The organism is Desulfococcus sp. (genome assembly GCF_041737845.1).
Classification (GTDB): Bacteria; Desulfobacterota; Desulfobacteria; order Desulfobacterales; family Desulfococcaceae; genus Desulfococcus.
Window position 1 is genome coordinate 1 of the sequence record NZ_JBGSQX010000147.1, and the last position, 57,671, is coordinate 57,671.

Here is a 57,671-nt window from a genome sequence, read left to right on the forward strand (position 1 = left end):
GGCCGCGGCGCCCCGGGCGCCGTCTGCGGCGGGGCCGATGCTGTCGAATCAGACGGCGTGCGCCGCCTTGCCCTGGTCGTCGGCGTCGGCGAATACAAGAACCCCAGGGTGCCGGACCTTCCGGGTCCCCCCAATGACGCCCGGCGCTTCTACGAGATGCTGACCGGAAAGAACGGCTACGGCTTTCCCAGAGAAAACGTCTGCATGCTCCTCGACGAAAACGCCACGACGGCCGGGTTCAAGGCCGCGTTCGACAACCTGCTCGTCGCCCGTGCGAGGGAAACCGACGTGGCCGTCATCTTCTACGCGGGGCATGGCTCCCAGGCCCGGGACAAGAACGGCGACGAGCCCGACGAATGGGACGAAACCTTCCTGTTCCACGACGCGCGGACGGACGGCGTCAAAGACCTCCTGGACGACGAGCTGAACCGGATGCTGGCCCGCCTCTATCAACAGACGAAGCACATCACCGTCATCCTGGATTCCTGCAATTCCGGCACGGCGACCCGGGCCCCGGACGAAGGCACGGCCCTTGCCCGCTTTTTCACGCCCATGGAGGACGATCCTGAGATGCCTGCGGCCGGCGGGGATGCGGGCGACGGGGGCGGCGGATGGATCACGGAGGCCATGCCGGGGCTCGTCGTGTTGACCGCCGCGACGGACGGCAATCCCGCCCTGGAGAAAAACGGCAAGGGCATCTTTACCGACGCCCTGCTCCGTGTCATGTCGGATGCCGGCGACCCGCCCATGACCTACGCACAGATCGCCAGGCAGGTGCCTGCCCTGGTGGCGGCGGAAAGCCCCCAGATCCCCTATTTTCAGGGAGACCTGACCCGGACGGCTTTAGGAAACCAGCGCCGGAGTTATCCCGTCGCATGGGAGGTGACCGCCGTCGGGCCGCCGATTGCGTTGAGCGGCCCGCCCCTGCCCGGCATCGGGAAAGGGGCGGAGTTTCGCATCTATGACGGCCGGGTGGACGGGGCAGGCACCCGGGACCCCGGCAAGGCCAGGGCGACCGTCGTGGTGACCGAGATGACCGGATTGAATGCCATGGGGGTGGTTTCATCGGTCGCGGAGAATCGGGGCGCCGTCGCGGAGGGCGATCTTGCGGTGCTGGTCCGGCCCGCGGATGCCTACACGACCCTGAAGGTTCGGCTCAGGCCCGCGAATGAGGACGGCGGCCTTCCCGAGGAAACCGCCCGGAAAATCCGGGATCTTGTCGCCCGGAATGCAGAAGCCGGAATGCTCGTTGAACTGGTCGACGGGCCCGGAGACTTCGAACTCGGCATGGTTGACGAGAATCGTCTTGGCCTGCGGGGCCCGGAAAACCGCATGAGAAATCTCTACCCCAATGTGGACCAGGAGGTGCCCGACAGCCTGTGGCAGCACGCGCGACAGAAGGCCCTGCTGCACCTGCGGGGGGAGGGCGGCGGCGATTTTGTCGACAACCAGACCCTCCAGGCCTCCCTGGTCCCGGCCCCGACGGCCAGGCAGAACAAGTGCGCGGTCGGCGTCTGGCGGCAGGCGGCGCCCAACAGCCACCAGGCGGTCCCGCTCTGCCATGCCTGGAACCTCAAGGTGACGCTCTCGGAAAAAGCCCCCATACCCCTCCTGGTGGGCGCGCTTATTCTTTCAACGGACGGCGGCATTTTCGCCCTGCCCGGGGATGATCGGAAGGTCCGGCTCCAGCCCGGCGAGAGCGTCACCTTCGACGCCACAGGGGAGACCTTCCGGGGCATGCCGCCCCTGGATGTCCGGGACCGCATCCTGGTCTTCGGCACGCAGGAAAGCAACCCCGTCTCCTGGAGCCAGTTCACCCGGACCGCGGCCAGCCGGGGCCCCGGGATGAGCGGGCTTGCCCGGGCGCTCAACCGCTATTTCCAGCCGGGAACCCGGGGCGTCGGCGTGGTCGCGGAGGAATCGGCGGAAACGACCACCTGGACCCTCAGCACGGTCACCATGGCGGTGGAGGCCAACAACCGGTTTGCCGAAAGGGGCGAAGGGGCGGCCGGGGCCTTGAACTGGCGCGAATACACCATCGCCAATTTCGATATCCGTCCGTATCTGCCGGCCGATGAAGGGAGCGTGCTGTTCAAGGTGCTGACGAAAGCGGACTGGCTGGCCAGCGCCTCGGCCCGGGACGGTTTTTCCTACAAGCAGCACGCCTGGACAAAGGCAACGGATGAGGAGAACCTCAAGCTTGGCATCGACTGCTCCAGGGCCGTCTGGTTCGTCTTCACGCGGTCGGGGGTGCCCTACAACCGGGGGGATCGATATCTCTCGACGGCCATGATGGCGGGCCGGGGCAGCCCCATGGGCGATGCCTTTGAAAGTTGTTCCGATGACCCGACCCTCGAGATCGGAGATATTCTGGTCTACCGGGACGACGGGCGGGGCGACGGCCACGTGGTCATGGTTATTGATCCGGATAAGCGCATTGCGTGGGGCTCCCACGGATGGGACGGCAACCCCCGCGACCTGCCGGTGGAACCGGATACCGGGGTGGAATACCAGAAGATCAAGTACAAGCCCGACTGGGAACGCTGGGACCGGGGGTCGATGAAGCTCAAGTCCTGCTGGAGATACCGCCGCATCGCCGAAGAGGGAATCAGCTTCCGCGGTCAGCCGGGCTCAAGGCCCCTGGCCGACATCTGCAATGCCCAGCGGAACTGCGGCAGATAAACCCGGAAAAAGCCAAGGGAGGTGCCGAATGGACGAATTCCTGAAATCCAAAGCGATGATGACCCCCGGGGTTGCCGGAGCCGTCACCACGATGATCACCGGGACCCTGGTGAGCCAGTTCGGGCTGCCGGGAAACTGGACGGGGCTGGTCGTCAGCCTCCTGCTCGGGCTCGTGGTCTGGATCGACAAATCGGTCGCCGTCCATCACCGGATCATTTATTACCTCATCAATTCCATGACGATCTATGCCGTAGCCATCGGCGTCAACACGGCCGGGATGGCGATTTCATACAGCAGCGAGCCCGTTTCGGACCCTCCGGCGATCGAGCGGAACGTGCCGCCCGAACCGGAGCGATTTTTCCAGGAGTGGTTCCGGAGATAGTCGATAGCCGAGCCCGCCATGCTGCTCGGCGCCGGCAGCTGCCTGAACATTGGATCGGAAAGGACAAGGCCATGAAGCCATCACTGTTTGCCGTGAAAAAGATCGGAGCGATTTTCAGTCTGCTGATGATCGCCCTGCCGGCCGGGTGTGTTTCACCCCCGAGTGGCGGGGGGAGCGGTCCGGCGAGCGTCGTCGAGATGGACCAGAACACCGACCCCCGCTTTTTTATCCGGAATCAGCCCGGGGCGATCGGCCGGCTGAAAACCGCCGGTAATGATGTCCGGCTCGATGGAAAAAGGGTGTTAAGGGATATGCGGATCCAAAACGGCGCTCATGTTGCCACCGGCCCCGCCAGCGCCGCCATCATCCAATTTTCCCCCGCCGCCGGGATCGACTGCGGGCTTGAAGTCCGCGACTTCAGGCATGGGCGGATCTACGGCTCCGCCAAGCGCTGCGGCCATATCGTTTCGACGAATCAGGGCGTCATGGAGACCCCCGGGGCGGAGGCGTCCTACCATGTGGAGACCCGGGACGACGGCGAGACCGTCTTCACCGCCATCAACGGGCAGGCCTCGGTCTGGCGCCACGCCAACCCTTCGGACGTGAGGAGGGTGCCCGGTTATCATCAGGTGGTTCTGTCCCGCGACGGGATCAGCCCCATCCGCAGGGTCACGCCGGGAGAAGTCCAAGCGATGACCCGTTGGCGGAAAAACTTCTGGCGATTGAGGGAAGCTCGAATAGAGCCCACCCCACCCGCTTCCGACCCGGATTCGCGAGGCGGTATCCTATTAGATATATGGAAAATCTTCGATAATTCAAGGTCACGGGATCGCGTCACTCCCTCGGATACGGACAGTCGTCCAAATGCTGAACCGCAATATCCGGATGCGCCAAATACGGACGGTCAATCCAGCGTTGAACCACAATCCCCGGGTGACGGCACGGTGAACCCAGGCAGAGTGATACGCATAAAACCTTCGGTTCTGGATCAGAAACCGATCAGGCGGGTTCCCTCGGAGGAGCCAGGGCAGTTGAGGTAGAATGAGGAAGATGGAAGCAGATCAGGGTTTCCGGCGCAAAAGCGGTGCTGCGATGCTTGGCCGCGGCGGTGCGATGATTACCCTGCTCCTGTTGGCAGGGTGCGTTGGGATGCCTGCACCGGCCTCGGTGGACGAGGTCATAAACGCGTATTACCGCCAAGGCCTTGGGGCCTACAACGAGGGGCTGTACCCGCAGGCCGAGAAGGCCTGGCAAAAAGGCCTTGCGTCGGCCCGGGAAGGGGGGCGCACCGCCCGCGAGGCCGAATTCCTGGTGCGGCTCTCCCAGGCCAACGAAGGCATGGGGCGGTATGACGCGGCCCTGGCCCATGCGGTCGGGGCCCTCCGCATTCTGGAGGAGGGCGGCGACCGGGAGATGCTGTGCATGGCCCTGATGCAAAAAGGCCTGGCATGCCGACGAACGGCCCGTTACGCGGCGGCGAGGCCGTACTTCGATCGCGCCCTCATGATCTCCCGCAAACTCAACAACCCGCATCTGGAAAGCGAGAGCCTGAGAAATATCGCCGCCCTGCTCCAGGATCAGGGGCAGCTCGACGCGGCCCTCCCGCTTTTCAACGAGGCGATCAGCCTGGCGCGGGCCCATGGGGACGAAAGGAGCGAGGCCCGCAGCCTCAACAACCTCGGCCTCCTCTTCGATGCTCAGGCCGAATACCCGGAGGCCCTTTCCCATCAACAGGCCTCCCTTGCCCTCCGGAGAAAGACAGGAGACCGGGCCGGAGAGGGAAAGGTCCTGGGGAACATCTGCATCACCTACAACAGACTGAACCAGATCGCCCCGGCGCTTGCGCATTGCGAGGCTGCCCTGACGATTGCGGAGGAGATCGGGGACCGGCAGCGGGCGGCCAACCATCTCAATAATATCGGCGCCCTCTACCGGGGCCTGAACCAGCCCCGCAAGGCCCTTCGGTATTACCGGCGCTCCCTCAGGATCAAACGGCAATTAAACGACCCCGCCGGCGAGGCGCGCGCCTTGAACAATATCGGCGAGACTTATTGGCGTATGGGGAACCTCGGTGCGGCCGAGGACTATCTGGAGCGGTCTATCGAGATCAAGGCGGCCATCGGCGACCTGCCGGGGCAGAGCGCATCCTGGCAGAATCTGGCCCTGCTGCACCGGCAGCGGGGAGGGTACCCGCAGGCGAAATCCGCCTACATGAAAGCGCTCTTTTTCAACAGCCGTGCCGCGCGGCCCGAGCTGATCTGGCGGGCCTACGACGGGTTGAGCTACGTTTACGAAGACCTGTCCATGCCGGACGTGGCGATACTCTACGGCAAGCAGGCGCTGAAATCGATCCAGAACACCCGCGGCGGGATGGCCGCTATCGAAAAGCCGCTGCGTCTGTCCTACCTATCCGACAAGGCGCGCGTCTACCGGCATGTCGCCGACCTGCTCATCCGGCAAGGCCGGCTTCTGGAGGCCCAGCAGGTCTTGTCCCTGCTCAAGGAGGAGGAATATTTGGATTTCCTCGACACCCGCGGACCCGAGGAGGCATCGGTCGATGATGTCGTGATAACGGTAACGGAGCAGCCGCCGATCGAAAGGCTTGCGGCATTCGACGGTGAGCTGGGCGAACTCGGCTATGAGATGGACCAACTGGAGACCCGACGGCGCGAGCAGGGCCTTACCCATGAGGAGCAGCGCCGCCTGGACCAGTTGTATGAAAGGGCGGATGAGATTCAGGAGGCCTTTGAAGCCTACCTTCAGCATCTCGAAGCGAGCTACGAGAACAAAATTGCATTCGGCGAAAAGGACCTGGAAAGCCTTCAGGCCATCCAGGGAGAGCTGGGGGAATTCAAGAAGCGCACTGCCATCGCGACCTTTCTGGTGTCAGGCGACAGCGTCAGCGTTATTCTGACAGCGCCATCGATCCAGATTCCGTATCGCATCCCGATCCCCGAAACCGATCTCAATCGATTGGTCTTCTACTTCAGGCAGACCCTGGTCCGTCCCGACCGGGACCCCCGGCCCCAGGCCCGGGCGCTCTACGATCTTCTGGTGTCGCCCATCGAGCAGGACCTCGCCCGGCTTCAGGTGGAAACCCTGATGGTCTCCCTGGACGGCGCGCTGCGCTACCTGCCGTTTGCCGCCCTGTTCGACGGAAAGCGCTATCTGGCGGAGCGCTGGAACCTCGCCCTGTTCACCCCGGCCGCCAAAACCCTCTTCGGGGAGAAAAAGATCCGGGACCCGCGCATCGCGGGACTGGGCACGAGTGAAGAGATCGCCGGATTCAGCAAACTGCCGGCGGTGGCGGATGAGTTGGACGGGATCGTCAAGGAGGACGACGAGACCGACCTCAGGGGGGTCCTGCCGGGGAAGGTGCTCCTTAATCAGGCGTTTACCGCCGCCGGCCTGGCCGAGATGCTGGGGCAGGGGTATCCGCTCATTCATCTGGCCACCCATTTCTCCTTTCGCCCGGGGACCGCGGAGGATTCTTTCCTTCTGCTGGGCGACGGCGGCCGGCTCTCCCTGGCCGAGCTGGAAAGCAGGCGATATCCCTTTAAATTCATCGATCTGCTGACGCTTTCCGCCTGCGAAACCGCCGTCGGCGGCGAGGATGCCCGGGGAAGGGAGATCGAGAGCTTTGCCGCCCTCGCCCAGAAACGCGGCGCCGGCGCCATCCTGGCGACCCTGTGGCCGGTGGCCGATGTGAGCACGGGGACCTTCATGCAGTTGTTCTATCAGCTTCGCAATGAACACGGATTGAGCAAGGCGGAATCCCTCCGGCAGGTTCAGCAGAAATTTCTGGAGGGCCGCCATGATATGGAGGCCCATGAACGGGAGCATCGCGGCGTCGTCGTGGCAGACGATGACGAAGGCGCCTTTACGCCGTCGCCTCACGCGCCCTACGCCCATCCCTTCTACTGGGCGCCGTTTATCCTGATGGGGAATTTTCTGTGACAGGCTATGTTTTCTCGATATATTTTACGCTTTGAATGTCTTTGAAGTGCGCATCTTGTGTCCAAACGAGAGCCCCATGGGCTTGAGCGGTCGCCAGTATGACGCTGTCGGCAAGGGGCAGCTTGAGTTCGCTTCCGACTTTGGCTGCCCGAAGGGCGATGCTTGCACTCAAGGCGATAACCTGCCCTTGATGCATTACGGCAACGACCTGGAGTGCGGCATCTTCACCTCTTTGTTGACGTACGCGTTTGAAAACCTCAAGGATGCAGATGGTTGGTACAATGAGCGTGGCTGTATCCTCAATGGCGGATGCGTAGAAATCAGCATGGGCGCCATCGGCAAAATACTCGAGCCAGCCTCAGGAATCCACAAGGTTCATATACGATCCATCTCCCGGTCCACATTCGTGTCTATCCCCTTCAGGAACCCTCGCAAGCTTTTGGGGCTTTTGAGAGGGATAAGTTCAATACGATTTTCGTATTGGAGGACCTGGAGCTTGGTGCCGGGCTGAATATCCATTGCCTCTCTCATATCACGAGGGATGACGACTTGGAATTTGGGGGAAACAGTGACTGTGTTCATCATGACCTCCATCGATGAGTATGTTGACATACTATATCGCAGTCGATCCTTTGATGCAAGGAGTTGAAAGGGCCTGAAAGCGATGCTCATCTCCAATTCTTGATGGGGTATTCCTTTTGGCGGGGGAGGGTTCGCAGGGATCGGCCCCGGCTCCATCAGCGCTCAGGAAGCGCCTGATGGTTCCCCGGGTCCACCGCCCGTTCCATCCATCTAAGTTCTGAGATAATTCATGAATTTCGATTTGATCGAGGGTATCCGTACCGCCTATTGACCTGCAACAGGCCGGGCCGTGCGTCAATTTCATCATTGTCAAGTGAATCGCGCCTGTGGTATGCCCGTCCCATCTGCCACGGCGGACTTTCCGTGATGGGAAGGCCCGCCGTCAGGCCCGGTTTTTTCCGGCCCGGTCCGTCGCGGGCGAATGTCAACCCTCCAGATTCCGATTGATGCGCAAGATGGTTTCGACCCTGGTACCCTTCACCATGCTTTTTGCCGCCGCCCTCATCCTCATGACCGGGGTCGGCCTGCTCAATACCCTCATCAGCCTGAAACTGACCCTGGCGGGCTTTTCCGCCCAGGCCACCGGCGCCGTCATGGCCTGCTACTTTATCGGGCTGATCCTGGGGTCGGTCAACGGCCACCGGCTGATCGAGCGGGTGGGCCACATCCGTTCCTTCGCGGGATTCGCCGCCGTGACGACGGCCATGGTCATGCTCCACGGGCTGGTTTTCTCGGGCGTCGCCTGGGCCGTATTGCGGCTGTTGACGGGCATCTCCACCATGGGCCTCTACATGGTCATCGAAAGCTGGCTCAACGAATGCACGGAGCCCAAAGCGCGCGGCCGCATCTTTTCCGTGTACATGATCATGAGCTACCTGGGGATGAGCATCGGCCAGCAGCTTCTCAACGCGGGGGACGTTGCCGGCCGGGAGCTCTTTTTCCTTGTCGGGTTTCTCATCTCCTTCAGCCTGGTGCCGGTGGCGGTCACCCACGGCATCCACCCGGAGGTGCCCGCGGTCCGGAGTTTCCAGATCCTCCCCTATTTCAGGAGGGCACCCATCGGCATGCTGGGGTGCCTGTCGGCGGGATTGATCAACAGCGCCTTTTACGCCATGGGGCCGGTCTTCGGCCACCAGATCCATCTGTCGGTCTCCGAGATCTCGATCCTCATGACGGCGACGATCCTGGGGGGCCTCTCCCTCCAGTGGCCGGTCGGCCGCATGTCGGACCGGTTCGACCGGACCCTGGTGCTGCCCGTGCTGGCGGTGCTGGTCGCGGGCGCCGCGCTCCTGGCGGTTTTCGTGGCCCAGATCTCCTACTGGCTCATGATCGCGGTCATGGCGCTTTTCGGCGGATTGATCTTTACGGTGTATCCCGTGGCCGTGGCCCGGGCCCATGATCTTTTCGAGCAGAAGGAGATCGTGCCGGTCAGCGCCTGCCTCCTGCTGTGCTACGGCGTCGGCGCCGCCATCGGGCCGGTGGGGGCCGCCAGGGTGATGGACGCGACCGGGAGCCCTTACGGCCTGATGGTCTACACCGCCATGGTGGCCGGCCTGTATGCCGCCGTGACAGGGCTCCTGCGGCGCTTTGAAAAGGTCGAGATCATTCCGGTCGAGGAACAGGTCGGCTTCCTGCCCATGGAGAGCCCGTCGAGGATCGCCCTGCGCCTCGACCCGCGGGCGGATCTCGATGCCGAAAAATCCGCGGGGTGACCCTAACCTCTTCGGGGCGGTTTCATGACTCAGGCCGCCCACATGCAGGGGCGCTGTGAACCCTCCTCAAGAAAAGACGTTCGTGCAGTTGAACCGCTACATCTGGGCGACGGCCGTCGTCTGGACGGTGGTCGTATTGTTGTCGCTCGTCTGGAACCGGGTCCATTCCGAGCTCAACATTCAGGAGAACGCCCGCATCCAGGCCCGGACCGCCTACCATAAAGACATCCACTACCGCCGCTGGAATTCCCGCCACGGCGGGGTCTATGTCCCCGTATCCGATCTCGCGCCGCCCAACCCCTACCTCGATATTCCGCACCGCGACCTGACGACGGCCGACGGACTCCGTCTGACCCTGCTCAACCCGGCCTACATGCTGCGGCTGGTTTACGATCTCGAGGAAGGGCCCTACGCCATCAGGGGGCATATCACGAGCCTCCGGCCGATCCGGCCCGGGAACGCGCCGGACGCGTGGGAGGCGGCGTCGCTCAAGGCCTTCGAGGGCGGCGGGGAGGAGGTCAGCGAACCGGCGGCCATCGACGGCGTGCCCTACATGCGCCTGATGCGGCCCCTGGTCGCCGAGGCTAGCTGCCTCAAATGCCACGGGAAGCAGGGGTACCGGGAGGGCGAGATCCGGGGCGGGATCACCGTTTCGGTTCCCATGGCGCCCCTGCGTGCCGCGATGCGGCCGTATCATGACGCCGTCGTGATGGGCCACGCCCTCCTGTGGCTCTTCGGGCTGGGGGGCGTCGGCATCGCCGCCGGCCGCCTGCGAAAACAGGTCCGGCAGCGGAAAGAGATGGAGGGCGCCCTTCGGGAGAGCGAGGAGAGGTCCCGGGTCCTGGTGGAGCATGCGCCCTTCGGCCTGTCCATCATGCATCCGGATCAGCGGTTCGAATACCTCAACCCCAGGTTCATCGAGACCTTCGGCTACACCCTGGCGGATATCCCGGACAAGTCGGCATGGTTTGAAAAAGCCTACCCGGACCCGTCCTACCGGGACATGGTCCGGAAGGTCTGGGCGGCCGACTCCTTTCAATCCATGGGGACGGTCCGGGCCATCACGCCCAAAACCTTCCGGGTGAGGTGCGGCGACGGCCGGGACCGGGTCATCCGGTTCAGGAATGTCCCCCTGGCCGACGGCCGGCAGATCCTCACCTATGAAGACATCACCACGCAGGTGGCGGCCGAGGAGGCGCTCCGGGAATCGGAGCGGAACCTCCGCTTTCTCTCTTCGGGCCTGCTGGAGGCCCAGGAGAACGAGCGGCGGCGGATCGCCTACGCCCTCCACGACGAGCTGGCCCAGGATCTCGCGGTGCTGACCATCCAGGTGAAATGCATCGAGGAGGGGCTGGAGGGGCATCAGACGGAGATCAAAGAATCCTGCCGGAACACCAACCGGCACATCATCGGCATCATCGAAAATACCCGGCGGCTCTCCCACGGACTCAGCCCGGCGCTCCTGGAGGAGCTGGGCCTCTCGGCGGCCATCCGGCGGATGATCGAGGATTTTACCGAACAGACGGGCGTCGGGGTCTCCCTCGACATGGAGGAGTTGGACCACCTGTTTCGCCGGGAGACGGAGGTCATCGTCTACCGCATTTTCCAGGAGGCCTTCACGAATATCCGCAAGCACGCCGGCGCGACCCGCGTGACGGTGTCGGCCGTCCGAGGGAGGGACGGGGTGACGGTCTGCATCGAGGACAACGGCAGGGGGTTCGAGCCCACGGAGGTCAAGGGCTGGTGCCGGCCGGAAAGGGGGCTGGGGCTGATCGCCATGGAGGAGCGCGTCCGGATGCTGGGCAGGACCCTCCACCGGTCGAGCGATCCCGGCCGGGGCACCCGGATCGTCTTCTCCGTCCCCGTGGACCTGGAAAGCCACGTTCCGGAGTGCGGGCCGCCGGCCGATCCCATGACCGGCGGCGCCTAAGGGCCCCGGGGTTATTTCAGGAGGGCCCGTTCCCCCAGGTTCCCGTACCGGTGGTAGCTGTGGGAGACGGTCTGCTCCTGGAAGTAGTTGAGCATCTCGATGCGGCCTTCCATCAGGACCCGGCTCCGGGAGATGTAGAAGCCGGTCCGGGCCGCCGCCTCGAAAACGGCCATGGGGACCCGGTCGGGCGCGGCATACCGGATGCGGTCCACATCCGAAAGCGTCTCCACGAGGTCCCGGTCCGAATGCCGGACGACGGGGATGCCCGCCAGGAAATGCCTGCCGTCCTCCCCTGAAAGGAACGCGGCGGCCCCGTTCTCCAGCCCCGCGGGCAGGCCCACGATGACCCGGCAGCCCGCGACCGCTGCGCCTGCGATCCTTGCCAGCACCTCGAACAGGGTGTCCCGCACGTCGACCCGAACCAGCACCGTGCCGGCAGGCAGGTAGCGCAGAACGTTGTTCTCCCCCCGGATCTTGAAATAGTCCTTGGCCTGGAAGAACTCCTGCTCGGCGTTGTAGATATAGCTGTGGATGGCCCGGATCGTCTTTTCGATATCCTCCCGGTGGTCCGCCATCCGCCCCGCCGCGAGTTTCAGGCGCCACGCCTGGGCCACCCGGAGGAGGCGGTAGTCCTTCTCGATGGCCCCGGTCCGGGGAAAGCCGGTCTCCTCGATATCCATGAACTGCACGACATAGTTGGGGCTCCCGGCCTTGATGCCCGCGCCCAGGGCGGATTTTTTCATCCCGCCGAAGGGCTGGCGCAGAACAATGGCGCCGGTGGTCACGCGGTTGATGTAGAGGTTTCCGGCCTCGATCTTTTCTTTCCAGAGGCGCTGCTCGCGCTCGTCCAGGCTCTCCAGGCCCGAGGTGAGCCCGTAACCGGTCTGGTTGACGAGGTCGATGGCCGCATCCAGGCTCTCCGCCTTCATGACCCCGATCACCGGCCCGAAGAACTCGGTCATGTGGGTGCGGGAGCCGGGCTGGACGTTCCATTTGATCCCCGGGGTCCAGAGGTGGGGGTTTCCGTCCAGGTTTCGGGGTGTAAGGGCCCATTCCTCGCCGGGTTCGAGTTGGGTCAGGGCCCGCGCCAGCTCGCCCGCGGGCGGGTGGACGAGGGGGCCCATCCGGTTCCGGAACTGCCAGGCCGACCCCGTGGCGTAGCTTTCGGCGGCGTCCACGAGCTGCTGCTTGAAGTGGGGGTCGTGGAACACCTCCTTTTCGAGGATGACGAGGGAGGTGGCCGAGCATTTCTGGCCGGCGTTGCTGAAGGCCGAGTGGAGGATGTTCTTGACGGCCTGGTCCCGGTCGGCCATGGCGGTGACGATGGTGGCGTTCTTCCCGCCGGTCTCGGCGGCCAGGAGGGCGTCGGGGCGGTTCTTCAGGATCTCCATGCCCGTATCCGTGCCGCCGGTGAGGATGATGACGTCGACCTCCGGGCTTTGGGTGAGCCCCGGGCCCACCGACGCCCCCGGGCAGGGCACGAACTGGAGGGTGTTCTGCGAGATTCCGGCCCGCCAGAAGCACTGGCAGAGGTGCCACCCGGTCATGGCGGCCGCCGACGCGGGCTTGAAAATGACGGTGTTTCCCGCCGCCAGGGCCGCCAGGATGCCCCCTGCCGGGATGGCGATGGGAAAATTCCACGGGGTGATGACCAGGGTCACGCCCTTGCCCCGGCAGGAGACGCCGGAAAGGCGCTCCCAGGCCCCCGCGGACCCGGGGTAGAACTCGGCGAAATCCACGGCCTCGGAGACCTCGGGGTCGGACTCGGTGAAGAGCTTGCCCGTGTCTGCGGCGGCGCAGCCCATCAGGTCTCCCCGGGCCTTCCTCAGTTCGACGGCCACGGCCGAGAGGATGCGGTGCCGTTCGGCGTGGGGCAGGCGCCGCCACCCGTCCGGGTCGGCCTTGGCGGCGGCCAGTGCCCGGTCCGCGTCCTCAATGCCTGCCAGGGCGAACCGGGCGGAAACGATCCCCTCGGCATGACGGTTGGGGTCGATGACCTCCACGAGCTTCCGCCCCGCAAAAACCGCCTCTCCGGCGACGACGACGGGGATCTCCTCGGGCGCGTCCCCTGCGCGCTTCATCCAGCGGTCCCGCACTGCCTCCGCCCACCTCACATTGGCGGGAAGAGACCAGTCCGTGTCCGCCTCGTTGATGAACTCCCCGGTGTGAAAGGTCCCGCGGCCCTTGTCGTGGGTTTCCGTGTTCCGGTCCTGGATGCGGTTGGGCGTGCTCCCGACCTGCGCCTTCCGGCGGCAGGAGGCGAGGAAGCGCTCCTTCAGGAAGACCCATTCAGGCGAATCGGAGGCGAGGTTGAAGGAGTAGCGCAGGAAATTTTCATCCGCCGTGTTCTCGTCGAGCCGTCGGACGAGATAGGCGATGGCGTTGATGAACTCCTCCCTGGCCGCCACCGGCGCATAGAGGAGCACCTCCCCGCCGGTGGTGTCCCGGAGGGCGCGCCAGACGTGGTTGGCCATACCCTCCAGCATCTCGAAGGAGACATGCCCGGTCACGCCGTTTTTTTTCGCGGCGAGAAAGGCGTAGGCCTGCTCGAAGAGGTTGTGGGAGGCGATGCCCAGGCGGACCGCCGCCATGTTTTCCGGCCGCATGCCGTAATCGACCATCCGCTTGAAGTTGGCGTCGACGTCCAGCTTGTTGTCGTAGGGCGCGAGGGGCCAGTTGTGGACGGCCGACTCCACCAGCTCCATCTCCATGTTGGCGCCTTTGACGATGCGGATCTTGATGGGCGCGCCGCCTTTGGCGACCCGGTCCCGGGCCCATCGGGTCAGCTCCTTCTGTTTCTCGAAGGAGTCCGGGAGGTAGGCCTGAAGCACGATGCCGGCCGAGTAATCCCTGAACTCGTCCTGGTCCAGGGTCCGGGTGAAGACCGCGAGGGTGATGGACAGGTCCCGGTATTCCTCCATGTCGAGGTTGACGAATTTGGGCGCGGTCGTGCCGTCTTTCCGGACATAGCGGTTGTTTGCGGCCGCCCGGAACAGGCGGGAGAGGCGCCCCTTGAGGACGGAGACGGTGTTGTCGAAGGCCAGGGAGCTGATCTGGGAAAAGATGGTGGAGATCTTGACGGAGATATACTCGATGGACGGATCTTCCATGTCCCGGACGTAGGTGGAAAGCCTTCCTTCGGCCTCCCTCTCGCCCAGGACCGCCTCGCCCAGGTGGTTGAGGTTCATGCGGACCCCGTCGCCCCGCCGCTTTTTGAGGTGGGCGTCCAGGATCGCCTTTTCCCCGGGGATGACGGACCGGGCGCTGTCTTCCCGGATCTTTTCGATCATTCTGGGGATCGCGGTGTTGGGGGCGTAATGGCCGGCCGCGAGAAACAGCCGCATCAGCAGCTTCTCCGGGATGGAGAAGAACTCGGGGACCCCGTAGGTCGTGAGCACGTGCCGGACCTGGTTCGCCACCCGGGCGTTGTCCCCGGAGCGGAAGCTCTGGTCGATCATCCGGGTCAGGATGACCTTGTCCAGGGGGTTCCGGATCAGGCGCATCATCTGCCGCTGGTGGCTCTTCTCCCGGAAGGTGAGCCGGGCGTTGGCATTGTCCTGCCATTCCGCGGCGAGCCTGACGGCCTCGTCCGGCAGGGCGTCCGGGGCCGGGGTTTGGGAAGCGAATTGTCGATGGGGGGCCGCTGTGTTCATAGACCATTCTCCTCGTTTGGATGGGTGGGATAGAAATCTTTTAAATGGTTTGACAATTACAAGTCAAGAAAAATGGTTTGACAATTACAGACATTCGCGTTTGGCAACGTCACCGGTTCCAGGCAGCCGCAGCACGAGGCTCAGATGAAGCGCTTCATCAGCTCGTCGACCACCTCGTCGACATTGGCCGGCGTGATGCCGTTCTTCCGGCAGATGCCCTCGACCTTCTCCATGCGGTGGGACGACGCCATGTCGCCCAGGCACCGGAATATCCCGAGCCTGCGGCCGACAAGATAGCGGGTCTGGCGCTCGGGGGGCAGGTCGAGGAAGCTCTGGAGGATCGCCGTCATGTGCGCTTTGTCCCCGGGCAGGACCCCCTCCAGCTCCTGGAACAGGTTGAGGACGTGATCGCTTTTCAGCGTGCTGCTGATGCCGTTCAGGTTCCGGATGAAGGTCAGGATCTCCCCGGCTGTTTCAATATCCGTGCATTTTTGGAAGGTCCCCTCGCGGAATTCGGTATAGAGGGGAATATGATTCGGGATGGCCAGGGTCCTGAGCCGGATGAAATCGGGGTTGATCCGGTTGAGGGCGTCGGCTGTCTCGACGGCATGTTCATGGGAGAGGGCCCTTCCGCCCAGGCCCGGCATCACGTACTCCGACAGTTCCATCCCCGCCTGCTTGACCTTGAGCCCCGCCGAAATGTGCATGGCTTTGGTCGTCCCCTTCCGGACGGCCTCGAGGACCTTGTCCGATCCGGACTCCAGGCCGATATGGATCCGGTTGAGCCCGGCCTCGCGGATGGCCGCAAGGTCCGCGTCGGCGATGCGGGCGATGGTGTGGGACCGGGCGTAGGAGGTGACCCGCTCGATCCACGGGAAGCGGCGCCTCAGGTGCAGGAGGATCGCAACGAGGTCCCGGGGTTTGATGATGAGGCTGTTTGCGTCCTGGAGAAAGACGCTGGAAAGCCCGCCGGAGAACCACTGGAGGGCCGCATGGAAGGCGTCGGTTTCATCGGGATCGACCTGCCATGAAACCTCCTGCACCATGGCCCGGGTGATCGTATCGGTGCCGCAGGCATGCTCCCGCAGCATCGTCACGTATTTATGGACCATATCGATATCCCGGATGACATGATCCACCGCGCGGAGCGAAAACCGCTTGCCCTTGTAGACCGGACAGAAGGTGCAGAAATTCCAGGGGCAGTTGCGGGTGACCCGGATCAGGAGGCTGTCGGCCTCGCTGGGGGGGCGGATCGGGCCTTGCTCGAATCCGGCGTAGGGCTCCCGGTTCTTTTCGCATGGTTTCATGGCGGATCTCCTGTAAAAAAGGGGTTCAGGCTGATGGAAAACAGGCTGAAGGGGTTTAGACTGAAGGCTGAAGGAAGACGATCAGCTTTCGGTCTTCAGCCTAAACGTTATAGCATAACCCTGCCCGGATCAAGTCGAGGCGGCGCGGGTTGATAATCCCTTTGACAAGCGCCGGGCTTTGGAATATGTCCTCTTCAACCAAAATGGAGCCTGGAATTGTGAACAAATTCATTTGCGGTGCGGTGATCCTGGCGGGTTTCGTGCTGGCGTGCGCCGCCGTCGCGGCCGGCTATCTCTTTTCCGACCTGGCGGGCTATGCGAAAACGGCGGCAGGCGGCGGCAGCGGCCTTGCGGCGCCGTGGGAGAGGATTGTCGTCCTTCCTGCCGGAAAGGGGTTTTCCGGCGTGGTGAAAAATCTCGTGAAGGGGGGTGTCGTGCAGGATCCCCGTCGGTTCAGGCGTCTTGCCCGGGTCCTGGGCGTCGACCGTCGGATGAAGGCCGGAGAATACCGGTTCTCCTCGGCCATGTCGCCCCTGGAGATCCTGGGTAAACTGGCCCGGGGGGATGTGCTTCTTCACGGTCTCACGATTCCCGAGGGCTGGACCGTGAGGGAGATCGCGGTCCTTGCCGGGAAAAAGGGGATCGGGGATGCCCGGGATCTTCTGAGCCAGGCGCTCTCCCCGGAATATGCCGCGGGCAGGGGGGTCGGGGGCGGGACCCTGGAGGGCTATCTCTTTCCAGACACCTATTATTTCCCCCGGAACACGCCCGCCGACCGGATCCTCCAGACCATGCTGGCCCGGTTCGAGGAGGTGTTCCTCCCGTCGTGGGCGGAGCGGGCAAGAGGATTGAACCTCTCCCGGCACCAGCTCGTGACGCTGGCCTCCATCATCGAGAAGGAGACGGGGGCGGCCGAGGAGCGGCCGATCATCTCATCGGTATTCCACAACCGGCTGAAGCGGGGCATGAAACTCCAGAGCGACCCGACGGTCATCTACGGCATCCCGGATTTTGACGGCAACATCACCCGCAGGCACCTCGACACGCCCACGCCCTACAACACCTATCAGATCGGCGGACTGCCGCCGGGCCCCATCGCCAGCCCCGGAAAGGCGTCCCTCGAGGCGGCCCTCTTTCCCAGGGAAACGGCGTTTCTCTATTTCGTGGCCCGCGGGGACGGCACCCACCACTTTTCCGCAAGCCTTGAAGAGCATAACGAGGCGGTGCGGCGGTATCAGCTGGGCGAAAGCAAGATCGGAGAAAGCAACCAGTGACAGTGAACGGATATTCGCCCGAACAGATGGCGGGGCAGCGGCTCATGGCGGGATTCGACGGAACGGACTTCGACGGGGACCTGGCCTTTTTGATCGAGGATCTCAAGGTCGGGGGGATCATCCTCTTTTCCCGGAACATCGGCACCCCGCAGCAGGTTGCCGATCTCTGCCGGTCGGCCCAGGAGTGCGCCGCCGGGTGCGGTCAGCCTGGGCTCTTCATCGCCGTCGACCAGGAGGGGGGGCCGGTGGCCCGCCTGAAGAGGCCCTTTACCGAATTTCCCGGGAACCCGGCCATGACCGGGGAGGCGGACGCGGACCGGTTTGCCGCCGTGACGGCCTCGGAGCTCACGCAGGTCGGCATCAACATGAACATGGCCCCGGTGCTGGACGTGGCGCCCGAAGGCTTCGGGAGCATCATGGAGACCCGCGCCTTCGGCCACGACCCGGAATGGGTCTCCCGCATGGGATGCCGCGTCATCCGGGGCCTCCAGGCGGGCGGCGTCATGGCCGTGGCCAAGCACTTTCCCGGCATCGGCCGGACGACCCTCGACTCCCACCTCGACCTCCCGGTGGTCGACCTGGGCATGGCGGACCTGGAGGCACTGGAGCTGCCGCCCTTCGCGGCCGCTTTCAACGAGGGGGTCTCCGGCGTCATGCTCTCCCACATCCTTTACCGGGGCATCGACCCCGTCTGGCCGGCCAGTCTCTCCGTCCGGATCGCCAGGGACCTGCTGCGGGGCCGGATGGGGTTTGAGGGGCTCGTCCTCACCGATGACCTCGACATGGGCGCCGTCGGCAACCATTACGGCATCGATGACATGATCCGGCGGATCGTGGCGGCCGAAATCGACATCGTCCTGATCTGCCACAAGGGCCCGAACATCGCGCGGGCGTATGACCGCCTTCTCGCGGAGACCCAGGCGGACGGACGGGCCTCGATAGCGTCCTTTCACCGCATCATGCAAAAAAAGCAGGCCCTGTGAATCCCGCATCTCGGCCCGGAATGCCCCCCACCGGGCGGGAACGACGCGCGGGCGCCGATGAAAACCTGCGGATACTGCCATGACCGAAGCCGCTCTCTATTTCTGGTCCCGCCTTCCGCTCCTCCTGATGTTTCTGAACGGGTATCTGATCTACCGCCTCCTTGTCGTGACCGGCCTGACCGAGCAGTTTGTCGCGGCCGCCCTGGGGCGGAGCGCCGGCGATCCGCGCAGGCTGTTTCTCTATATCATCCTTTCGGCGGCCCTTCTTTCTTTTTTCATCCCCAACGCCGTCACGGTCCTCACCCTCCTGCCGGTCCTGAAGGATATCCACAAACGCTTCCACCCGAAGCTCCGGGGCCGCATCATCACGCCCCTGACCCTTTCGGTCATCTACGGCGCCAACATCGGGGGGATGGGCTCGATCGTGGGGAGCCCCGCAAACCTGCTGTTCATCGGCGCCATGGACCTCTACGAGGTCCCCGGGCGGCAGGCTGTGGGGTTCTTCAACTGGTTCCTGTGGTCGATCCCGCTGGTGTCGATGCTGACCGCCCTGGCGTGGGGGGTGGTGGTGATGGGGTGCGGGTCGTTTGACGGCCATGCAGTCAAGACCTCCCGGGGAATCGGCGGGGCATCCGGCCGCAGGCGCTGGCGCGGTCTTTACGGGGCGCGCCGGTCGGGGGCGCTCCTGTTTCTGTGCTTTACTGTCTTCTGGACCCTGGAGGCCGCCATCAGGGGAATCTGGCCTTCTTTTGCGGCGTGGTCGCCCCTGGCCTGTCTGGTCTATTTCACGGCCTTCTGCAGGCTCGTTTTTTGGGGAATGCCGCTTTCCGGCGACGCGCCCCTGATGCGGCCAAAGGCGCTGGTCCAGGATTTTCCCGGGCGGGGCATCCTGCTGCTGATTCCCGTGGCGGCGCTGGTGCTGGTCGCCGGGTATTTCGACCTGGATGCCCGGCTGTCCGCCCTGTACCAGTCGCTTTTGCCCGCGGGTGCTTCCCCGTTCACCGTGATGCTCTCCACCGTCGTCACGGTGATCCTGCTCACGGAGGTCCTCTCCAACACCCTGGTTTCCACCGCCTTTTTCCCCATCGCCTACCATACGGCGGTGAGTGCCGGATTTTCTCCCATCGCGCTGATGATCGCCGTTTCAACGGCGTCGACCTGCGCATTCATGACCCCCATCGCCACCCCATGCAACGCTTTTGCCTTCGGCGAGATGAAGGGGACCTCCCTGGCCCGGATGATGGCCCTCGGCCTGATCCTGAACACGGGGAGCGCCCTGTGCATCGCCGTCTGGCTGAATTGGGTCATCCCTTACGTATACGGGTGACGGCGGCGGAGCCGGAAGGGTCCATGTGGCGCCTTCCCGGCCGGGGCGACTCCGGGGGAGGGTCAGTCCTTTCTTCCGGCCGTCCATTTGAGGCCCCAGCCGTAGGTCTTGTCGCAGTCCGGATGGCCCTGGTGGAAGCTGACGAGCTTGGTCACCTTGATCTCGCCGCCGCCGAATTCGATCATGGCGATGGCGCAGAAATTCCTGGAATCCGTCTGGCTGCCCATGGGCACCTCGAGAATGGGCTGCCCCGGGACCGTCAGGGTGACGACGGCATTGGTGGCGGTCCAGTTGGGGACGCCCTCGTAGATGTAGGTATAGATGAGAATCCGCTTGAGCTGGCCCGCTTGGGCCAGGTTCACCTTCATGTTCTCCCCCTCGGAGCATGCGCCGCTGCGGTCATCCCCCAGGTGGAGAACGTAGGGGGGATAATCGAAGTCTCCGAAGTTTTTTCCCAGGGGCTGAATCGCCCCCTTGGTCTGGTTCTGCAGTTCGAAGAGGCAGCCCAGGTCGAGATCCACACCGCCTGCGGTTTTTCCGCCCATGAGCTTGGAGAAGAACCCCGTCTTCTTTTCCACCGGGGCGGTCTGGTCCCAGTTGAGATTGATCAACAGCTCCCCCCGGTCGACCTTCTGCTTGATGGCGAAGCTGTCGCCCTTTTCCCGGAGGGTCACCTTGGACGCGATCTTGAGCGTGTCGGCCCCGGGGATTTCGGCCCGGAAGGCATCGAGATGCATCACCCGGCTGTCGTTGACCAGCTCGCTCGCGATAAAGCCGCTGGCAAACCGGCAGATCACCGCCACCGGGCCGGGCAGGGTCGAATCCAGGGGGACCGTGTGGGTTTCGCCACGGTCGGTCGCGACCTGGATCCTGGCGTCGTAGTCCGCGAACACGCGGGACTGGCCGGATACGGCATCGGTGAAGTTGAGGGCGCAGATGTAGATCTCCTCGAAATCGTCGATCCTGCTGAGGCTCATGTCTTCGCGATTCGCGCCCCCGGCGCCGCCGACGCCCGCATCACCCGACAGCCGGATATACGGAAAGGCGTCGAGGGCGCCCAGCGTGCCGCCCTGGTAATTGTCGGAATAGACCCCGCCGGTCCGGCCGTCCCTGGTCCGGTAGAACGCCATCAGGTCGAGATCCACGGCGGCGCTCCAGATCAGGGAGATGTCTATCTTTTTAAATGAGCCGATGTCGGCTTTGGTCCCTTTTTGCTTCAACTCCATTTCAGTATTCTCCTCATGCCCACCCCCCGGAAAAGATGCGCGGATGCTTCCCTTGCAAGGGCTTCCTGGGCGTAAATCGTGTTGAATGGCGCGCTGCGCCGGAATGCGCGGATTCAACCAGTTCGAATATTGAATGTCAAGGGGAAAGCGCACCCGGACGCCCGGGGGCCCCCGAAGTTGGCCTGCAGGTATCGCTCAGGCCCCCTTACTATATTCTAATCGATCCTTAATCTATTTCTGACATCCAAGGAGGATAATGATGCCGTTCATGTCGGCGATTCGCTGGCCCAAGAGCCAGTCGTTTTCAATACTATCTTCATGATAAAGACCGGATGTTCATTTCCACCGCTAACGGAAGGATGTGGTATATGAAATGGTTATCGAGGGATGGGCTGCTGCCGCTGGTGATGGCGGTAATGCTTGTTGGCTGCGGCGATTCGGATACCGACACATATCGCCTGACGGTGCTGAAGGCCGGCGCTGGCGGCGGAACGGTGGTCAGCGTTCCCGCCGGGATCACCTGCGGGGATACCTGTTCATTTGTCTTCAATGAGCGAAGAACCGTCACTTTGACCGCCGAACCTGAGGCGGGATCCCGTTTTTCCGGCTGGAGCGGGGCATGCACCGGCGCCGATGCATGCGGGGTCGAGATGGACACGGAAAAGACCGTCACGGCGACATTTGCCCCGATGGTCACCGGGGCGATCAGCCTTACCGGAACTTATGCCACCGGCGTCTTCGATGAAGGGGCGGCGGAGATCAGCGCCTACGATCCGGCCACGAAGCGGCTGTTTGTGGTCAACGGCATCGACGGCAGCATCGATGTGCTGGATGTTTCCGGGCCGTCGTCGCCCGTCCGGGTCGCCCGGATCGACGTCACCCCGTATGGAAAAGCGGTCAACAGCGTGGCGTTTTCGAGCGTCGACTCGGCAGGCATCGGCCTTTCGACAGGGAAGTTCGGCGGCCTCCTGGCGGTTGCGGTGGAAGCAGGCAATGCTCAGGAGAACGGCAGGATCCTGGTGTTTGACGCGGACGGCAGCCTGATCCGCGACTTTGAGGCCGGCGCCCTGCCCGACATGGTTACCTTTACGCCGGACGGCATGAAAATCCTCTCGGCCAACGAGGGCGAGCCCAGCGACGACTATACGGCGGATCCGGAAGGCTCCGTGACCATTGTCGATCTCTCGGCGGGGATTGACGACGCGACGGCGGTCACGGCGGGCTTTTCGGCCTTCAATGCCCGCGAGGCTGAGCTTAAAGCTTCCGGCGTCCGGATCTTCGGCCCCAACGCCACGGTGGCACAGGATGTCGAACCTGAGTATATCGCCGTGACCGGAGATTCGAAAACTGCCTACCTCAGCCTTCAGGAAAACAACGCCCTTGCGGTGCTAGACATCGACGGCGCGACCATCACCGATATCATTCCCCTGGGCTTCAAGGACCAGAACGCACGGGGGGCGGGCCTGGACGCCAGCAACAAGGACGGCATCATCAACATCCGAAACTGGCCTGTTTTCGGGATGTACCAGCCGGACGCCGTCGCCGTCATGGAGACCGGGGGAAAAACCTATCTCTTGAGCGCCAACGAGGGCGACAGCCGGGATTACGAGGGCTTCAGCGAGGAGGCGCGGATAAAGGACCTGGTCCTGGACGGTGCAGCCTTTCCCAATGCGGCGGCCTTTCAGGACGATAAGGCCCTGGGGCGGCTTCTGGTGACCACCACCCTGGGGGATATGGACGGCGACGGCGATTTCGATGCCCTGTATGCCTTTGGCGGGCGTTCCTTCACCGTCTGGGAGGTGACGGATACCGGCGTCACCCCGGTGTTTGACAGCGGGGATGCCTTTGAAAAGGTGATCGCCCGGGAGTTTCCGGCGCATTTCAACGCCGGTAACGACAATAATGAATTTGACAACCGCAGCGACGACAAGGGGCCCGAGCCCGAAGGCATCGCCCTGGGCACCGTGAACGACAGGACCTATGCCTTCATCGGCCTGGAACGTATGGGGGGCGTGATGATATACGACGTTACCGACCCGGCGACTCCCCGGTTCATCGACTATGTGAACCACCGGGATTTCACCGGAGACCCCGAAGCCGGAACGGCATTGGATTTGGGGCCGGAGGGACTGCTCTTTATCCCGGCCGGGGAAAGCCCGGGCGGAAAGGCCACGCTGGCGGTGGCCAACGAGGTCAGCGGCACCATCTCCCTCTATGAGGTGACCCCCGACAGGGCCGACGGGGAAGTCGTCCTTCAGCTTCTCCATGCCTCGGACCTGGAGGGCGGGGTGGAAGCCGTCGACCGGGCCGCCAATTTCGCCGCCATCGTGGACCGGTTTGACGATAGGTTCGCCAACACCCTGGTGATCTCCGCAGGGGACAACTACATCTCCGGCCCTTTCAATTCCGCGTCCGGCGACCCCGGCATGCGCCCGGTCTTCCAGCAGGTGCTGAACAATTCCAAAGCCCGGGAAGGCGGCGGCAGGGCCGACATCGCCATCATGAACCTCACGGGATTCCACGCCTCGGCCTTCGGCAACCACGAATTCGACCTGGGGACGGGCTTTCTCTCCGAAGTGATCGGAACGGATATCCGGAGCACCACCGAGGCACGCTGGCTGGGGGTCCAGTTCCCCTATCTGAGCGCCAACCTTGACTTTTCAAAGGACGGCAGCCTCTCCCGCCTGTTTACGTCGGAGACGCTGGATTATCGGGAGTTTGAGTCCCCTTTGAGCCGGTTGGGCACGGCGGGCGAAGCTCCCAAGATCGCCGCCGCCGCCATCGTGACTCTGAACGGCGAGCGGTTCGGCGTGGTGGGCGGCACCACGCCCCGGCTGGAGATCATCTCCTCGCCCGGAGACACCCGGGTCAGGAACCCGGGAGCCGGCACCGACGACATGGATGATCTCGCGGCCATCCTTCAGCCGGTGATCGACGGCTTGACAGCCCGGGGCATCACCAGAATCATCCTGACGACCCATCTCCAGCAGATCGGGCTGGAGCAGGCGCTGATCACCCGGCTCAGGGGCGTGGACATCGTCATCGCCGGCGGGTCGGACACCCTTCTGGCCGACGGAGAGGACGTATCCCGCGGCCTGCATCCCGGCGACAGCCCTGCGGGCACCTATCCCATCATCACCGCCAATGCCGACGGAGATCCGGCGGTGGTGGTCAGCACGGACGGCCAGTACAAGTATGTCGGCCGCCTGGTGGTGGCCTTCGACGCTGAGGGCAGACTCTTGCCCGAAACCATCAACCAATCCGTAAGCGGTGCCTTCGCCAGCACCGACGCTCAGGTGGCGGTTCTGTGGGGTGATGGGAAGGCGGCATTCAATGTCGGGACCCGCGGCCATGACGTCATGACGCTCACCGATGCCTTGAGCGGCATTGTCACCCGGAAAGACGCGGTTGTCCATGGTCGGACCGACGTTTACCTGAACGGCAAGCGGGAGGAGTCCCGCACCCAGGAAACCAACCTGGGCGATCTCACCGCCGACGCCAACCTTGCGGCGGCCCGGTCCGTCGACTCCACCGTTCAGGTTTCCATCAAAAACGGCGGTGGGATAAGGGAGCCCATCGGCGCGACCCTGGATGCCGGGGACGGCACCTATGTTCTGGCGCCGCCCCAGGCCAACCCGGCATCGGGCAAGCAGACCGGCGAGGTTTCCCGGCTGGATATCGAGAACTCCCTCAGGTTCAACAACCGCCTGACGCTCCTGACCGTGACGGCTGCGGAACTCCTTGCGGTCATCGAGCACGGGGTCTCCGCCACGGAGGAAGGGGCCACGCCCGGACAGTTCCCCCAGGTGAGCGGCCTTGTCTTCAGTTTCGATCCCGGCCTGGAACCGGGCGACCGGGTGCGGTCTCTGGCGATCATGGACGAGGCGGGCGCCGTGGTGGATGTCATCGCGCGGAACGGTGAGGTGGCCGGGGACCCCGACCGGAAGATCCGGGTGGTCACCCTGAATTTCCTGGCAGGAGGGGGGGACGGATATCCCTTCGACACCCTGGGCGATGCCGTCGTCGACACCGGGATCGGTGAGCAGGATGCCCTTGCGGGATATTTGCAGGCAAATTTCGCGGGCACGCCTTATGCCGTGCCGGATGCGGGGCCTGAATCCGACACCCGGATCCAGAACCTGGCGTACAGGGCCGATACCGTGCTGAGCGGGGTGACGGCATTCGCCGTCTTTTCCGACCCCCATTATTTCGATCCGGAGCTCGGGACCACGGGAGCGGCCTTCGAGGCCTACCTGGCCCAGGACCGCAAGATGCTCCGGGAAGGCCCGGCGATTCTGGACGCCGTCATGGACGCCATCAAGGCCGACGGCGGCATCCGCTTCGTCATCGTGCCCGGCGACCTGACCAAGGACGGCGAAAAATCGAGCCACGAGAAATTCGCGGCCAAGCTGAGGACCCTGACGGATGCGGGGATTGCGGTATATGTCGTGCCCGGCAACCATGATGTCAGCAATCCCCATGCCCTTGCATTCGACGGGGATACCGCGGTGCCGACGGCAACGCTGACGCCGGAGGAGTTCACCGCGATCTACAACGATTTCGGATTCGGCCAGGCCGCCTTCCGCGCTCCCGATTCCCTCAGCTACATCGTGGAACCGGTGTCGGGCGTCTGGCTGTTCGCCCTGGACAGCGCCGATTACCGGAACAACCAGACCCTGGGCAAACCCGTGACCGGCGGCGGATTCAGTGCGGAAACCTTGAACTGGATCATTGAAAAACTGGGCGAGGCGCAGGCGGCCGGGAAACAGGTCATGGCCATGACGCATCACGGCATGATCGAGCACTATGCCGGCCAGGCGGCGGCCGGCAGCATGGCCGTGGATTACGTCATCCGGGACTGGGAAACCGTTTCCAGAACCCTGGCCGAGGCAGGGCTTGGGCTGGTGTTCACCGGCCATTTCCATGCCCAGGACATCACGGAAAAAACCTGGGATGTGGACGGGGTGTCCGTCCGCATGACGGATGTGGAGACCGGCTCCCTGGTCACCTATCCCAGCCCCTACCGGGTGGTGACCCTGAACCGGGGCGGCGAGGCCGTCATTCAGAGCCATCGCATCACGGAAATCGGGGATGACGCCGGAGGCGTCTCCTTTCCCCAATATGCCGAGACCTTCCTGACCGATGGATTGATCGGGATGTATACGGCGCTACTATCGGCGCCGGCGGATCAGGGGGGATTTGGTTTGCCCGCGGATCAGGCCCGGGGGATAGCAGGCCGGATCGCCGACGCCCTCAAGGCCCACTACGCCGGAGATGAATCGCCCGACCGGGACACCCTGGACGCCATCAATGCCTACCTCCAGAGCGGCGATCCTACGGCGCAGCTCATCGGCGGGAATCTGACTTCCCTCTGGACGGATCTGCCGCCACCCGACAATGCGGCCCGGATCGCTCCGGCATCGCCCATGCCGGCGTCGGCCGGGATCAAGCGGAATTACAGGCTGGAACTCGAAAAGATTCTGTTGAGCGATCTTCGGAGGGCGGTGTTCAACGGGAGGTCCGGGTCGTGAGCGACGGCCGAGACGTCGCAGGGTGGATTTGAATGAATCGTAAGCGCACATCCTGAGACGCAGGCCTTGCGGACCGACAGAAACCACCGGCGGTTGCCACCGCCGGTGCTCCTTCAGTTATGGGCCGGCGGTTTCAGATACAGGCAACACGGCGGTGATCATTCATACGCCGAGGAGTCCGGGGTTGGTTGAACAGATTTTTTTGATTTTGAAAGTATTCCTGACCAAGATCAAGTTGGTTATGGGCTGGGTGATGGTCGGGCTGGGCATCCCCGTCTTTTTTCTGCCCATCCCTTTCGGACTGATCATGATCGTCACCGGGCTGCTCCTAGTCTTCAGCGCATCCCCTTCGGCACGGCGGTATGTCATGCGGAAGGCCGAAAAGCACCCCTTTCTGCGAAGGCGCCTGCTTCCGCTGCTTCAGCCGAAGACGAAACCGGGCGTCTGCCCAAAAAAGCGATAGATTCAGCCCAATGGTGTCACGATTCTGCCCGGCCTCCAGTTTGATCACATTGTGGTCCATGAGACTTTCGATCCGGGTGGAAGGTTGCGCCATGACCAGTTGCCGCAGGGTGATTTCATCGAGAAGCACGCTATCCTTATCCACTACATACAGGGTGTGCAGCGTTTCGGCCGCGTCCCCGTGGCGGCGGATATAATTCATGGTGTCCTGAACGGTCCAGTCCGGATGGATCGCCATAAACCCGGTGGTCATGAGGTGCCCCGCCGAGTTTTCGGCATAACTCAACAGGTTTTCCGCTTCCCTGCGCTCCGCTTCCGCCAGCAGCAGCATCCAATTCTGGACCGTCACCGCATCGGCACTCTCGAACAGGTAGGTTCGGTCATTCGCATCAAGCCGGTTTAAAATGGGTTTCAAATCGTCTTCAGAAAGCGATTTCAGCAGACCAACGAGGGTTTCTCCTTCAAGATACGAAACGACTTCCGTCGCCCGTTCGTGATCCAGCATACGGAGAACCTCACTCTGATGCTTGGGCTTGAGTTTTTCCAGCGCGTCTGCAATTTCAACCTCGTAGTGGTTTGACAGCACCCGCTTCAGCTGGGCATCCTCACCGCGTTTGCAGAGTTTCTTCAGCAACGGTTTCAGGATATCGCCGCTGACCCGATCCTGGATCTCATAGACCATCATGTCCTCTTTTCACATCAAAAGGTGCACGCAGCCGGGCCAGACGACTCGCGGCCGCATGCCGGGGCCTACTTGGCGGGTTCGTTGACTTCTTCGTAAAGTTCCAGAAGCTTTCTGTAGACGCCTTCAAGGATTAGTTCCGGTTTTACGGGATGCCCTCCCCGGGAGGCGGCCTTGGTGAGCTCCATGGCATGCAGCAGAATGTCCTTTTTCGATTCCATCTTGTTGGGTTTTGTCATCGATTTTCTCCTGTTTCCGGTTGGGATTATGAGGGGTTGCCGACGATCCGGCGATGGATGGCAGGCTGCTTGGCGAGCATGTTGCCGGCTTCAACGTCGGGCGCGGGCAGAATATCGGCCTCTCCAGCCACGGGGAATTGAAACTCCTTGATCCGCGCCGCCTTTTTGCTGACGGTAATGTATCATTCACATGTTACGTTTTGATTAGTGCGCGTGAACCCATGCAAAAAAGCGCCAAAAAAATTGAACCTCAGATCTCTTTTTCAGGGGATCGATCCTTCTCATCATATCTAAATAAATCCGCCCTAACATGGTGTCCGGCGTTAATGAGACAGATAGAGAACGCAAGATCCATAACAAAGAGAGGACAATCCATGGTCATCAATCCACAGCACATCGAATACGAAGGAAAAACGGTTCCGCTCGACGGCCTCCTGGCGGAATATAAACGGCTGAAAGAATCCAAAATTTACATGGACGACCTCGAAAGCCAGGCTGTTCGCACGATTCAGGAGGATGAAGCGTTGAAGCCCTACCAGGCCGAATTGATCCGACTGCAGGAATATATCGAACGGGAAAACAAACGGATGATCATTTTGTTTGAGGGCCGGGACGCCGCCGGAAAAGGCGGCTCCATCCGCCGGATCACCCGGTACATGAACGAAAAACACTATCGCGTCGTTGCGCTGGGAAAACCCACGGATGAACAGCGGTCGCAATGGTATTACCAGAAATATATCGCTCAATTTCCAAAAGGGGGCGAAATCGTCCTCTTTGACCGGAGCTGGTACAACCGGGCCATGGTGGAACGGGTTTTCGGATTCTGCACCGAAGCGGAATATGAGAACTTCATGGAAAGTGTCATCTGGTTCGAGAAGGATCTTGTGATCCAGGGGACGGTTTTGATCAAACTCTATTTCAGCGTCGACAGGGAGGAGCAGGCCAAGCGTTTTGAAAACCGGCGAAACGATCCGCTGAGGCAATGGAAATTCAGTGAAATCGATATGCAGGCCCAGGACCGGTGGGACGATTTCACGGATGTCAAATATGAGATGCTCAAACGAACCCACACCCTCAACGCCCCTTGGACCATCATTCGGTCCCACGACAAACACCTGGCGCGGATCAACGCCATGAAGGTCATCCTGGGGTCACTGCCATACCTGAAATATGACGAAGCCATCGACCTCGTGCCGGATCCGGACATCAAAATTTCCGGTTCGAGGGAACTGGAGCTCATGGAGGCGGAACGGCTGCAAAAGGGAAGATCAACCTTTTAATCCATCGGGGGTGAATTTCGAAAGCCGCCCAACGGGATATGCGATCGCCCGCCATATCCCGCCGGGATTTCAGGAGGAGCAGGGCGGGATCAGCCCCAGCGCCCGGAATATTCCAAGGGTTTTTGGGGTGAACCGAACGGGGTCATCCGCGATGTCGCTCTTGTGAATGAGCTGAAACCCATAGCTTTCGGTGTCGCTCATCCGGATCTGATCGATGTCGGCCCGGCTGATGGTCATGTCATAGATGAAGTGGGGCTCATCCCCCACCAGAACCCGCCTCCCCTGCAACGCTTCGAGGGATGCTTTTCCGGCCAGGGTTCCTGAGGATTCCTCCTCCGCGAGCTCCCTGATCAACCCCTCAATCGGCGTCTCCCCGGGCTCGATACCGCCGCCCACCAATTCAAGCTTTCGATTTTTTTCGAGGCTTAACGGAGAGCGTTTGATGGAAAACAGCAGATCATCCCCTATTGTCAGGAATATTTTTGCTTTCAGTTTCATGGCAACCCGTCCTTTATTTCGCGGGTCCGTTATGTAACGGCAGGCCGACAAGGCCGCCGGGATGATTTCGAAGCCCGATGATGTTCATGATGCTATTTTGACAAGTCTTGCTTCGATCATGTTTCGATGGAGTTTTTCCACAATCGTCAATCCCTGCTGGTAATACACGGGGTGGGGCAGATCGCCGGGCAAATTGGCCATCAGGGCCTGCGCCGTCCCAAGATCACAGCCGGAAATCCGTGCAATCACATTTGCGCCCTCGAAATTGGCTTGCGTCATCAGGGTATGCCGCTGTTTGACCACATGGACGATGTACCGCCGCTCCAGGATACGCCCGAGCTCGATGCGACGCAGGCCGTTCATCGTGGCGAGGACGAAAAGCCGATCTCCCGGCGCCAGGCGGTTGTCGTCGGACGGCATCCAATCCTGCGTGCCATGGACCCGGTTGATATGAAGGAAGGGAACCACGCGAAAGCCGTAGGCCACCTCGGAGAGCAGCAATCCGTCCAGGGAATCCCCTGATTCGATTTTGTATTCTGTAACAATAATGGTATGATCCTTCAAGCGAAAAAGCTGGGGCACCCTTTCACCAAAAGCCGCGGCCACAAAAGCTTCGGCTGCCAATGCCGATACGCATAATACCTGCGCGTTCGGAAAAAGTCTTGCGAGATTGTCGCTGAACCGGGGATTGTAGGTTCGAACCACAAACCTCGCGGCGGGGTTCATGCGCAGCGCCATAAGGGTTATTTCGAGGTTTTCCATTTCATCATTCGTGACCGTCATGACGCTTTTCGCCGTGTGGACATTTGCCTGCTGAAGGGTTTCGGCGATATGGTTCTTGTTGAGCGTCAAGAGGGCGATCGTCTCGATCGAATCCGGGGATGCCTCATGAATCTCGATTCCCACGACCTTCTCACACAGGCCCTGGAGCCGTCCAACCACCCGTTTGCCGAACATCTCCAATCCGATGACCACCACATGGCCATGCCTTGAGACGGCGGGTCGCTTGAAGAACCGGAGACGGGCGGTAATGAGGCTTTGGGTCATCAACGCGTATAAAGCCCCGACAAACAGCGTGCCGACAACGGCAAGGGTCAAACCGAACAACCTCAACCACCACGGCATGCTGAGCTGGAACTGAAACTCGCCGCCGAGCAGGTCCGGATACCCGCCGATCAGCAGGCAGGCTGCCGCAAAAAACGCATCCGTCAGATTCATTTGAGGCCCGAACATGTAAAAGAGAACACCGCCGACCATCAAAAAACCAAGCAGCGCGCCACCGCAGAGCAGGACCAGACGCTGGAGCTGGTCGCGGAACGGTGGGCGGAGGTGATGGAGCCATTGACGAAACGTTCTCCGGAGCAGCCTGGCGGTATGGCGGAATCCCTTCAGAAACTGGGAAAGCGGCAGGGGTGAAGAGGATCCGTTGCTCTGGCGTTTCGGGGACAGCGCCTCGATCCAGACTGCGATATCTCCATCGCGGATGTCATCTTCCGGGTTCCATTCGAAAAAGAGATGCTCGGGAGCATGATCCCCGCGATAATGGGTGAGCACGCGCCGCCAGCCGGAGTTGAGTTTGCCGAGTTTGGTGTTCACGAGCGCATCACCGGGGGTTGCCCGGTGCGCGATGACCCTCGCCAGGCGGTCTTCGAGCTGGAAACTGGCCGGCATCTCGTCGCCGAACGCGGCCAGCGCAAAAGCAGATGCGGACAGCTCCCCGGGCTCAAGGGCGGTAAAGTTGCCCAACTCGCTCTGCAGCAGGGTGTTGAGGTTGGTTTTTCCCGATCGGACGACCAGTCGGGCCGAAGGATTTCGCAGCCTGGCCTCGAAGGCGGCCTCAATGTTGATCCGATCGTCGCTGGTGACAAACAGGATGGCCCGGTATTTCCATACCTCGATCTCGTTCAGCACCGTGGGATGCCGGCAATCTCCCACCAGCAGCCGGTCGAGGATCTCCGGGACCGACTCGATCTCCCAGATGCCGTATGAAAGCAGATCGATGGCGCTGACGCCGACGCCGAATTTTTTCAGGTTCGCCACGCAATGCTGGCCCAGGCTGCCCAGCCCGCATACCAGGAACTGATCCGAACGGGTTTGAAGGAGCGGAGAATCGCTGATATCCGAAGCCATATCCTCTTGTCGCTGTGGGTATTCGATCGCTCAGAGCTTCGCACGCGGTGATCCAAAGGGGTAAGGTGCCGCCGAATCGATGCGAAGCCATGATGCGTCAGGGCTTGAAACAGTGGAAACAATAAAAGGCGGCAGGGCTTGGGATACAAACGCCCCGCCGCCTGAGACACAGGTCAGTTGCATCATGCGTGATGCCGCCTCAGCCCTTCGATTTCCGTCAGACCTCCGCCATATTTTCGCTTGGGGTTTCGACAGGGGCCGGGGATTCCACCTCGATATCGATCTGCAGGATGGATGTCAGCCTTTCCAGCAGCGCCTTTTCCTCGTCTACCAGCGCAAAGTCGGCCATGGAGATTTTTTCCGCCACCTCGTATGCCTCTCTGCGATGGGCCTGCTGGGGGAGAAGCCATCTCAGCGCATTCAAGGCGCGGTCTTCATCGATCTGCAGAATACGCGCCTGTTCCTTTGCAAGCTGTTTGAACTCGGCAAGCGGCATGTCTTCAAACCGCTGGCTCTCCCGGACGATTTTCGCGGCGGCCTCGAATTCCCGCTCGTCAAAAACATGGTCCGCGCCGGCCATCATGACGATCACGCGAACGATGCCGGCAGGGATGCCGCCCTTGTTGATCTTGTCGATCCACGTGTCCCGTTCAGCCTCGGTCATGCCCGCAGGCGATGTCGCTACGGGAGCGGCATCCGTCGGTTTTGCCGACGGAAACGCGGCCGTCAGCCACGGATTGCGATAGATGCGTTTAAAGAGAAATCCATCCGATTCATCCCGCACCTCCCGGTAGGTATTCAACATCGTGACGAGCTGTTCGGATGCCTGCCTTTCCATCGCCGCGAAGATATTGTTCGTATCGGCCGGCATTCGCCGTTCCCTGACCACGGGCGCCATGGTCTTGAAGGGGAGCATGAACGGGTTCTTGTCGGAAAACAGATAGCGGGATGCACGCATGGGATGCATCCATTTCAGGAATTCAGCGGTCGCATTGTTGCTCCAAATGCGCATCCAGGGGGAGAGCCATGTCTCATAGAATCGGTCATTCGCCTCCGATACGGCAGCGACCGTGGCGAATTCCGCTTCATCCTCAAACCCGTCGTCCATTGCCAGAATGTCTGAGATATCGCGCTCTTCAAACCGGGCGATATAGTCCGTCAACCGGAGCTCCTCCCCGTTTTCCTCGATGATCTTCTCCCCCTCCTCGATGACCAGTTCATAGAGTCCGGGCGGAAGATAGTCGATGTGGTCGATGTGTTCGATGATCTCCTTGTGTTCCTTTTTCGCCACTTTTCCGGAAACAAAGATCCCGAGGTGCCCGATATCTTTGTGCACCCGGTAGATGATGACCTGCTGACACCGCTTGATCTCGTCCACGGAGCCATACACCTTGGCGATCCAGTTCAGGGCCTGCTGGGGCGGGGTGATGTTGTCGCCGCTCGATGCGAATACCAGCACCGGATCCTGGAGGTTTTTCAGGTTGATCTTCCGCCCTTTATCCAGTTCGACCTCGCCCTGTTCCAGCCGATTTTCCACAAACAGGTTCTTCACAATGAAATGAATCTCATCGGCATTCATCATAAAATAGGAATTCCACCATTTTTCAAAATCGAGATAGCGCTTTTCCTCGGTATCCACATTGGCCCAGACAGTGTACTGCTTGGTCCAGAAGGTGTTGGCCGGATTCAAATTCTCAAAATTCATCACCAGGTTCGCGCCGTCGAACTTGCCGTTGCCGAGGTCGCAGACCAGGGATGTCATCCAGGTACCCCCCATCAGACCGCCCCGGTATCTCATGGGGTTCTTCCCGTCCACGCCGGCCCAATACGAGAGCGGGGAACCGTTCAACACGATTGGGCCGCTGATGTCGGGGCGGTCGGCCGACAGGAGCGCCACGGCCCAGCCTGCCTGGCAGTTGCCGATCAAGGCCGGCTCCGGGGCCTTTGGATGACGATGGCGCACCTCCTCGACAAACCGGGCCTGGGCGTCCTTCACATCCCCATAGGTCTGACCGGGTTCCGGATCCGGGTAGAACAGAATGAAATAGACCGGGTGGCCGTGTTTCAATGCCATGCCGATTTCGGAATCCTGCTTGGAACCGCCGATTCCCGGCCCGTGACCGGCGCGGGGGTCGACAACCACGATGGGACGCTTTTCGGGGTCCGTTATTCCCTCCTTTTCCGGAAGAATCAGGGCGAGATCGTGGTTGACCGGCCGATCCAGGCTGCGGCCGTCCATGATAATCGTGTAATCGAAGGTCAATACCGGCGGCTGTCCCTTTTCGATGATGTCCAGGAAATTATTCCCCCGCTTTCTCATGATATCCATGAACAGCACACTGCGCTGGAGCGTATCGATCCAGTAAGCCTGGGCATCCGCGACCGATTTCAATGCTGATCCGTCCGAAGCGGCAGGCCCCCGTTCCCCTCGGAAAGAATCAACCCAGCCCCGATGCTTCCGGCAAATGAAATCCGTCAAGTCCAAAGCGTGATCGGCGGTTTCATTCCAATAGGAGGCAACCTCTTCCGCGGCAGGGAAGGGCGTTGCCGGCATCATTGTTTTGAACGCTTCGTTCATGTTGGCTCCTTGTGTTTGATGAAATATACCGGCATAAAGTCGTCCGGCCAATCGATGGTGCTGACGCCCGCATCGACCGCGCCCCGAAAATCCGCCCATGACGGGCTGATCGCCGTCAGTCTCTGCGGGACTCATGCATGGACGGTATCCGTAAAGATGGCTTGCTGATGAATTGGCGTTACAGAGCACTGTTACCCGATTCAGATTTGATTATCATTTTGGACGCGTTCATTTTTCGTTAGGACCAAAAAATCGCACCCTATCTGACCTGCCTTGTCAGAGCGGTTGTCATTCCCGTCGCCATCGTTTTCTAATCTAACGCTCATCAACTTTAAATATGGAGAGGATAGGCTGCGCGCAGTCAGGGTTCCAAGGCCTTGAGCGGCGAAAGAATACTGTGTGGAAACGGGGTGACCCCTGTTTTTGCACCCAACTTCCAACACACGGGAGGACCGATGAAATCTTTTTTCATGGGATCGTTTCAATCGAAGGGGCTTTGGCTCCGGGCCAAGACCCTGGTCTTTTCTCTTGCGCAAGACGGCGGGCTTGGCGCGTGGGAACTGGGTGCGCGGTGGTCCTGGCTCGATCTTACGGATAACGAGATTTCCGGCGGCGAGGAAAATAATTTCACCCTGGCCGTGAACTGGTACTTGAACCCCAACTACCGATTCATGTTCAACTATATCTATGCGGATGCAACAGATCGGAAGGATGCAGAGGACGGGAAAGCAAATATTTTTCAGACGCGGTTTCAGGTGGATTTCTAAGGGGTTTGGGGAGGAGGGGCCGCAATCCTCCTCCCATTCGGGAGGATTTTATCAAGACTGGCCGCTATATGTTTTTCCATGGGCGATATAGTAGACGCTCTCCGCGATGTTGGTGACGAGATCGCCGATCCGTTCGGCGCAGCGGCCGATGAGCAGCACATTTGTTCCGGCCTGGATATTGCCGGGATTTTCCATCATGGCATGTCTCAATTCATCGAGAAGTCGGGTATAAGCGGCGTCCATCTCGTCGTCCTGATGCCACACCTTGACGGCCAGGTCGGTATCTTCAGCATTATGGGACGACATCACGGACGAGAGCATGTGAACGGCGATCTCGCCCATCTTTTCGACGGAGGCCAGTTGAAGATTCGGCGAATGCAAGTTCAGCGCCTCCGTGTGACGGGCGATGTTTTCGGCGTAATCGCCGATTCTTTCCAGGTTGGCGGCGATCTTCTGTCCCGAGAAGATCACCCTGAGGTCGATCCCCATGGGCTGCCGCTTGCCCAGCATCCGGACGGTGAGTTCGTCCACAGCGGCCTGCATCCGGTCCACGTCATCGCCGGATTCGATAACCTTCATGGCCAGTTCGATGTTACGGGCGACAAGGGCTTCAAATGCCTGGGAAAGCTGACGGAGCGTGGCTTCTCCCATGTTGTTGATTAATGATTTCAGATGCTTGAGTTCATCGTCGTAAGATTTAACCGTGTGCTTTTCCATGGGTGCTCCCGTAATTAAGAATCATCCGAATCGTCCGGTGATGTAATCCTCGGTCAGCTTGTGCCGGGGCTTGGTGAATATTTCGGTTGTCGGGCCCACCTCGACGAGATAGCCCAGGTGGAAATAGGCGGTGCGCTGGGACACGCGGGCGGCCTGCTGCATGGAATGGGTGACGATTGCGATGGAGTACTGCTCCCGGAGTTCATCGATCAGGTCTTCGATCTTGGCCGTGGCGATGGGATCGAGGGCGGAGCAGGGTTCATCCATGAGGATCACCTCCGGGCTGACCGCAATGGTCCGTGCGATGCAGAGACGCTGCTGCTGGCCGCCGGACAGCCCCGTGCCCGGCTGGTCCAGACGGTCCTTGACCTCGTCCCAGAGTCCGGCCTTGATCAGGGACGTTTCAACGAGCTCATCCGTCTCTTTTCTGGTCTGGGCCAGGCCGTGAATCCGCGGACCGTAGGCCACGTTTTCGTAAATCGTCTTCGGGAAGGGGTTGGGCTTTTGGAACACCATCCCGACCTGGGCCCGGAGGGGGACAACGTCAATGTTCCTGCCGTAGATGTTTTCACCGTCCAGGGCGATCTCGCCGGTCACGCGGCAGATTTCGATGGTGTCATTCATACGGTTGAGGCAGCGCAGGAACGTGGATTTGCCGCATCCCGAGGGGCCGATCATCGACACGACCTCGTTTCTGCCGATGTCCAGGGACACATTGAAAATGGCCTGGTCCTCGCCGTAATAAACATCAACGCTTCGGCATATCATCCGGGGGGTCGGAACGGTCGCGTCGCCGACCGTCTTCAGCCCCTTGAGCATTTCAAGCTCTTTATCCTTGTCTCGCGCTACATGCTGGCGAACCTTAACCTTATTCTCATTCATTGCTTGTGCACTTCCATTTTGACGGTTTGTCACCAGGCCGGATGCGCGGGTTCCGCATGGCGCCGGGACCGGTCGATTCGACCGGCCCGTGCTGGTGATCCTTCGATGGTTGCTACTTCATGGGCTTCATGTTCTTGACGTCATCGGCGAATTGCTTCCGCTCCTTATCCGGCATGGGAATCATCCCTTTGTCGCTCAGATAGCCGTCGGGGCCCCAGGCTTTCTCGCTGGTGAACTCGGCGAGGTATTCTTTCATGCCGGGGATCACGCCGATGTGGGCTTTTTTGGCATAGAAGAAGAGGGGACGGGAGACCGGATATTTCCCGTCGGCGATCGCTTCGAAGGTGGGCTGAACGCCCTCCACGAGCGACCCCTGGACCTTGTCGGCGTTCTGATCCAGGAAGCTGAACCCGAAGATCCCGAGCGCATTGGGGTTGGCATCCAGCTTCTGGACGATCAGGTTGTCGTTTTCACCGGCCTCGATATAGTACCCGTCCTCGCGGATGGTGTGGCATATCGCCTGAAACCGTTTCTCATCCTGCTTCTTGATCGCCTTGATCCAGTCGAACGCCGATCCGCCGGCTTCCATGGCCAGCTCGACAAAGGCGTCCCTGGTGCCGGAGGTCGGCGGCGGGCCCATCACTTCGATCTTGTGGTCCGGCAGGCTGGGGTTGACCGCCTTCCAGGTCTTGTAGGGGTTTGGTACGAGTTTCTCGCCGCCCTTGGGGTCGGGAACTTCCTTGGCCAGGGCCAAAAAGACATCCTTCAGGGTCAGGCGCATGGGGGGTGCTTTTTTGGAACTGGCGAGAACGATGCCGTCGTAGCCGATCTTGACCTCAATGATTTCGGTGACGCCGTTGGCCTTGCAGGTATCGATCTCCGAGGATTTGATGGCCCGGGAAGCGTTTGAGAAGTCCGGATGCTCCACCCCCACGCCGGCGCAGAAAAGCTTGAACCCGCCGCCGGTGCCGGTCGATTCGATTTTCGGGGTTTTGAAGGATGTCGTCTTGCCCAGCTGCTCGGCGACGACCGTCGCAAACGGGTAGACCGTCGAGGAGCCGACGATGCTGATGTAGTCCCGTGATTGCTGGGCTCCGACGGTTCCGGCAGAAGCCAGAAGGGTAAATGCAGCGGTCAGTAGTACGTGTTTTCGGATCATTCTTGATGCCTTTCTTTTTGTAAGGTTTTTTTAATGGATGGCAGATTACCATCGGCGCTCAAACTTGGTTCTAAGGTATACGGCAACGGCGTTCATGGTGATGAGAAACACCAGAAGGACCATGATGGCCGCCGAGGTTTTCTCCACAAACGCGCGCTCCGGGCTGTCCGCCCACAGATAAATCTGCACGGGAAGGACGGTTGCCGGGTCGGTGAAACCGCCCGGGACATCCACGATAAACGCGACCATGCCGATCATCAGCAGGGGCGCCGTCTCTCCCAGTGCCTGGGCCATGCCGATGATGGTGCCCGTGAGCATGCCGGGCATCGCCAGGGGCAGCACATGGTGGCTGACCATCTGCATCTTGGAGGCGCCGATGCCCAAAGCTGCTTCGCGGATCGAGGGCGGCACGGACTTCAGGGCCGCCCGGCCGGCGATGATGATGGTCGGAAGGGTCATGAGGGTCAGCACCAGGGCGCCGACGAGCGGCGCGGACCTGGGCATTCCGAAGAAGTTGAGAAATACCGCAAGGCCCAGGAGCCCGAAAACAATGGATGGCACGGCCGCCAGATTGTTGATGTTGACCTCGATCAGGTCGGTCCAGCGGTTTTTCGGCGCGAATTCCTCCAGGTACACGGCGGAGGCCACCCCGATGGGGAAGGAGAGCGCAAGGGTGATGATGAGGGTATAAAAAGATCCCAAGGTCGCGCCCAGGATGCCTGCCAGCTCAGGCTCCCTGGAATCGCCGGCCGTAAAAAAGGTTCGGTTGAACTTTTTTTCAATTTTCTCCCGGGCTTCGAGGTGCTCAATCCAGGCGATCTGTTTATCCGACATACGGCGCTCTGATTCGGTTACCTTCCGGTCGATATGGCCCTTCATCATCATGTCCACATCGTCGTTGGCCGGCAGCCAGACGGGCAGCGTCTGTCCGATGAGCGCCGGGGTGTTCATCACCATGGTTCTCAGGTTGAATCCGGCGCCCGGGCTGATGAGATAATAAAGCTGGCGGGTGTCGCCGCGTCCGGTTACCTCCGGAAATTCCTGCTTGAGGGCGTTCCGGATCAGCGCGTTGTAATCGGCGCCGGCCGGCGCGTTCGGGTCAAGCACCTCCGGGTTGAAGAAGATATCGAGCTGGATGAAGGTCTGCTGGAATGCGGTGTGGCCTTTCCAGAAGATATCGATGAACAGCACCGACAGAAACAGGATACTCACGATGATGGCCGAAAGACCCATGAGGCGGAACAGGCGTTCGGTCCGATAGCGTTTGGCCAGGCCCGCTTTTACGGTGGTCAGGGTCCGGCCGGACGGTTCGAGTGTTGAAGCTTCAGAAATAGCCATTATTCGTATTGCTCCCGGTATTTTCGCACAACGTAAAGGGCGATGATGTTGAGGCAGAGGGTAATGATGAACAGAACAAGACCCAATGCAAACGCGGCAAGGGTTTTCGGGCTGTCGAATTCCTGGTCGCCGACGAGCAGGGTGACGATCTGGACGGTGACCGTGGTGACCGTCTCCAGGGGATTGGCGGTCAGGTTGGCCGAAAGACCCGCGGCCATAACGACGATCATGGTTTCACCGATGGCCCGGGAAGCGGCCAGGAGGACGCCGCCGACAATTCCCGGCAGGGCCGCGGGGATAATGATTTGTCGGATCGTCTCCGACTTTGTGGCCCCCAGTCCGTAGGCCCCGTCCCGGAGGGATTGGGGGACGGCGTTGATGACGTCGTCGGAGAGGGAAGACACAAAGGGGATGATCATGATCCCCATCACGAGCCCTGCAGCCAGGGCGCTTTCCGAGGAGATGTCCAGCCCGAACAGGCCGCCGCCGTTGCGAATGAAGGGGGCCACGGTCAGGGCCGCGAAGAAGCCGTAAACCACCGTGGGAATGCCGGCCAGGATCTCCATGAGGGGTTTTGCCGCCGCGCGGAATTTTCTGCCGGCGTATTCAGACAGGTAAATGGCGGAAAGCAGGCCGATGGGAACCGCCACGATCAGCGCGATCGCCGAAATCAACGCCGTGCCCATAAATACCGGTATTGCGCCGAAAGCCCCGGAGGAGCCCACCTGGTCGGCCCGGATGGCCATCTGCGGGCTCCATTCCAGGCCGAAAAGAAAATCGCTGACCGGGATGATCTTGAAGAATCGGATGGCCTCGTAGAGGACCGACAGGACGATGCCGATGGTGGTGAAGATGGCAATGGTGGAGCACAGGATGAGGATGACGGTGATGACCCGCTCCACATGGTTTCGCGCCCGCATGTCGGGTTTGATTCTCCGGCGGACGAAGAGTGCGACGACGATGGCCAGGGCCAAGGCAACGACCGTCAGGGACGCCATGCTGGTGGCTTCCAGGTCCTGGTAACGGTCCGCGGCGGCCTGCATGACGGGATTCACCTCGCTGGAGACGATATTGCCGGAGACCAGGTTCCGGATGTCGTTGACCACCAGGCTGAGGCGGTCGGGCGGGAGCGATCTGACCTGCTCCGGCAGGTCGTTCACCACCAGGCTGGTGATGATCGCGCTTTCGAATACCTGCCACAGACAGAAGACCAACAATGCGGGGATGGCGCACCAAAGGGCGGTGAGGGCGCCGTAATAGGTGGGGCGGGAGTGGAGGGCGGGAAGGCCTCCGCTCCCGGCCACGGCAAACGCGCGTCTGCGGCCGACATAATAAAATGCGGCGGACACCGAAAGCAGTATCATCATTAATATTATTGGGGTCATGGCGCTCCCGTGCGGATTCCCCTGGAAACAGTTCCGGGAAATCAACCATTAAAAAGAGGGTTGTTGTTACTTCATGAGCGGGAAACTATCGTCACGCTGGTAGCTCCGACATCCATTCAGTTCACCTTTGTTCTCGTAATCACGAAACTATACTAACGTCGTTATGTTTTGTCTGTGTTAGGAAAATGTTAAAAGATGGTTAAGGGATTGAATCCGCCCCGTGATCGATGCCGTCGAGGCAGTTGCCGATGCTGAGGGGAGAAATCCTGAGACCGTGAAATCGCAACCTCCCGGCAGGGCTTGGTTTCAGGCGACCTCCGCCTCCCCTCTGCCGTGGTGGGCGGAAAACGCATCGAGGCCGGCCTCGCCCATGAATCTCCGGAGGATCTTGGGGTCGGTTTCCATCAGGTCGACCACCACCAGGCCGTCCACCACATTGGAGAATTGTCTGTCCACATTGAAATCAATGAATTTTCCGTTCAGCTTCAGATAGTGTTTGATCAAAGTCGGCACACCCTTGCCGTCCGATTCGATCTCCGAAACCAGCATGGATATGTTTTCCACATCGCCAGGAAGGAGCGCACGCGCATCCGCAAAATGATTCAGCCGTTGATGCCGATAGGGGTTGCGGGGGGAGACCAGGCGCGGCAGGCGGGCGTCCCGGGTGTTGGTGCGCAGAAATTCCACCATCAGGTTTCGGGAGATCCTATGATAGTCCCGGCTGATGCTGACGGGACCGAAGAGCGCCCGGTACCGGCAGTTTCTGGCGACAAATTCCCCGATGCCGCGCCACAGCAGCGCCAGGCATCCATGTTTGAGCCGGTACTTCGGCTGAATAAAGGAGCGGCCCAGTTCAATGGCGTTGCCCATGGTGCTCAGAAACCGCTCCTGAATATGGAAGAGGGAATGGGTATACAGGCCCGGGAGGCCGTAGCGGGCCAGAATCTCATCCGCAGGGCCTAAGCGGTAGGCGCCGGCAATCTCCCCAGCCTCCCGATCCCATAGAAAAAGCTGAAGGTACCAGGCGTCGAAGCGATCCATATCCAGGGGCTTGCCTGTGCCTTCACACACATCCCGGAAGCTGATCTCCCGCTGCCTTGCGATCTCCCGCATTATGTTGGGCATCTGATCTGCCCGGGCGACGTATACCGCGAACTCTTTTTGCGATGCCAGCAGATGGGAGGGGGGAAGGGCGGCCAGCTCCTTGCGCAGGGCATCCTTTGGAAGCTCTGGAACCACCGCCGCCCTGTCCTTGACGCGACAGGAGACCCTGGGCCATGGCAGCGTGATCCGGCGATTTCGCGTCAGCCGGTTTTCAAGGAAGCAGGTATGGAATCGAAGATACCGGGTCGTCATCTCGTCGCTGGGAAAACCGGAGAGTTTCTGCCAGATGATGGGCCTGCCGATCATTATGGGAAGGGTGGACGCGCATTTGCGTATCAGCTCCCTGGGGAGCATGACGGTCCGCAGCCTCGGGTTTGCTATCCCCAGGAGATTGAAGAGCGCGCTGTTGCGGCCGGGGATGAAGATCGGCAGCACCCTGGGCCGGGTCATGCGCACCAGTGCCCCGATATGGGACGGCCAGGGCCGATCCTCCACCCGCCCCCGGCGCAGGTGAAAATGGGAGACCTCCCCCGCGGGAAAGGTGATGAGCGCGCCCCCGCCGCGGACCCATCTGGCCGCCTCCCGATATGCGGATGCGTTGGCGCGGACCGATGACCCTCGGTTGAAAACGTCCACGGGGATGATGCGGTCGCTGATCGGGGAGATCCGCTGGAGGAGATGGTTCCCCAGGATTTTGACGTCGTGCCGGACACCTGTCAGGATCTTTCCGAGAATGACGCCCTCAATACCGCCGAAGGGGTGGTTGGCCACCACGATCAGGGGTCCGCTTCCGGGGATTTTTTCCAGATCGGCATCCGATACCCGGTAGGATATTCCGAGCAGCTCAAGGGCACGGCAAAAAAAATCATCGCAGCCGGCGTCCGCAAGCGCGGCATAAACCGTGTTGATTTTATCGAGGGAGAGCAGTTTTTCAACGGGCTGTTCGATCAGGCGGACCAGGCTGTTCCGGAAAGGTACCCGACCGCCCAGGGGAAGCTGGATGAGCTTCGGGGCGCCGGCCGGATCCGCCTGGGGGTTCAGGGGTTGTTTTCGTGTCATGGTCATGCCTCCTCCTCACATCGGGCGGTCCGGGTTGCCGGTCCGGATGATTTCGTCCGGCAACCCGGTTTTGATGCCTATGGCCGTGTCATCTGTCCATTGCGGGCATGGGTCCGATGAAACCGACGTAGGCGGCGGCTTCCGAGGCGTCCGTCAACTTGTCGGCATCGGATTCGCCGAAGGGGTGCTGAATGACGCCCATGATGTAGGCCCAGCCGTTGATGTTGGGATAGTAGTAGGGCGAGGTGGTTTCGGAGCCGTAGGGCGTGGTCTCGATCCGGGTCAGATCCCCTCTCTTGATGTTGTAGGCCCATACGGCGTCGTTCTGATGGCCCGAGCCCGTGTCCTCGCCGATGATGAGGGTCTCCTTGCCGGTGATGAAGGTCAGGTTGTCGGGGTTGGCGATACGGTCGACATCACAGGTGTTGTTGGCGAAGGGGCTGTCATCCGGGTAGGTCGTCATTTTGCCGGACACGACGCCATACATGTTCCTGGCCACGTAGTCGCTGCCGATGCCGCTGTCTGCACCCACATCCAGACCGTAGACGCAGCCGCAATCGTTGTAGGGCAGCCGGATATCCTTGGCGCCGCCCTTGTCATAGCTGTCTTTCGGCTTCCCGTTCTTTTTGAAGTCCTCCATGCCCTGGTTCAATTCGCTCATGGCCACGTAGAGCACATTGTTGTCCCTGTCGAAGGTGATGCCCTCCTCCTTTCGGAACTCGGTGGTGGCCCCCATCAGGGCCGCATACCGCCGGGTTTCAAGCCTGGAAGCCAAAATGTCCATCCCCTCTTTGACCCGGAGGCACTCGAGGCCGTCCGTGGTGTTGACGCTGGTGAACCCGACCGGGCAGGAGCCGTCCTCATTGGCATCGGCGGTTTCAAACAGATCGCTGAAGACCGTTTTGGCGTCGATGGCAGCCTTGATGTCATTCTGAGCCGCATGCCCCAGGCTGATCCATTCCAGGTCGGCCCTGCCGCCGTTCAGGTCGTTTTTCTGACGCCATTTGGCCGCATACAGGGTGCCGGCGCTCAGGTCTTTCGGGGTGTCGGCGATGAACATGAACAGGCCCACATTGGTGCCGTCATCCGAGATATAGACGGTTTTGTCGTCGGGCATGACATAAGCGAGCTCCACTGCGACCCGCCCCATGGCGTAATGCTTTTTCACGCTGGGAACGCCCTCGGGGCTGACGGTCACTTCCACGGGATAGCCGTAAAGGTACGGGTTGAAATTGTTCCGGATGTCATCCAGGGTGACCGTATCGGCAAAGGGGTCGACGATGCCGAAATAGCGAAGCATCGCCTTGAAGTAGTCGTCGATGTCATCGGGGGTTTCCGCTTCTTCGACGGACCGGGCGTTGGGCTGATATTCCTCGCTGCCCAGGTGGGTGTTCCAGGGAGTGACGCTGCCGGCGCAGGGCACCCAGAGCCCGCCCCAGGCGGAAAAATCAATGTTCTGCGTGCGGACCGGCTTCAGGGTGCCGGTGGCGGGGTCCTGTGCCAGTTCCGTGAGGTACATGGCGCCGGGCCGGGACTCAAAATGGGTAACGTTGAAGAGGCGGCCGCCTGCAGGGAGAAGGGAGGAGAAGTCGTTGTCGGAGGAGACGAAAATGGACCCGTCGCTCCCCTTCACCGCATGACCGTCCTTGTCATAGATCAGCCCGAACATCTGTCCGCCGATCGTATCGCCGCTTCGCATCAGGGTGTTGAAACCGATGTCGGACCGTTTGCCGTCGATGACGACATGGGCCGAGGCGTTGACCTGCCGCTTCTCGGCATCGGTGACCGGAACGGGAATGTTTTCAAACTGAAGGGGCGGTACAACCGCCGCAGCCGGCGCCACGGCTTCATCCATGGCCGGAATGGGTCCGATAAAACCAACGTATGCGGCGGCTTCCGAGGCGTCTGTCAGCTTGTCGGTGTCGGATTCGCCGTAGGGATGCTGAATCACGCTCATGAGGTAGGCCCAGCCGTTGATGTTGGGATAGTAATAGGGCGAAGTGGTTTCGGAGCCGTAGGGCGTGGTCTCGATCCGGGTCAGTTCGCCTTTCTTGATGTCGTAGGCCCAGACGGCGTCGTTCTGATGGCCCGAGCCGGTGTCTTCGCCGATGATCAGAATGTCTTTTCCAGTGATGAAGGTCAGGTTGTCGGGATTGGCGATGCCGTCCACATCACAGGTGTTGTTGGCGTAGGGGCTGTTCTTGTCGTAGGTCTTCATGGTGCCGGAGACAACACCCTTCATGTTCTTGACCACATAGTCGCTGCCGACGGCGGCATCGGGCCCCACGTCCAGCCCATAGACGCATCCGCAGGCATTGTAGGGCAGGCGGATGTCGTTGGGGCCGCCCCTGTCGTAACCGTCGTTGACCTTGCCGTTTTTCTTGAAGTCTTCCATTCCCTGGCTGACCTCGCTCATGGCGACATACAGTTTCTTGTTGACCGTATCGAAGGTGATGCCCTCCTCCTTGCGGAATTCGGTGGAGGCGCCCTTCATGGCCGCATACCGTCGCGTCTCAAGCCTCGATGCGATGATTTCCATGCCGGGTTTTACCTTGAGGCATTCCTGGCCGGCTTCGGTGTTGATGCTGGTGAACCCTGAAGGACAGGCGCCGTCCGTCCCGGGGGACGCAGTCTCGAAGATGTCGCTGAAACGGATGCCGCCGTCGATCATGCCCTTGATCCCGGCCTGGACGGCATGCCCCAGGCTGATCCACTCGATGTCGGCCGAACCGCCGTTCTCTTCGGTCACCTGAATCCAGCGGGCCGCGTAAAGGGTGCCGGCGGTCAGGTCTCCCGGGGCGTCCGCGATGAACATGAAAAAGCCCACGTTGGTGCCGTCATCGGAAAGGTAGACCGTTTTGCGGTCGGGCATGACATACGCCAGCTCGAGGGCGATGCGGCCCATGGCATAGCGCTTGCTGACGGTGTCGCCGCCTTCTTCGTCCAGGGCAACCTCCACCGGGTACCCATATCGGTAGGGATGAAAGGCTTTCTGGATCTGCTCGATGGTGACGTCCGCTGAAAACGGGTCCGTGATACCGAAGTAGCGGAGCATGGGCTTGTAGTAGTCGTCGATGTCGTCCGGCGTTTCGGCCGCTTCGACGGCCCTGGCATCGGGCGGGTATTCCTCGCTGCCCAGGTGGCTGTTCCAGGGGGTAACGCTGCCGGCGCAGGGCACCCAGAGCCCGCCCCAGGCGGAGAAATCAAGGCTCCGCGTGCTGACGGCAGTGAGTTGGCCGGTGGCGGCGTCCTGACGCAGTTCGCTCAGGTACATGGCCCCGGGCCTGGACTCGAAATGGGTGATGTTGAAGAGTCTGTCGCCTTTTGGAATCAGGGAGGAGAAGTCATTGTCGGAGGAGATGAACTGGGATCCATCGACCTCGATCACCGGATTGCCGTTCTGGTCGTGCACCAGACCGAAGGTCTCCGCGCCGAAGACCTGGCCGCTTCGCATCAGGGTATGAAACCCGATGTCATGGGATTTGCCGTCGATGGTGACGGCGGCCGATGCCTGAACGGATCGTTTGGCCGCATCCGTCGTCGGAACATCCACACCCGCGAACCGGACCCCTTGCGTATCCTCCTCAGGCGGCGGTGTTTTGGAAATATCGTCGTTGTCGCTGCTGCTGCATCCAAAAGTGAGCATGGCGCACAGGCAGAACAGAATCGTCCATTTCAGGAATGTCTTCCGTCTGCAATGCCCCGGGTCTTGTCTCAATGTCATGTAATCCTCCTTTAGAAAATCGGCTGATGGTCAGGTGTAAAAAAGATTTATTGCGGTCTGGGGATGGCTATCACTGAAATATTGGGAAAGAATTAAGAGGACATTAGAATATTGTTAGAATTTCGTTGCGAATGTATGGATATGGGATTTGAAAACTAATGAAGAATTAATGCGGCCCTAATCAAGCCTTAACAGGCGATTGATTAAAACAGACGATTGATTAAAAAGGATCTAAAAAAAAATTATTAAACATGTCATAAAGGAGAATAATTCATGGGGCCGATGACGAAGGTTGCTATGGTTTTTTTCGTGATTGCCTGTCTTTGCCTGACAGGGTGCGGCGACGGATCCGATTCCGCCGGCCCTGCCGGCGGAGTTGATACATCTGAATCGCCCGCGGCGGTTGACAAGACTCTGAAAACGACCGTCCTCCAGAACCAGGCCCCGTATCTGCCGCCGCAATGCTACACCCGGACGGTGAAAACAAACGGGGATGTTCAGAATCCCTGTTACACCTGCCACACCCGGGGATTCAGGCCGGATTTCATCAATGACGGCGATCTCCAGACTGAATTCGCCTTTCCGGATTACGCGATGCAGAATCACTGGACCAATCTGTTCCAGGACAGAAGCGGGGCGATGTCGGAGATCACCGATGACGAGATTCTGGCCTATATCCGGACCTCCAATTATCAGGACGGCGACGGACGGATCCTTCCGGCGGCCGATATCGATGACCTCCCTCCGGAATGGGATGATGACGGGGACGGCATGTGGTCGGGCTACAAACCGGATTGCCATTTCCATTTTGATGATCTGGGCTTCGACCGCGATCCCTCGGGAAATTATACCGGCTGGCGGGCCTTCGCCTATTATCCCTTTCCGGCCACCCACTGGCCGGCGGGCGGCGACTACGGGGATGTCCTGATCCGCCTGGATAAAGTATTCCAGACCCTGGGCGGCCGTTTTGACATGGAAACCTACCGGCTCAATCTGGCCATCCTCGAGGCCATCATCAAGAAAAGGGACGTCGCCATTCCTCCGACGGATGAAACCCGCTACGAAACAGACCTGAACAAGAACGGGCGTCTGGATACCGCGGACCGTATTGCCTTTGACTGGGCGCCCAACGAGAACCGGATGATGTCTTATGTGGGCGACGCCCGGATACGGCAGCAGAGCGGCGAGATCCATCTGGCGGGCGGCCTTTATCCCGAAGGCACGGAATTTTTGAATACCCTGCGCTATGTGGGGGTTTCGGATCAGGGTGATATTGAAATGGCCCCCCGAATGAAGGAGATCCGGTATGCCCGCAAGTTCAAGTGGCTGACCTATGCGGAAATGGAAACCCTGGCCTTGAATGAGGTCAAGGAGCGGGCTGATTTTCCCGATCGCATGAAGCTGCCCATCGGGAACCTGGAGGACGGGGTCAGCAACGGCGTCGGCTGGGTTTTGCAGGGGTTCATCGAGGATCAAAACGGCCGGCTCAGGCCCCAGACATTTGAGGAAACCGCCTCGTGCATCGGCTGCCACGGCGGTATTGGCGCCACCACGGACAGCACCTTTGCATTCGCCAGGAAACTGGAGCCCCCGGCCTTCCAGGACGGCTGGTATCACTGGTCCGTCAAGGGGGTAAAAGGCCTGAACGAACCCAAGGCCGAATTCCGGAGCGCCGGGGTCCAGTACGAATATTCCTTTTATCTGATGTATGCCGGGGCAGGGGACGAATTCAGGAGCAACGAGGAGATCCAGGCCGCCTTTTTCGATGAAAGCGGCATGCTGAAACAGGAGATGGCGGAAAAACTCCATGAGGACATCTCCCTGCTGCTCTACCCCTCCCGGGAACGCGCCCTGGCCCTCAACAAGGTTTACAAGCGGATCGTGGCGGAGCAGAGTTACACTTCGGGGCGGACCCCGTTCCTCTCCAAGGCCTTGAATGTCTTTGAAAGTCTAACCCCCGAGGACCTCGAAACCAAGGTCGAGTCTCCCCTCGTTCTGACGGACCGGGCACGCGATAAGGCCTGCAACCCCTGCGTGATCCTGGCCGCCGAGCCTGCTTCGGATGCGTTCCAGGCCGTCGTCGACGGGAGCGGCATGGCCGGACCCGACGGCCTTCGCTATCAGATCGACCCCGATGGCTTCATCGATGAGAGCTCCTACGCGGTCGCGGCCAAAGGGGTCTATTTCCCCTTTCCGCCCCGGCACACCCTGCCCACCCGGATGATTGTGCCGCTAGGATCGATTCCGGTCTGCTATGAGTGCCATCGCCTTGACCGTCCCGTTCCGCCGCAGCATCCGGAGGGCAATATGCCGGAAGCGCTTCCGGAGGCGTCTTCCGACGAACCCGGGTTGACCCTGGTGCGGTTGACCGAAGACAGCGGCACGGATGTCAACGGCACGTGGAGTCCGGACGGGTCGCGGATTGCCTGGGAGACGGATCGCGACGGCGCATTTCAGATCTGGGTGATGAACAGTGACGGTTCGGACCCCCGCCCCCTTACCCGGGGACCGGCCATCCACGGATGGCCCCAGTGGCGGCCGGACGGGGGAGGGCTGGTCTACTGGGGGTATGATGAAGCCTCCGGAACCCACACCATCTCTACCGCTGCGGCGGACGGCAGCGACGTGAGGGTCATCGTGGAATCCGCCGAAGCCCTGGACAGGCCGGTCTGGCACCCCCGGGGAACGCACATCGCATGGGCCGCCCAGACCGACGGCAACTGGGACATCTGGGTTGCGGACAGCGACGGCGCCGGGGTCCGACGCCTGACCTATGACGCCCAGATGGAAAGCAATCCGCTCTGGCGGCCGGACGGATCTTACATCTCCTATAAGGTGGCGCCCAACAAGGCCTACAATTTGACGGTCGAGAACTTCATGGATGTGGAGAACGGCTTTGAATCGCCGGCGGTGCGGCAGTGGGACGGAATCAAATCGATTCAGATGAACGATTGGAGCCCGGACGGCGGGAAAATCACCTACACGGCCGAGATCGTCACCAATGCCTCCGGTGAAGATCGGGTCTCTTATCTGGCCGTGGTAGAAGACGTTTCATTCACCGGCGCGAAGACATCGGGAACCCCGGTAATTCTGTCCGGCCACAACACCCTGGGGGACAGGGGGCCGGTCTTTTCGCCGGACGGCAGCCAGATCGCCTTCTGGTCGTGGGACAAGTCCTACCGGGCCACGCTTTGGATCGCGGCCTCCGACGGCTCCCGGCTTAGACAGGTGACCCGGCAAGGGCCGGACATGACGCCGAAATGGCATCCCGACGGCGGCAGGCTGCTGTTTGAATCCGGGAGAAGCGGCAGCATGGATATCTGGACGCTGGCGGTGGAATAAAACCGAATTATTTCAAAGGGCCGGGTGGACCCCCCACCCGGCCGCACGAAGCAGTCAGTCTTCCAGCCAGTACCGCGAATTCTTCACCGCCGTGAGCAGTCTGCGGATATCCGCTTCATGAACGTCGCCGATATTGCCGATGCGGAAGGTCTCCTGATCCGTCACTTTGCCGGGATAGATCACGAACCCCCGCGCCTTGAGGCGGACATAGAATTTTTTGAATTCATAGTCCGGATGGGACGGGCTGCGGAAGGCGGTGATGACGGGGGACTGCCATTGCGGCGGCAGCAGTGTTTCAAACCCCAGCTCCGCCATACCCTGAACCAGAATCCGGTGGCTGTTTCGAAAGCGTTCCCATCGTCGCGGGACGCCCCCTTCCTCCTCAAGCTCCGCAAGGGCCTGGGCAAAGGCTCTTACCACATGGGTGGGAGAGGTGAAGCGCCATTTCCCCTGATGGGTTTCCATGGTTTCCCACTGGTCATAGAGATCCAGGCTCAGGGACCGGGCCCGGCCCCGGGTGTTTTCCAGGGCTTTCCGTCCGGCGATGACAAATCCCATCCCGGGAACCCCCTGAATGCATTTGTTGGCGCTGCTGATAAGGAAATCCGCGCCGACCGCCTGGATATCGATGGGGATGCCGCCGAAGCTGCTCATGGCGTCCACGATGCAGACCTTCCCGTGGTCGCGTGCAATGCATCCGACGGCCTCGATGGGATTGAGCATTCCCGTCGTCGTTTCACAATGGACCACGGCCACGTGCGTGATGCCGCTGTCGGCGGCGAGGGCGCTTTCAAGCCGTGTCAGATCCGTCGGGGCGGTCTCCCCGCTGTCGTGGACGACCATGGGAATGCCTGCCCGCCGGGCGATCTCCCCGATCCGCCGGCCATAGGCGCCGTTGGCCAGAACCAGCAGCCTGCCGGTGGACGGGACGGCGGTGATGATGGTGGATTCCACGCTGAAGGTACCGCTGCCCTGCATCAGGACGGCGGTGTGGCTGTCCCGGCCGTTGGCCAGGGCCGTCAACTGTTTCCGGATGCTCTGGACAATCTGGTGGTAGTCGTCGTCCCAGGTGCACCAGTCTCTCAGCATCACGCTTTTAACGCTCTTGGTGGTGCTGAGGGGACCGGGGGTGAGGAGCAGATAGGGGTTGTTTGGCAGGAGAGTGGTGTTCATCATGACTTTCTCTGGTTAAGTGTTATTGGGTGGACAGGGGGTGGCACCGATGCGCCGCCAGCGGCTGATACGGCCGCTTCCAGAATATCCAGGGCGCGGAAGAGTTCCTCCTCGGGAAGGGTGAGGGCCGGGGTGAGGGTCAGGAAGTTGCCGCCGGAGATCTTGAAACTGAGCCCGTTTTCCAGGCATTCGTACATGATCTGCTCGGCCTCCCGGAAGGCCGGCCTGCCGTTTGCGCCCAATTCAAGCCCGAACAGCAGACCCCGCCCGCGGATATCCTCCACGAGGGGATGACCACCCAGGCGGGCCTTCAGCCTGCCTACGGCCGTCCTGCCCAGGACGTCCGATCGTTCCACGAGATGATGTTCCTCGATGTAGCCAATGGCGGCCAGGCCGGCCGCGCACGCTGCGGGATTTTTTTCATGGGTGTAATGGCCCAGGGCGATCTCCCGCCCGACATTCAGGGCCTCTCGGGCGATGATGGCCGCCAGGGGAAAGACGCCGCCCCCCAGTCCTTTGCCCAGGATGACGATATCCGGGAGGACCGCTTCGTGTTCAAAGGCGAACATCCTGCCGGTCCTTCCCAGACAGACGGCGGTTTCGTCGAAGATCAGCAGTGCGCCGTGGCGGTCGCAGGCATCCCGGACGGCCTTCCAATATCCACCGGGCGGGGGATTGACCCGGGTGCAGCGGATGGGTTCGGCGATGACCGCGGCCACATCCCCTTCCTTTTCCATGACATAGTCGACGTAGCGGGCGCATTTGAGCCCGCAGCCGTCACATCTGCCGGCGGGATCCCACAGGCAGTGACGGGGGTCGGCCGGCGGCACATGCTCGGTGCCGGGTAGGAGGGGGCCGATGCCCTTTCGGAACAGGGCCTCGCCGCCCACGGAGATGGCGTCGAGGGACGCCCCGTGAAAGGCGTCCCACATGGAAATGGTTTTGAATCGGCCGGTGGCGACGCGGGCCAGTTTCAGGGCCATGCCGACGGCGCTGGTGCCGCCGGGGGCAAACAGCACGCGATTCAGGTCGCCCGGGGCGATGTCCGCCAGTTTTTCCGCCAGCCGGATCGCCGCCGGATTGGTGTAGCGGCGCGGGCAGAAAGAGAGAGTGTCGAGCTGTTTTTTGACGGCCGCAATCACCGCCGGGTTGGCATATCCGACCTGATGAAGGCTGTTGCCGTGAAAATCCAGAATCCGCCTGCCGGAAAGATCGGTCATGGCGCCGTCCCCGCATCCGCCGAGAACGTTCAGGCAGGGGGTGGAGAGGGACTGATGCAGGAATACGGCCGCATCCCTTTCGATCCAGTTCCGGGTGGTCTCATCGAGCCTCGACGTCCACTGCCTCCGATGGTCGGACAGGTTGGCGTCGCCTTCCGACAGGTCTGTCGGTTTCAAGGGGGATTCATTCATGTTTTGGTTTCGTTCTTGCCGTTTACAGGGGCCGTTCGCCTCTGGCCAGCCGCGCGTTGATGTCATCGATGATGGAAAGGCACTCCCAGATGCCCCGGGCCGTGTAGTGAGCCCCCGCTTCTCGGAGCCGTTGCGCTATGGCGTCCAGGCACAGGTCCAACTCCAAGGCGGGCAGGGCTTCGGCCTCTGCCTGCGTCAGCCCCAGCTCGTTGCCGGACTGTGTCAGGCCGATGGTCCACATGCCGGCGTTGAGCCCTTCCTGGATATCGCTCACGGTGTCGCCGATCTTCACCAGGGCCGACATGGGATAAACATTCAACTGAATGGCGTTCATGTAGCACATCCAAGGGCAGGGTCGCCCTGCCGGAACATCCGTCGAGCAGACCATGGCATCCGGCCGGTAGCCTTTTTCCTCCGCAAGGGGCATCAGAACCGCCATCATCGGCCCGGTGTAGCCGGTGCAGGATCCGATTCTCATGCCTCTTTTCCGCATTTCGCGAACCGTCTCCAGCAAACCGTCGATGGGCTCCGCATGGCGGAAGATGGCCGAAACCATCATGGGTTCGGTTTCCCCGTAAAGGGCCGCCACATCCCCTTCATTGGGCTCCCGTCGGTAAAAAGCCCGCCATCGCTCCCGGATGGACGGCAGATCCAGCATGCCGCGGATATGGTCCTTTTTCATCAGGCCCATGAACTGGCGGGCTTCGGCGACGGACGCCTCGATATGAAATTTGTCGAAGACATCGACAAAAACGGCTGCGGGACCCAAACAGCCGTAATCCACCGCGGTGCCGGCCCAATCGAGCACGGCGCCTTTCAGGCAGCCGGTGTAGGGGTTTTTAGGGGTGATATTGACCATGATATTGCGTATCCTTTTATGCTCGTGTGTGGATTGGGCGTCCGGCTTGTATCCCTCCGCCGGAAGGGCCGGCCCGTGACGGGGCGGAGGGTCGCGGCGGATTACCGGACGGTCCATGCCTGACTTCTTTTCTTGATGCCCCGGGTCATCCATCCATAGAAAAGCCTCACCAGGAGATTGGTCAGGATCACCAGGATGGACATGGCGCAGGCGGCGGCGGTGTCACCGGCGTCATCCATGTTGGCAATGGCCACCGAGGCCAGCGGGATGTCGGCCGAGTAAAGGAAGATCACCGCCGATACGGTTGCCATGGCGTTGACGAAATAATACATGCCGATTTCCAGGACCGCCGGCAGGCAGACCGGGACCGTCACCCTGACAAACGTGGTGTAAAAGGGCACCCCCAGGGATTCCGAAACCGTCTCGAATTCCTTGTCAAGCTGTTTCAGCGCCGTGGTGGCGGTCAGAAAGCTGACGGAAAAAAAATGAATGATGTTGCTGATCACCAGGATGGCCATGGTCCCGTAAAAGAGGTTGAGCGGGTTGGGGATGGTGAACCAGGGCAGGGTCCAGCCCCTGGCATTGAAAAAAAAGATGTAGGAGAGGCCGATGACCAGTCCGGGCAGGGCCAGGGGGAGAATGGACAGAAAATAGGCGGTCTGCCGCAGCATCCGCATCCGCCGGGTCTTTTCGATCAGATATGCGGCTGAAAAGGCGATGCAGGTGCCGAAAAATGCCGAATAGGCGCTCATGCGGACGCTGTTCAAAAAGGCGGCGTATCCGCCCCCGCCGGTACCGGTGAAGCGGTAGTGCCAGAATCCCGGTGAGAGGTTGTAGGGCCAGACCTTGACCAGGGAGGCGAAGAGCGCGGTGCCGTAAAAGGCGATGATCAGGAAGGCGATGAGACCGCAGAAGGCCAGAAAAATCGTATCCCTTATCTTCTGCGGCGTCGGGGTCAGGGGAACGGATCTGGCTGCGATCAGGGAAACCTGCTTCCGCTGGACGATGCGGTCCACGACAAAGGCGAGGGCCGTGGGAATCAGGAGCACCACGCTGACCACGGACCCCATGATGAAATTCTGCTGTCCAATGACCTGCTTGTAGATGTCCGTGGCCAGGATGTTGAAGGTGCCGCCCACCACCTTGGGGGCTCCGAAATCCGTGAAGGCCAGAATGAAGCAGACAAAAACGGCGCTGAGGAGCCCGTACTTGATGCCGGGCAGGGTGACCGTGAAAAAGGTCCGCACTCGGCCGGCGCCCAGGGAGTCGGCTGCTTCATACAGCCGGGCGTCGGTCATGCCGAGGGCGATGGTCAGGATGAGAACGGCCTGGGGAAAAGCGAACAGCACCTCGGAAATGATGATGCCCACAGGGCCAAACAGGTGGATGTCAATGCCGGGAAGGGTGCCGAAAAACCCCTGCGTGATGAGCCCTTTCCGTCCGAACAGATAGACCAGGGCGATGCCGTTGAGCAGCGTCGGGGCAAAGAGAGGCATCATGGCGAGCCCCTTGAACACCGATTTTCCCGGAATGCAAGTGCGGGTCAGGGCATAGGCATACCCGAACCCCAGGGTGACCGCAATGGCGGTCGTCATGAGGGAGACAAAAAGGCTGTTGCCCAGGGAGTGGGACAGAGCGGGGGTTTTGAAGTAATGGATATAATTGGCAAGCCCCACGAAATCCCCCCGGGGATTGACCATGCTGCGCAAAAAGAGCTGAAAAAGAGGCAGCAGCACCATGACCGTCATCCAGAGAATGAATAGGAGGATCAGGAGACGTCGGGTCCACGACGCTGTATCGATGCCCTCGAAAAACCCCTGCCTGGGGGCCGTTTCAGCACAGGCGGCGACACGGCTCATGAGGGAACCCGGGCATGGGCGTAAACGCGCAACCGGTCTTCGGGCAGGTGAATCGGCAGTTCCATCGCCTCCCGGAGACCGATCCGTCTGACCTTTTCCGCCGTGACATCCGCATCGATCATCTTTACAGTAACCGGGTCGATGGGCAGCGTCAGGGAAATCCTGAACAGCGGCCCCCGGTATTCGATGCTGCGAACGCGGGCCTTCAGGGTATTGTATTTTCCCGGGTCATCGGTATGCACCGCCACGTCCTCAGGCCGGATCGCCAGCGTCACCGGGTGCCCGGCCGGAAGGGACCGGGCGCCGTTCCCCCCGGAAATGCGGAGCTGGTGGCAGCCGATGCGATACCGGCCCTCTTTGACCTTGACGGCCTCCGGGATGAAATTCATGCTGCCGATAAAGGCGGCCACAAAGGGTGTCGCCGGTTTGTCGTAAATCTCATCCGGAGCGCCGTTCTGAACCAGCTCCCCCTCTGAAATGACCAGGATGCGATCGGCCATGGTCAGCGCCTCTTCCTGGTCATGGGTCACCATGAGGGTGGTGACCCCGAGGCGTTTCTGAAGCCGCCGGATTTCCGAGCGGAGCATGATGCGGACCTGGGCATCCAGGGCGGAGAGCGGTTCGTCAAGAAGCAGCAGATCCGGGGAAAGGGCCATGGCACGAGCCAGGGCGACGCGCTGCTGCTGACCGCCGGAGAGCTGGGAGGGATATCTGTCGCCGATACCGGAAAGGCCGACCAGATTCAGCAGTTCCTCGACCCGACGGGCCGCGGAGGATTTGTCTTTTCCCCGCCGTGCGAGACCATAGGCGATATTCCGGGCGGCCGAGAGGTTGGGAAAGAGGGCATAGGACTGGAATACGATCCCGACATTCCGGCGGGACACCGGCAGGTCGGACACATCCCGGCCCTGGATTCTGACCCTGCCCCCCGTCAGAGGATCGAGCCCGGCGATGATGCGGAGCAGGGTGGTCTTGCCGCATCCCGACGGGCCGAGTACCGAGATGAATTCTCCGGGACTTGCACTGAAAGAGATGTTTTTCAGAGCGGTGAATTTTCCGAACGTCTTGGTGACGTTTTCCACCTCCAGATAGGGTCCGTTTACTGGCTGTGCCATGATTCACCTGTCTATCGTTTTGGACCGGAGGGCGTCCGGTCCGTTTTGTCCATGCAGCGTCATCTGCCGCTATTGGGCGTCACTTTTGCCGTCGTAGCGCCGGGTCCATTCAGCCAGTATCCTCTCCCGGTTTTTCGCGGCCCAGTCAAAATCGTTAGCAATGAGCTGGCCTTCAGGGTTTTTGGGGAATCCTTCGGGGATGGGCACATCCGTGGCATAGGCGGTGACCGGATAGACCTGGGCATACTCTTTCATGACCGGTTCACTGATGGCCCAGTCCAGAAAGGTTCTGGCCGCCGGTTTGACGGCGTCTTTTTTGATGAGGCAGTTGGCTTCAACATCCCATCCCGAGCCCTCCCTGGGGAAGACCGTGAGGATCGGCTCCCCTTTTTTCTTCTGCATGAACCCGCGATAGGCAAAGGAGATTCCGATGGCGGTTTCACCGGCGCCGGCCAGCTTGCAGGGCTGGGATCCGGAATGGGTGTAGCGGATCATGTTCTGGTGAAGCTTGTCCAGGTAAGCCCATCCTTTTTCTTCACCCATCATCTGCAGGATGGCGGAAACGGTCAGAAAACCGGTGCCGGAAGACGCGGGATGGGGCATGATGAGCTGGCCCTGATAAGCGGGTTTGATCAGGTCTGCGAAGGATTCGGGAATGGGCAGCTTCATGGACTGGCATTCGACGGTGTTGACGCAGAATCCGGTCATCCAGGCTTTGATGCCGACCCAGTGGGGCGGGGTGTTTTTGTCTTTCATCTTCGGCCGAACCTTCTCGGCGCCTTTCGGGGCATAGGGCTCCACCATGCCGACCTGGTCACAGAGCATGAGGCTCGTTGCGGCCGTCCCCCAGACCACGTCCGCCTGTGGATTGTCCTTTTCCGCAAGCAGCTTGGCGGAGATGATCCCCGTGGAATCCCGGACGATCTTGACGTTGATATCGGGGTGGGCCTGCTTGAACAGGGCCAGATACCGGGGAATTTCATCATCCTCCAACGCCGTGTACACCAAAAGATCCTCGGCAAAGCTGGGGGTCGGCCCGGTGATCAGCGTTATCGCCAGTGTCAGCAGGAAAATGCAGCGCGTCAATAATGCGGTTCGTTTCATTCCGTTCTCCTCGTTGTGACAGGGGTTGGATATTTCAGGTGACTGACGGACGGAAAGGCGGCCGAGAGAGGCGACGGCGTCTTTCCGGGACATGGATGCGCTCTCTATAGCGCACTATTGTTGCCGCCTCGTTAGGATCGTGTGAATTTATGGTTAGTGGTTCTTTATAGAGCGGGTGTGAATCTCTGAAAAAGGATGCGAACCGAAACCCTAACAAATAGAGATCATATTGATATTTGAATTTAAAACCGCCTCTG

Annotated in this window: 36 protein-coding genes; 13 read left to right on the plus strand and 23 right to left on the minus strand. The window is 61.0% G+C overall.

Features of this window, described 5'->3' with window-relative positions:
• The 4 genes from ACEW8N_RS17935 to ACEW8N_RS17950 all read left to right on the plus strand — a co-directional run.
• Positions 1-2,682, plus strand: a 2,682-nt coding sequence (locus ACEW8N_RS17935) for a caspase domain-containing protein (RefSeq protein WP_373501229.1), incomplete at its 5' end; no start/stop codon positions are given.
• Positions 2,683-2,710: 28 nt separating this feature from the next.
• Positions 2,711-3,064 carry a hypothetical protein gene (locus ACEW8N_RS17940; RefSeq protein ID WP_373501230.1) on the plus strand — a complete coding sequence of 118 codons (354 nt, stop codon included), beginning with the start codon at positions 2,711-2,713 and terminating at the stop codon, positions 3,062-3,064.
• A gap of 71 nt (positions 3,065-3,135) precedes the next feature.
• The gene (locus ACEW8N_RS17945) at positions 3,136-4,104 is read left to right on the plus strand and encodes a hypothetical protein (RefSeq protein WP_373501231.1); all 969 of its coding nucleotides are present in this window, start codon (positions 3,136-3,138) and stop codon (positions 4,102-4,104) included.
• A 109-nt stretch (positions 4,105-4,213) separates the two neighbouring features.
• Positions 4,214-7,021: a CHAT domain-containing protein gene (locus ACEW8N_RS17950; protein ID WP_373501232.1), complete on the plus strand. Its 2,808-nt coding sequence runs from the start codon at positions 4,214-4,216 to the stop codon at positions 7,019-7,021.
• A gap of 4 nt (positions 7,022-7,025) precedes the next feature.
• Here the strand turns inward: ACEW8N_RS17950 and ACEW8N_RS17955 are convergent, their stop codons facing one another.
• Together ACEW8N_RS17955 and ACEW8N_RS17960 are read right to left on the minus strand one after the other, a co-directional pair.
• Positions 7,026-7,325 carry a type II toxin-antitoxin system VapC family toxin gene (locus ACEW8N_RS17955; RefSeq protein ID WP_373501330.1) on the minus strand — a complete coding sequence of 100 codons (300 nt, stop codon included), beginning with the start codon at positions 7,323-7,325 and terminating at the stop codon, positions 7,026-7,028.
• 71 nt (positions 7,326-7,396) lie between these two features.
• A complete protein-coding gene (locus ACEW8N_RS17960; protein ID WP_373501233.1) occupies positions 7,397-7,759 on the minus strand; it encodes an AbrB/MazE/SpoVT family DNA-binding domain-containing protein in 363 nt (120 codons plus the stop codon).
• Between the two features lie 299 nt (positions 7,760-8,058).
• Here ACEW8N_RS17960 and ACEW8N_RS17965 point away from each other — a divergent pair, with 299 nt between their 5' ends.
• Both ACEW8N_RS17965 and ACEW8N_RS17970 read left to right on the plus strand, forming a co-directional pair.
• Positions 8,059-9,315, plus strand: a complete 1,257-nt coding sequence (locus ACEW8N_RS17965; RefSeq protein ID WP_373501234.1) for an MFS transporter — start codon at positions 8,059-8,061, stop codon at positions 9,313-9,315.
• Between the two features lie 55 nt (positions 9,316-9,370).
• The gene (locus ACEW8N_RS17970; protein WP_373501235.1) at positions 9,371-11,245 is read left to right on the plus strand and encodes a DUF3365 domain-containing protein; all 1,875 of its coding nucleotides are present in this window, start codon (positions 9,371-9,373) and stop codon (positions 11,243-11,245) included.
• 11 nt (positions 11,246-11,256) lie between these two features.
• Here the strand turns inward: ACEW8N_RS17970 and ACEW8N_RS17975 are convergent, their stop codons facing one another.
• Together ACEW8N_RS17975 and ACEW8N_RS17980 are read right to left on the minus strand one after the other, a co-directional pair.
• Positions 11,257-14,898 carry a proline dehydrogenase family protein gene (locus ACEW8N_RS17975; RefSeq protein ID WP_373501236.1) on the minus strand — a complete coding sequence of 1,214 codons (3,642 nt, stop codon included), beginning with the start codon at positions 14,896-14,898 and terminating at the stop codon, positions 11,257-11,259.
• A gap of 140 nt (positions 14,899-15,038) precedes the next feature.
• Positions 15,039-16,205: a radical SAM protein gene (locus ACEW8N_RS17980; protein WP_373501237.1), complete on the minus strand. Its 1,167-nt coding sequence runs from the start codon at positions 16,203-16,205 to the stop codon at positions 15,039-15,041.
• 218 nt (positions 16,206-16,423) lie between these two features.
• Between ACEW8N_RS17980 and mltG the strand changes: the two genes are divergently transcribed.
• From mltG to ACEW8N_RS17995, 3 genes are all read left to right on the plus strand, one after another.
• Entirely contained in the window at positions 16,424-17,479 is a 1,056-nt protein-coding gene (gene mltG, locus ACEW8N_RS17985) for an endolytic transglycosylase MltG (RefSeq protein ID WP_373501238.1), read from the plus strand.
• Complete coding sequence (locus tag ACEW8N_RS17990) at positions 17,476-18,462, plus strand: glycoside hydrolase family 3 protein (protein ID WP_373501239.1); 987 nt, start codon at positions 17,476-17,478, stop codon at positions 18,460-18,462. Before mltG ends, ACEW8N_RS17990 begins: the two co-directional genes overlap by 4 nt.
• Positions 18,463-18,541: 79 nt before the next feature.
• Positions 18,542-19,789 carry an SLC13 family permease gene (locus ACEW8N_RS17995; protein WP_373501240.1) on the plus strand — a complete coding sequence of 416 codons (1,248 nt, stop codon included), beginning with the start codon at positions 18,542-18,544 and terminating at the stop codon, positions 19,787-19,789.
• Between the two features lie 62 nt (positions 19,790-19,851).
• On the opposite strand, the gene ACEW8N_RS18000 is transcribed toward ACEW8N_RS17995, so the two are convergent.
• Positions 19,852-21,015, minus strand: a complete 1,164-nt coding sequence (locus tag ACEW8N_RS18000) for a stress response protein (protein WP_373501241.1) — start codon at positions 21,013-21,015, stop codon at positions 19,852-19,854.
• A gap of 368 nt (positions 21,016-21,383) precedes the next feature.
• On the opposite strand from ACEW8N_RS18000, the gene ACEW8N_RS18005 reads away from it, so the two are divergent.
• Entirely contained in the window at positions 21,384-26,546 is a 5,163-nt protein-coding gene (locus tag ACEW8N_RS18005) for a choice-of-anchor I family protein (RefSeq protein ID WP_373501242.1), read from the plus strand.
• A gap of 328 nt (positions 26,547-26,874) precedes the next feature.
• Here the strand turns inward: ACEW8N_RS18005 and ACEW8N_RS18010 are convergent, their stop codons facing one another.
• Together ACEW8N_RS18010 and ACEW8N_RS18015 are read right to left on the minus strand one after the other, a co-directional pair.
• On the minus strand, positions 26,875-27,693 hold the full coding sequence (locus ACEW8N_RS18010; protein WP_373501243.1) for a magnesium transporter MgtE N-terminal domain-containing protein: 819 nt from the start codon (positions 27,691-27,693) through the stop codon (positions 26,875-26,877).
• 65 nt (positions 27,694-27,758) lie between these two features.
• Entirely contained in the window at positions 27,759-27,929 is a 171-nt protein-coding gene (locus ACEW8N_RS18015) for a hypothetical protein (RefSeq protein WP_373501244.1), read from the minus strand.
• A 374-nt stretch (positions 27,930-28,303) separates the two neighbouring features.
• Here ACEW8N_RS18015 and ppk2 point away from each other — a divergent pair, with 374 nt between their 5' ends.
• Positions 28,304-29,209, plus strand: coding sequence for a polyphosphate kinase 2 (gene ppk2 / locus ACEW8N_RS18020; RefSeq protein ID WP_373501245.1), 906 nt, complete (start codon positions 28,304-28,306; stop codon positions 29,207-29,209).
• A gap of 69 nt (positions 29,210-29,278) precedes the next feature.
• On the opposite strand, the gene ACEW8N_RS18025 is transcribed toward ppk2, so the two are convergent.
• From ACEW8N_RS18025 to ACEW8N_RS18035, 3 genes are all read right to left on the minus strand, one after another.
• A complete protein-coding gene (locus ACEW8N_RS18025) occupies positions 29,279-29,707 on the minus strand; it encodes an NUDIX hydrolase (protein ID WP_373501246.1) in 429 nt (142 codons plus the stop codon).
• Between the two features lie 84 nt (positions 29,708-29,791).
• Positions 29,792-31,837 (minus strand): NAD-binding protein, encoded by a 2,046-nt coding sequence (locus ACEW8N_RS18030; RefSeq protein ID WP_373501247.1) that lies wholly within the window; start codon positions 31,835-31,837, stop codon positions 29,792-29,794.
• A gap of 217 nt (positions 31,838-32,054) precedes the next feature.
• Positions 32,055-34,229 (minus strand): DUF3141 domain-containing protein, encoded by a 2,175-nt coding sequence (locus tag ACEW8N_RS18035; protein WP_373501248.1) that lies wholly within the window; start codon positions 34,227-34,229, stop codon positions 32,055-32,057.
• Between the two features lie 641 nt (positions 34,230-34,870).
• Here ACEW8N_RS18035 and ACEW8N_RS18040 point away from each other — a divergent pair.
• Positions 34,871-35,182 carry a porin gene (locus tag ACEW8N_RS18040; RefSeq protein ID WP_373501249.1) on the plus strand — a complete coding sequence of 104 codons (312 nt, stop codon included), beginning with the start codon at positions 34,871-34,873 and terminating at the stop codon, positions 35,180-35,182.
• Positions 35,183-35,233: 51 nt separating this feature from the next.
• Here ACEW8N_RS18040 and phoU read toward each other — a convergent pair whose 3' ends face one another.
• From phoU to ACEW8N_RS18075, 7 genes are all read right to left on the minus strand, one after another.
• Positions 35,234-35,899, minus strand: coding sequence for a phosphate signaling complex protein PhoU (gene phoU / locus ACEW8N_RS18045; protein WP_373501250.1), 666 nt, complete (start codon positions 35,897-35,899; stop codon positions 35,234-35,236).
• Positions 35,900-35,920: 21 nt separating this feature from the next.
• The gene (gene pstB, locus ACEW8N_RS18050) at positions 35,921-36,667 is read right to left on the minus strand and encodes a phosphate ABC transporter ATP-binding protein PstB (protein WP_373501331.1); all 747 of its coding nucleotides are present in this window, start codon (positions 36,665-36,667) and stop codon (positions 35,921-35,923) included.
• Between the two features lie 226 nt (positions 36,668-36,893).
• Positions 36,894-37,940 carry a PstS family phosphate ABC transporter substrate-binding protein gene (locus tag ACEW8N_RS18055; RefSeq protein WP_373501251.1) on the minus strand — a complete coding sequence of 349 codons (1,047 nt, stop codon included), beginning with the start codon at positions 37,938-37,940 and terminating at the stop codon, positions 36,894-36,896.
• A 45-nt stretch (positions 37,941-37,985) separates the two neighbouring features.
• Positions 37,986-39,278: a phosphate ABC transporter permease PstA gene (gene pstA, locus ACEW8N_RS18060; protein ID WP_373501252.1), complete on the minus strand. Its 1,293-nt coding sequence runs from the start codon at positions 39,276-39,278 to the stop codon at positions 37,986-37,988.
• Positions 39,278-40,663 (minus strand): phosphate ABC transporter permease subunit PstC, encoded by a 1,386-nt coding sequence (gene pstC, locus ACEW8N_RS18065; protein WP_373501253.1) that lies wholly within the window; start codon positions 40,661-40,663, stop codon positions 39,278-39,280. Before pstC ends, pstA begins: the two co-directional genes overlap by 1 nt.
• Before the next feature lie 306 nt (positions 40,664-40,969).
• Entirely contained in the window at positions 40,970-42,826 is a 1,857-nt protein-coding gene (locus ACEW8N_RS18070) for a lysophospholipid acyltransferase family protein (RefSeq protein WP_373501254.1), read from the minus strand.
• Positions 42,827-42,914: 88 nt separating this feature from the next.
• Positions 42,915-46,550 (minus strand): PhoX family phosphatase, encoded by a 3,636-nt coding sequence (locus ACEW8N_RS18075; protein ID WP_373501255.1) that lies wholly within the window; start codon positions 46,548-46,550, stop codon positions 42,915-42,917.
• 273 nt (positions 46,551-46,823) lie between these two features.
• Between ACEW8N_RS18075 and ACEW8N_RS18080 the strand changes: the two genes are divergently transcribed.
• A complete protein-coding gene (locus ACEW8N_RS18080; RefSeq protein WP_373501256.1) occupies positions 46,824-49,892 on the plus strand; it encodes a TolB family protein in 3,069 nt (1,022 codons plus the stop codon).
• A gap of 54 nt (positions 49,893-49,946) precedes the next feature.
• Here ACEW8N_RS18080 and phnW read toward each other — a convergent pair whose 3' ends face one another.
• From phnW to ACEW8N_RS18110, 6 genes are all read right to left on the minus strand, one after another.
• The gene (gene phnW / locus ACEW8N_RS18085; protein WP_373501257.1) at positions 49,947-51,068 is read right to left on the minus strand and encodes a 2-aminoethylphosphonate--pyruvate transaminase; all 1,122 of its coding nucleotides are present in this window, start codon (positions 51,066-51,068) and stop codon (positions 49,947-49,949) included.
• Positions 51,065-52,477, minus strand: a complete 1,413-nt coding sequence (locus ACEW8N_RS18090; RefSeq protein ID WP_373501258.1) for an aspartate aminotransferase family protein — start codon at positions 52,475-52,477, stop codon at positions 51,065-51,067. Before ACEW8N_RS18090 ends, phnW begins: the two co-directional genes overlap by 4 nt.
• Before the next feature lie 22 nt (positions 52,478-52,499).
• Positions 52,500-53,336, minus strand: a complete 837-nt coding sequence (phnX, locus tag ACEW8N_RS18095; RefSeq protein WP_373501259.1) for a phosphonoacetaldehyde hydrolase — start codon at positions 53,334-53,336, stop codon at positions 52,500-52,502.
• 101 nt (positions 53,337-53,437) lie between these two features.
• Positions 53,438-55,195: a putative 2-aminoethylphosphonate ABC transporter permease subunit gene (locus tag ACEW8N_RS18100; protein ID WP_373501260.1), complete on the minus strand. Its 1,758-nt coding sequence runs from the start codon at positions 55,193-55,195 to the stop codon at positions 53,438-53,440.
• Positions 55,192-56,310 carry a putative 2-aminoethylphosphonate ABC transporter ATP-binding protein gene (locus ACEW8N_RS18105; protein ID WP_373501261.1) on the minus strand — a complete coding sequence of 373 codons (1,119 nt, stop codon included), beginning with the start codon at positions 56,308-56,310 and terminating at the stop codon, positions 55,192-55,194. The genes ACEW8N_RS18100 and ACEW8N_RS18105 overlap by 4 nt, the downstream gene beginning before the upstream one ends.
• 69 nt (positions 56,311-56,379) lie before the next feature.
• Complete coding sequence (locus ACEW8N_RS18110; RefSeq protein WP_373501262.1) at positions 56,380-57,414, minus strand: putative 2-aminoethylphosphonate ABC transporter substrate-binding protein; 1,035 nt, start codon at positions 57,412-57,414, stop codon at positions 56,380-56,382.
• Positions 57,415-57,671: the final 257 nt, after the last annotated feature.

Excerpts from the sequence above, each read along its gene's own strand:
- ACEW8N_RS18075 (WP_373501255.1), bottom strand. The coding sequence starts at position 46,550 with ATGACATTGAGACAAGACCCGGGGCATTGCAGACGGAAGACATTCCTG.
- ACEW8N_RS18015 (WP_373501244.1), bottom strand. The coding sequence starts at position 27,929 with ATGACAAAACCCAACAAGATGGAATCGAAAAAGGACATTCTGCTGCAT.
- ACEW8N_RS18005 (WP_373501242.1), top strand. The coding sequence starts at position 21,384 with ATGAAATGGTTATCGAGGGATGGGCTGCTGCCGCTGGTGATGGCGGTA.
- ACEW8N_RS18080 (WP_373501256.1), top strand. The coding sequence starts at position 46,824 with ATGGGGCCGATGACGAAGGTTGCTATGGTTTTTTTCGTGATTGCCTGT.
- ACEW8N_RS18100 (WP_373501260.1), bottom strand. The coding sequence starts at position 55,195 with ATGAGCCGTGTCGCCGCCTGTGCTGAAACGGCCCCCAGGCAGGGGTTT.
- ACEW8N_RS17975 (WP_373501236.1), bottom strand. The coding sequence starts at position 14,898 with ATGAACACAGCGGCCCCCCATCGACAATTCGCTTCCCAAACCCCGGCC.
- ACEW8N_RS18110 (WP_373501262.1), bottom strand. The coding sequence starts at position 57,414 with ATGAAACGAACCGCATTATTGACGCGCTGCATTTTCCTGCTGACACTG.
- ACEW8N_RS18090 (WP_373501258.1), bottom strand. The coding sequence starts at position 52,477 with ATGAATGAATCCCCCTTGAAACCGACAGACCTGTCGGAAGGCGACGCC.
- ACEW8N_RS17940 (WP_373501230.1), top strand. The coding sequence starts at position 2,711 with ATGGACGAATTCCTGAAATCCAAAGCGATGATGACCCCCGGGGTTGCC.
- ACEW8N_RS18055 (WP_373501251.1), bottom strand. The coding sequence starts at position 37,940 with ATGATCCGAAAACACGTACTACTGACCGCTGCATTTACCCTTCTGGCT.
- ACEW8N_RS18040 (WP_373501249.1), top strand. The coding sequence starts at position 34,871 with ATGAAATCTTTTTTCATGGGATCGTTTCAATCGAAGGGGCTTTGGCTC.
- phoU (WP_373501250.1), bottom strand. The coding sequence starts at position 35,899 with ATGGAAAAGCACACGGTTAAATCTTACGACGATGAACTCAAGCATCTG.
- ACEW8N_RS18070 (WP_373501254.1), bottom strand. The coding sequence starts at position 42,826 with ATGACACGAAAACAACCCCTGAACCCCCAGGCGGATCCGGCCGGCGCC.
- phnX (WP_373501259.1), bottom strand. The coding sequence starts at position 53,336 with ATGGTCAATATCACCCCTAAAAACCCCTACACCGGCTGCCTGAAAGGC.
- ACEW8N_RS18105 (WP_373501261.1), bottom strand. The coding sequence starts at position 56,310 with ATGGCACAGCCAGTAAACGGACCCTATCTGGAGGTGGAAAACGTCACC.
- ppk2 (WP_373501245.1), top strand. The coding sequence starts at position 28,304 with ATGGTCATCAATCCACAGCACATCGAATACGAAGGAAAAACGGTTCCG.
- ACEW8N_RS18025 (WP_373501246.1), bottom strand. The coding sequence starts at position 29,707 with ATGAAACTGAAAGCAAAAATATTCCTGACAATAGGGGATGATCTGCTG.
- ACEW8N_RS18010 (WP_373501243.1), bottom strand. The coding sequence starts at position 27,693 with ATGATGGTCTATGAGATCCAGGATCGGGTCAGCGGCGATATCCTGAAA.
- phnW (WP_373501257.1), bottom strand. The coding sequence starts at position 51,068 with ATGATGAACACCACTCTCCTGCCAAACAACCCCTATCTGCTCCTCACC.
- pstA (WP_373501252.1), bottom strand. The coding sequence starts at position 39,278 with ATGGCTATTTCTGAAGCTTCAACACTCGAACCGTCCGGCCGGACCCTG.
- ACEW8N_RS17965 (WP_373501234.1), top strand. The coding sequence starts at position 8,059 with ATGGTTTCGACCCTGGTACCCTTCACCATGCTTTTTGCCGCCGCCCTC.
- ACEW8N_RS18000 (WP_373501241.1), bottom strand. The coding sequence starts at position 21,015 with ATGGAGTTGAAGCAAAAAGGGACCAAAGCCGACATCGGCTCATTTAAA.
- ACEW8N_RS17995 (WP_373501240.1), top strand. The coding sequence starts at position 18,542 with ATGACCGAAGCCGCTCTCTATTTCTGGTCCCGCCTTCCGCTCCTCCTG.
- ACEW8N_RS17960 (WP_373501233.1), bottom strand. The coding sequence starts at position 7,759 with ATGGAGCCGGGGCCGATCCCTGCGAACCCTCCCCCGCCAAAAGGAATA.
- ACEW8N_RS17950 (WP_373501232.1), top strand. The coding sequence starts at position 4,214 with ATGCCTGCACCGGCCTCGGTGGACGAGGTCATAAACGCGTATTACCGC.
- ACEW8N_RS18030 (WP_373501247.1), bottom strand. The coding sequence starts at position 31,837 with ATGGCTTCGGATATCAGCGATTCTCCGCTCCTTCAAACCCGTTCGGAT.
- ACEW8N_RS17945 (WP_373501231.1), top strand. The coding sequence starts at position 3,136 with ATGAAGCCATCACTGTTTGCCGTGAAAAAGATCGGAGCGATTTTCAGT.
- ACEW8N_RS17980 (WP_373501237.1), bottom strand. The coding sequence starts at position 16,205 with ATGAAACCATGCGAAAAGAACCGGGAGCCCTACGCCGGATTCGAGCAA.
- pstC (WP_373501253.1), bottom strand. The coding sequence starts at position 40,663 with ATGACCCCAATAATATTAATGATGATACTGCTTTCGGTGTCCGCCGCA.
- pstB (WP_373501331.1), bottom strand. The coding sequence starts at position 36,667 with ATGATATGCCGAAGCGTTGATGTTTATTACGGCGAGGACCAGGCCATT.